The sequence below is a fragment of the Paenarthrobacter sp. NCHU4564 genome (assembly GCF_052156435.1).
Classification (GTDB): domain Bacteria; phylum Actinomycetota; class Actinomycetes; order Actinomycetales; family Micrococcaceae; genus Arthrobacter.
The window spans coordinates 1-56,454 of sequence record NZ_JBQLIS010000008.1; the positions used below are offsets into that span (position 1 = coordinate 1).

The 56,454-nt window shown below is 64.6% G+C and carries 54 protein-coding genes (1 of these 54 only partly in view); 31 read left to right on the forward strand and 23 right to left on the reverse strand.

Features of this window, described 5'->3' with window-relative positions; translation table 11 throughout:
- A partial coding sequence (locus tag ACSVIE_RS10140; protein WP_442423717.1) for a hypothetical protein occupies positions 1-192 on the forward strand: 192 nt, incomplete at its 5' end.
- 73 nt (positions 193-265) lie between these two features.
- On the opposite strand, the gene ACSVIE_RS10145 is transcribed toward ACSVIE_RS10140, so the two are convergent.
- Entirely contained in the window at positions 266-457 is a 192-nt protein-coding gene (locus tag ACSVIE_RS10145) for a YegP family protein (protein ID WP_426003999.1), read from the reverse strand.
- A gap of 184 nt (positions 458-641) precedes the next feature.
- On the opposite strand from ACSVIE_RS10145, the gene nboR reads away from it, so the two are divergent.
- A complete protein-coding gene (nboR, locus tag ACSVIE_RS10150) occupies positions 642-1,253 on the forward strand; it encodes a nicotine blue oxidoreductase (protein WP_442423718.1) in 612 nt (203 codons plus the stop codon).
- A 10-nt stretch (positions 1,254-1,263) separates the two neighbouring features.
- On the forward strand, positions 1,264-1,734 hold the full coding sequence (locus ACSVIE_RS10155; protein ID WP_442423719.1) for a GNAT family N-acetyltransferase: 471 nt from the start codon (positions 1,264-1,266) through the stop codon (positions 1,732-1,734).
- Positions 1,735-1,816: 82 nt separating this feature from the next.
- Here ACSVIE_RS10155 and ACSVIE_RS10160 read toward each other — a convergent pair whose 3' ends face one another.
- The 5 genes from ACSVIE_RS10160 to ACSVIE_RS10180 form a co-directional block, all read right to left on the reverse strand.
- Positions 1,817-4,672 carry a molybdopterin-dependent oxidoreductase gene (locus ACSVIE_RS10160; protein WP_442423720.1) on the reverse strand — a complete coding sequence of 952 codons (2,856 nt, stop codon included), beginning with the start codon at positions 4,670-4,672 and terminating at the stop codon, positions 1,817-1,819.
- Positions 4,662-5,603, reverse strand: coding sequence for an FAD binding domain-containing protein (locus tag ACSVIE_RS10165; protein WP_426004004.1), 942 nt, complete (start codon positions 5,601-5,603; stop codon positions 4,662-4,664). Before ACSVIE_RS10165 ends, ACSVIE_RS10160 begins: the two co-directional genes overlap by 11 nt.
- The gene (locus tag ACSVIE_RS10170; protein WP_426004005.1) at positions 5,594-6,850 is read right to left on the reverse strand and encodes an XdhC family protein; all 1,257 of its coding nucleotides are present in this window, start codon (positions 6,848-6,850) and stop codon (positions 5,594-5,596) included. The genes ACSVIE_RS10165 and ACSVIE_RS10170 overlap by 10 nt, the downstream gene beginning before the upstream one ends.
- Positions 6,851-7,183: 333 nt before the next feature.
- Positions 7,184-8,755, reverse strand: coding sequence for an NCS2 family permease (locus tag ACSVIE_RS10175; RefSeq protein WP_442423721.1), 1,572 nt, complete (start codon positions 8,753-8,755; stop codon positions 7,184-7,186).
- A 6-nt stretch (positions 8,756-8,761) separates the two neighbouring features.
- Positions 8,762-9,256, reverse strand: coding sequence for a nucleoside deaminase (locus ACSVIE_RS10180; protein WP_442423722.1), 495 nt, complete (start codon positions 9,254-9,256; stop codon positions 8,762-8,764).
- 423 nt (positions 9,257-9,679) lie between these two features.
- On the opposite strand from ACSVIE_RS10180, the gene ACSVIE_RS10185 reads away from it, so the two are divergent.
- Positions 9,680-11,020, forward strand: a complete 1,341-nt coding sequence (locus ACSVIE_RS10185; protein WP_442423723.1) for an 8-oxoguanine deaminase — start codon at positions 9,680-9,682, stop codon at positions 11,018-11,020.
- A gap of 126 nt (positions 11,021-11,146) precedes the next feature.
- On the opposite strand, the gene ACSVIE_RS10190 is transcribed toward ACSVIE_RS10185, so the two are convergent.
- The 3 genes from ACSVIE_RS10190 to ACSVIE_RS10200 form a co-directional block, all read right to left on the reverse strand.
- Positions 11,147-12,190 carry a hypothetical protein gene (locus tag ACSVIE_RS10190; protein WP_442423724.1) on the reverse strand — a complete coding sequence of 348 codons (1,044 nt, stop codon included), beginning with the start codon at positions 12,188-12,190 and terminating at the stop codon, positions 11,147-11,149.
- A 103-nt stretch (positions 12,191-12,293) separates the two neighbouring features.
- Positions 12,294-12,875, reverse strand: coding sequence for a hypothetical protein (locus ACSVIE_RS10195; protein ID WP_442423725.1), 582 nt, complete (start codon positions 12,873-12,875; stop codon positions 12,294-12,296).
- Positions 12,876-13,198: 323 nt separating this feature from the next.
- Positions 13,199-13,375 carry a hypothetical protein gene (locus ACSVIE_RS10200; RefSeq protein ID WP_400268482.1) on the reverse strand — a complete coding sequence of 59 codons (177 nt, stop codon included), beginning with the start codon at positions 13,373-13,375 and terminating at the stop codon, positions 13,199-13,201.
- Positions 13,376-13,758: 383 nt separating this feature from the next.
- Here ACSVIE_RS10200 and pucL point away from each other — a divergent pair, with 383 nt between their 5' ends.
- Together pucL and ACSVIE_RS10210 are read left to right on the forward strand one after the other, a co-directional pair.
- Positions 13,759-14,673 (forward strand): factor-independent urate hydroxylase, encoded by a 915-nt coding sequence (gene pucL, locus ACSVIE_RS10205; protein WP_442423726.1) that lies wholly within the window; start codon positions 13,759-13,761, stop codon positions 14,671-14,673.
- Between the two features lie 201 nt (positions 14,674-14,874).
- Positions 14,875-16,374, forward strand: coding sequence for a nucleobase:cation symporter-2 family protein (locus ACSVIE_RS10210; RefSeq protein WP_426004013.1), 1,500 nt, complete (start codon positions 14,875-14,877; stop codon positions 16,372-16,374).
- 179 nt (positions 16,375-16,553) lie between these two features.
- Here the strand turns inward: ACSVIE_RS10210 and ACSVIE_RS10215 are convergent, their stop codons facing one another.
- Positions 16,554-17,309, reverse strand: a complete 756-nt coding sequence (locus ACSVIE_RS10215; RefSeq protein ID WP_442423727.1) for an IclR family transcriptional regulator — start codon at positions 17,307-17,309, stop codon at positions 16,554-16,556.
- Between the two features lie 220 nt (positions 17,310-17,529).
- Here ACSVIE_RS10215 and ACSVIE_RS10220 point away from each other — a divergent pair, with 220 nt between their 5' ends.
- Genes ACSVIE_RS10220 through ACSVIE_RS10235 form a run of 4 tightly spaced genes read left to right on the forward strand, consistent with a single transcriptional unit; the run spans position 17,530 to position 22,648 of the window.
- Complete coding sequence (locus ACSVIE_RS10220; protein WP_442423728.1) at positions 17,530-18,924, forward strand: NAD-dependent malic enzyme; 1,395 nt, start codon at positions 17,530-17,532, stop codon at positions 18,922-18,924.
- A gap of 34 nt (positions 18,925-18,958) precedes the next feature.
- Entirely contained in the window at positions 18,959-20,557 is a 1,599-nt protein-coding gene (aceB, locus tag ACSVIE_RS10225) for a malate synthase A (protein WP_442423729.1), read from the forward strand.
- A gap of 1 nt (position 20,558) precedes the next feature.
- Positions 20,559-21,821, forward strand: coding sequence for a DUF6986 family protein (locus tag ACSVIE_RS10230; protein ID WP_442423730.1), 1,263 nt, complete (start codon positions 20,559-20,561; stop codon positions 21,819-21,821).
- 14 nt (positions 21,822-21,835) lie between these two features.
- Entirely contained in the window at positions 21,836-22,648 is an 813-nt protein-coding gene (locus tag ACSVIE_RS10235; protein ID WP_426004019.1) for a bifunctional allantoicase/(S)-ureidoglycine aminohydrolase, read from the forward strand.
- Between the two features lie 95 nt (positions 22,649-22,743).
- Here the strand turns inward: ACSVIE_RS10235 and ACSVIE_RS10240 are convergent, their stop codons facing one another.
- Together ACSVIE_RS10240 and ACSVIE_RS10245 are read right to left on the reverse strand one after the other, a co-directional pair.
- Positions 22,744-23,040 carry a hypothetical protein gene (locus tag ACSVIE_RS10240; RefSeq protein WP_442423731.1) on the reverse strand — a complete coding sequence of 99 codons (297 nt, stop codon included), beginning with the start codon at positions 23,038-23,040 and terminating at the stop codon, positions 22,744-22,746.
- 109 nt (positions 23,041-23,149) lie between these two features.
- On the reverse strand, positions 23,150-23,455 hold the full coding sequence (locus tag ACSVIE_RS10245) for an MmcQ/YjbR family DNA-binding protein (protein ID WP_442423732.1): 306 nt from the start codon (positions 23,453-23,455) through the stop codon (positions 23,150-23,152).
- 52 nt (positions 23,456-23,507) lie between these two features.
- On the opposite strand from ACSVIE_RS10245, the gene ACSVIE_RS10250 reads away from it, so the two are divergent.
- From ACSVIE_RS10250 to ACSVIE_RS10305, 12 genes are all read left to right on the forward strand, one after another.
- Positions 23,508-23,867, forward strand: a complete 360-nt coding sequence (locus ACSVIE_RS10250) for a VOC family protein (protein WP_426004023.1) — start codon at positions 23,508-23,510, stop codon at positions 23,865-23,867.
- Between the two features lie 105 nt (positions 23,868-23,972).
- Positions 23,973-24,560, forward strand: coding sequence for a DinB family protein (locus tag ACSVIE_RS10255; RefSeq protein WP_442423733.1), 588 nt, complete (start codon positions 23,973-23,975; stop codon positions 24,558-24,560).
- Positions 24,561-24,625: 65 nt separating this feature from the next.
- Positions 24,626-25,588 carry a phosphodiester glycosidase family protein gene (locus tag ACSVIE_RS10260; protein ID WP_442423734.1) on the forward strand — a complete coding sequence of 321 codons (963 nt, stop codon included), beginning with the start codon at positions 24,626-24,628 and terminating at the stop codon, positions 25,586-25,588.
- 2 nt (positions 25,589-25,590) lie between these two features.
- Positions 25,591-26,757, forward strand: coding sequence for a GtrA family protein (locus tag ACSVIE_RS10265; protein ID WP_442423735.1), 1,167 nt, complete (start codon positions 25,591-25,593; stop codon positions 26,755-26,757).
- A complete protein-coding gene (locus ACSVIE_RS10270; protein ID WP_442423736.1) occupies positions 26,754-27,416 on the forward strand; it encodes a DUF4956 domain-containing protein in 663 nt (220 codons plus the stop codon). Before ACSVIE_RS10265 ends, ACSVIE_RS10270 begins: the two co-directional genes overlap by 4 nt.
- A complete protein-coding gene (locus ACSVIE_RS10275) occupies positions 27,413-28,201 on the forward strand; it encodes a polyphosphate polymerase domain-containing protein (RefSeq protein ID WP_442423737.1) in 789 nt (262 codons plus the stop codon). The genes ACSVIE_RS10270 and ACSVIE_RS10275 overlap by 4 nt, the downstream gene beginning before the upstream one ends.
- A 26-nt stretch (positions 28,202-28,227) precedes the next feature.
- Positions 28,228-29,811, forward strand: coding sequence for a carbohydrate-binding domain-containing protein (locus ACSVIE_RS10280; RefSeq protein WP_442423738.1), 1,584 nt, complete (start codon positions 28,228-28,230; stop codon positions 29,809-29,811).
- Positions 29,812-30,011: 200 nt separating this feature from the next.
- Entirely contained in the window at positions 30,012-31,451 is a 1,440-nt protein-coding gene (locus ACSVIE_RS10285; RefSeq protein ID WP_442423739.1) for an MFS transporter, read from the forward strand.
- Positions 31,441-32,139, forward strand: a complete 699-nt coding sequence (locus ACSVIE_RS10290; RefSeq protein ID WP_442423740.1) for an aspartate/glutamate racemase family protein — start codon at positions 31,441-31,443, stop codon at positions 32,137-32,139. The genes ACSVIE_RS10285 and ACSVIE_RS10290 overlap by 11 nt, the downstream gene beginning before the upstream one ends.
- Positions 32,140-32,340: 201 nt before the next feature.
- Positions 32,341-32,814: a sensor histidine kinase gene (locus ACSVIE_RS10295; protein ID WP_426004032.1), complete on the forward strand. Its 474-nt coding sequence runs from the start codon at positions 32,341-32,343 to the stop codon at positions 32,812-32,814.
- Between the two features lie 108 nt (positions 32,815-32,922).
- On the forward strand, positions 32,923-35,118 hold the full coding sequence (locus tag ACSVIE_RS10300; RefSeq protein WP_442423741.1) for a transglycosylase domain-containing protein: 2,196 nt from the start codon (positions 32,923-32,925) through the stop codon (positions 35,116-35,118).
- A gap of 146 nt (positions 35,119-35,264) precedes the next feature.
- Positions 35,265-36,149, forward strand: a complete 885-nt coding sequence (locus tag ACSVIE_RS10305; RefSeq protein WP_426004034.1) for a helix-turn-helix transcriptional regulator — start codon at positions 35,265-35,267, stop codon at positions 36,147-36,149.
- A 24-nt stretch (positions 36,150-36,173) separates the two neighbouring features.
- On the opposite strand, the gene ACSVIE_RS10310 is transcribed toward ACSVIE_RS10305, so the two are convergent.
- Complete coding sequence (locus ACSVIE_RS10310; protein WP_442423742.1) at positions 36,174-36,908, reverse strand: glutamine amidotransferase; 735 nt, start codon at positions 36,906-36,908, stop codon at positions 36,174-36,176.
- A 154-nt stretch (positions 36,909-37,062) separates the two neighbouring features.
- Here ACSVIE_RS10310 and ACSVIE_RS10315 point away from each other — a divergent pair, with 154 nt between their 5' ends.
- Positions 37,063-38,301, forward strand: coding sequence for an MFS transporter (locus ACSVIE_RS10315; RefSeq protein WP_442423743.1), 1,239 nt, complete (start codon positions 37,063-37,065; stop codon positions 38,299-38,301).
- A gap of 171 nt (positions 38,302-38,472) precedes the next feature.
- Positions 38,473-39,753 carry an ammonium transporter gene (locus ACSVIE_RS10320; protein WP_442423744.1) on the forward strand — a complete coding sequence of 427 codons (1,281 nt, stop codon included), beginning with the start codon at positions 38,473-38,475 and terminating at the stop codon, positions 39,751-39,753.
- A 64-nt stretch (positions 39,754-39,817) separates the two neighbouring features.
- Here ACSVIE_RS10320 and ACSVIE_RS10325 read toward each other — a convergent pair whose 3' ends face one another.
- Both ACSVIE_RS10325 and ACSVIE_RS10330 read right to left on the reverse strand, forming a co-directional pair.
- Positions 39,818-40,420 carry a DUF1992 domain-containing protein gene (locus tag ACSVIE_RS10325; protein ID WP_426004038.1) on the reverse strand — a complete coding sequence of 201 codons (603 nt, stop codon included), beginning with the start codon at positions 40,418-40,420 and terminating at the stop codon, positions 39,818-39,820.
- Between the two features lie 209 nt (positions 40,421-40,629).
- On the reverse strand, positions 40,630-42,903 hold the full coding sequence (locus ACSVIE_RS10330) for a SulP family inorganic anion transporter (RefSeq protein WP_426004039.1): 2,274 nt from the start codon (positions 42,901-42,903) through the stop codon (positions 40,630-40,632).
- Between the two features lie 302 nt (positions 42,904-43,205).
- On the opposite strand from ACSVIE_RS10330, the gene ACSVIE_RS10335 reads away from it, so the two are divergent.
- Genes ACSVIE_RS10335 through ACSVIE_RS10345 form a run of 3 tightly spaced genes read left to right on the forward strand, consistent with a single transcriptional unit; the run spans position 43,206 to position 46,365 of the window.
- Entirely contained in the window at positions 43,206-44,273 is a 1,068-nt protein-coding gene (locus ACSVIE_RS10335) for an acyl-CoA dehydrogenase family protein (RefSeq protein ID WP_442423745.1), read from the forward strand.
- The gene (locus tag ACSVIE_RS10340; protein ID WP_442423746.1) at positions 44,267-45,631 is read left to right on the forward strand and encodes a PIG-L family deacetylase; all 1,365 of its coding nucleotides are present in this window, start codon (positions 44,267-44,269) and stop codon (positions 45,629-45,631) included. Before ACSVIE_RS10335 ends, ACSVIE_RS10340 begins: the two co-directional genes overlap by 7 nt.
- Entirely contained in the window at positions 45,628-46,365 is a 738-nt protein-coding gene (locus ACSVIE_RS10345; protein ID WP_442423747.1) for a glycosyltransferase, read from the forward strand. The genes ACSVIE_RS10340 and ACSVIE_RS10345 overlap by 4 nt, the downstream gene beginning before the upstream one ends.
- 3 nt (positions 46,366-46,368) lie before the next feature.
- Here ACSVIE_RS10345 and merB read toward each other — a convergent pair whose 3' ends face one another.
- The 4 genes from merB to ACSVIE_RS10365 all read right to left on the reverse strand — a co-directional run bounded on the left by merB (position 46,369) and on the right by ACSVIE_RS10365 (position 48,694).
- Positions 46,369-47,049, reverse strand: coding sequence for an organomercurial lyase (gene merB / locus ACSVIE_RS10350; protein ID WP_442423748.1), 681 nt, complete (start codon positions 47,047-47,049; stop codon positions 46,369-46,371).
- Between the two features lie 84 nt (positions 47,050-47,133).
- Positions 47,134-47,727 (reverse strand): adenylate kinase, encoded by a 594-nt coding sequence (locus tag ACSVIE_RS10355; protein ID WP_442423749.1) that lies wholly within the window; start codon positions 47,725-47,727, stop codon positions 47,134-47,136.
- A 119-nt stretch (positions 47,728-47,846) separates the two neighbouring features.
- A complete protein-coding gene (locus ACSVIE_RS10360; protein ID WP_426004045.1) occupies positions 47,847-48,344 on the reverse strand; it encodes an SRPBCC family protein in 498 nt (165 codons plus the stop codon).
- The gene (locus ACSVIE_RS10365; RefSeq protein WP_442423750.1) at positions 48,341-48,694 is read right to left on the reverse strand and encodes an ArsR/SmtB family transcription factor; all 354 of its coding nucleotides are present in this window, start codon (positions 48,692-48,694) and stop codon (positions 48,341-48,343) included. The genes ACSVIE_RS10360 and ACSVIE_RS10365 overlap by 4 nt, the downstream gene beginning before the upstream one ends.
- A gap of 175 nt (positions 48,695-48,869) precedes the next feature.
- Here ACSVIE_RS10365 and ACSVIE_RS10370 point away from each other — a divergent pair, with 175 nt between their 5' ends.
- From ACSVIE_RS10370 to ACSVIE_RS10380, 3 genes are all read left to right on the forward strand, one after another.
- Positions 48,870-49,601, forward strand: coding sequence for an SRPBCC family protein (locus tag ACSVIE_RS10370; protein WP_442423839.1), 732 nt, complete (start codon positions 48,870-48,872; stop codon positions 49,599-49,601).
- A 125-nt stretch (positions 49,602-49,726) separates the two neighbouring features.
- Complete coding sequence (locus ACSVIE_RS10375; RefSeq protein WP_442423751.1) at positions 49,727-50,869, forward strand: LLM class flavin-dependent oxidoreductase; 1,143 nt, start codon at positions 49,727-49,729, stop codon at positions 50,867-50,869.
- Positions 50,870-50,897: 28 nt separating this feature from the next.
- Positions 50,898-51,293 carry a rhodanese-like domain-containing protein gene (locus ACSVIE_RS10380; RefSeq protein ID WP_426004048.1) on the forward strand — a complete coding sequence of 132 codons (396 nt, stop codon included), beginning with the start codon at positions 50,898-50,900 and terminating at the stop codon, positions 51,291-51,293.
- Here ACSVIE_RS10380 and ACSVIE_RS10385 read toward each other — a convergent pair.
- The 4 genes from ACSVIE_RS10385 to ACSVIE_RS10400 all read right to left on the reverse strand — a co-directional run bounded on the left by ACSVIE_RS10385 (position 51,290) and on the right by ACSVIE_RS10400 (position 56,059).
- On the reverse strand, positions 51,290-52,831 hold the full coding sequence (locus ACSVIE_RS10385; protein ID WP_442423752.1) for an MFS transporter: 1,542 nt from the start codon (positions 52,829-52,831) through the stop codon (positions 51,290-51,292). The genes ACSVIE_RS10380 and ACSVIE_RS10385 overlap by 4 nt on opposite strands.
- A 257-nt stretch (positions 52,832-53,088) precedes the next feature.
- On the reverse strand, positions 53,089-54,264 hold the full coding sequence (locus ACSVIE_RS10390; protein ID WP_442423753.1) for an LLM class flavin-dependent oxidoreductase: 1,176 nt from the start codon (positions 54,262-54,264) through the stop codon (positions 53,089-53,091).
- Between the two features lie 20 nt (positions 54,265-54,284).
- A complete protein-coding gene (locus tag ACSVIE_RS10395; RefSeq protein WP_387820297.1) occupies positions 54,285-54,947 on the reverse strand; it encodes a methionine ABC transporter permease in 663 nt (220 codons plus the stop codon).
- Entirely contained in the window at positions 54,944-56,059 is a 1,116-nt protein-coding gene (locus ACSVIE_RS10400) for a methionine ABC transporter ATP-binding protein (RefSeq protein ID WP_442423754.1), read from the reverse strand. Before ACSVIE_RS10400 ends, ACSVIE_RS10395 begins: the two co-directional genes overlap by 4 nt.
- A gap of 231 nt (positions 56,060-56,290) precedes the next feature.
- On the opposite strand from ACSVIE_RS10400, the gene ACSVIE_RS10405 reads away from it, so the two are divergent.
- Positions 56,291-56,454: the start of a MetQ/NlpA family ABC transporter substrate-binding protein gene (locus tag ACSVIE_RS10405; protein ID WP_442423755.1), read on the forward strand. 721 nt of this gene lie beyond the right edge of the window; only the first 164 of its 885 coding nucleotides appear in the window; it begins with the start codon at positions 56,291-56,293; its stop codon lies off the right edge, out of view.

The following is a 56,454-nucleotide window of genomic DNA, read 5'->3' on the forward strand; positions in this document are numbered from 1 at the left end:
GGCTTCTCCGACACCCGCGCCGCCGCCCGCCGCTACTTCAAAAACGACACCCACTCCATCGTCACCAAAACCCTGCAGATGCTGGCGGCGAGGGGCGAGATCGAGGAGGGCGCGCCGTCGTACGCGATTGACCGGTACAAGCTGCTGGACGTCAACGCAGGCACCACAGGTGGCGCCGGCGGCGAAGCCTAGGAAACTGCACTAAAAAGGTGGCGGCGGTGTTCATGAACACCGCCGCCCCCCATGCGTTAAGAGTGCAATGAATCTACGTCCCCAGGTTCCTCCGGTCCACCACGAACCCTGTGGCTGCGTTTTCCCGGACCGCGTTGATGCCGGCCACCACTGCCTTCAGGCTGGGAAACTGCGGTGATACGGCCACCACTGTTCCGTCATCGGCTGTCAGCCGGAACCGGAAAGTGTTGCTTCCCGCCCTGAGAATTTCGAAACTGCCCGCCATCTTCCCCTACCTCCACGCGTCATTGCATCAGAGCTGATTTGAACAATTCCCTACCGACAATAATCGGCGTCGGTGGCCACCAACAGCCCTACCGAGGAGTAGTTTGAAACCGATATTGGTAGATGTCATGGAAAGCAACGCAGGAGCTACAGACCGGAAAGGGCCCCGCGCGTATGGTGAGGATATGACTGCATCCGGCACGGCGCCCACCACGGGCGTCCTGCTTGCCGCCGGCGCCGGGACACGATTGGGCCGCGGCCCCAAAGCCCTGCTCCCCTACCGGGGCCGGACCCTGGTGGAAGTCCTGGCCGACACCTTGTTCGACGGCGGCTGCCGCGAGGTGGTGGTGGTCCTCGGAGCCGAGGCTGACCGGGTGCGCAGTTCCACGGAACTCTCGCGGTACAGGGTGGTTGCGAACGATCACTGGGCCAAGGGGATGTCGGGTTCCTTCCGTCTGGGCATCGGAGCGGCGGAGCCGGGGAACAGCATCATGGTGGCGCTGGTGGACCAGCCCGGATTAACCCCGACGGCGGTCAGCAGGTTGCTGGGCAGCCACCGTCCCGGCCGGGTCACTGCAGCCGCCTATCCTGACGGGTTCGGCCACCTGAAGCGTCGGCACCCGGTGATTTTCGACGTCGGGCTCCGCGACCAGGCGGCGGAAGCAGCGCACGGTGACACGGGCGCGCGCTCGTTCCTCAAAGCCCACCCGGGTTTGGTCGACCTGGTGGATTGCAGTGATCTCTGCTCCGGTGAAGACCTGGATACCAAGGACCAGCTGCATCTGCTGGACGGGTAGATTTGACCGCATGATCCGTATCGACATTGACGATCCCGCGCGCCCTGATGTCCACGCACTCCTGAGCGAGCACCTGGCCGACATGTTCGCCACGTCCCCTGCGGAAAGCGTGCATGCCCTGGATCATTCCGCGTTGTCCCACGAATCGATCACGTTCTGGACCGCCCGCGAGGATGGAGTGCTCCTGGGCTGCGGAGCGCTGAAGGTGCTGGGCGTGCCCGGACAGGCGGAACTCAAGTCCATGCGGACTGCCGGGGAGGCACGCGGCCGGGGCGTGGCGACGCTGCTGTTGAAGCACATTCTGGCCGAGGCACGGAACCGGGGTTACCACCGGGTGGCCTTGGAAACGGGGACCGAGGAGTACTTCGCTCCGGCCCGCAGTCTGTATGCCAAGCACGGCTTCACCGAATGCGCTCCCTTCGCCGATTACACGCTGGATCCGAACAGCGTCTTCATGGAACTCCCTCTGGAACCCAACTAGGTCGCATTTGTGCGCGTTTTGCCGGGTCAAAACGCGCACAACTGCGACCTAGTTGGGTGAGGGGGTGGGGAACAAGGTGCGGCTAGTTCGGGATCAGGGTGCGGTCCCTTAACGCCAGGTAGATCTTGTCCCGCGCGATGGGGAGCTCGCCGAAGCGGACCCCCGTTGCGTTCCGGATCGCGTTGGCCAGGGCAGGTGCCACGGGGTTGAACGGACTCTCGCTCATGGACTTGGCTCCCAACGGGCCGGTGGAATCGTTGGTCGTAGCGAAGTAGACCTCGCTCCGGGGCACATCCGCGAAGGAAGGGATGTGGTACTGCCGCAGGATATCCGTGGTGACCCGGCCTTCCCCGTCCACCTTCACTTCCTCATACAACGTGGCACCCAGCGCCTGCGCAATGCCGCCCTCGATCTGGCCACGGCATTGCCGGGGGTTGACCACAACACCTGCATCGGCAGCCTGCACGCTCTGCAGGATCCGCAACTCCCCCGTTCCGGTGTTCACGGCAACGCGGAACCCATGGACGTTGAACGCCACCGAGCGCGGCGTACCACCCCAGTTCCCGTCAGTGGCGAGACGGACGCCCTGCAGCGTACCGGCGTCGTAGATGTCCTTCAACGGCACCGTCCGGTCGCCGCACTCCACCGCTCCGTCCACCAGACGGCAATCCGCCAAGGGGACACCGGTCAGCGAAGCAGCGACCGTCTGGATGCGGGTAGCCAACTCCAGCGCAGCAGCGAGCGTCGCCTTGCCCGCCACCACTGTTCCGGCTGAGCCGAACGCGCCGGTATCGTGCTCCACGAGGTCCGTGTCGGACTGCCGCACCTGGATGTTGTAGGCGGTAGTGCTGAGAGCCGTGGCAGCCAGCTGCGCATGGACGGTGGTGGTGCCGTTCCCGAATTCCGCAGTTCCGACATCGACGGCGTACCGGCCGTCCGCTTCCAGGCTCACCCGGGTGTGGGCGAAGTGGCCACGCGGCGGGACGGTGTCGATCATGGACAGTGCCGCGCCTTCGCCGGTGACCCACTCCGGTCCGAGGTCATCCAGGCCCGCGGCACGGTACCGTTCCTTGCCCCGGTCCAAGGCGTCGCGAACCAAGGCCACGCACTGATCCAGGCCGTAGCTGCCGTAGTGGACGTCTTCCTCGGGTTCGGGCGTAGTGGAAAGCATGTGGTCACCGGGCCGGACCATGTTCTTGAGCCGGAACTCCAGCGGGTCCATGCCGATCCCGACAGCCAGCTCATCAATGGCCGATTCGATCGCAAAGATCATCTGGCTCAGGCCGTAGCCGCGGAAGGCGCCGGCAGGAACCGTGTTGGTATACACGGCGTGGGCATCCACCTTCTTGTTGGCGCATTTGTACACCGCCAGGGATTCGCCGCAGCCGTGGAACATCACACCTGGCGCGTGGTTGCCGTAAGCGCCGGTATTGGTGAGGACATCCAGTTGCAGGGCGGTCAGGTAGCCGTCGCGGTTGGCCCCTGCCTTGAGCTTGATCGTGAACGGGTGCCTGGTGGTGGTTGACGTGAACTGCTCCGTCCGGGTGAACTCCACTTGCACGGGCCGCTTCAACGCAAGGGCTGCCAACGCCACCAGGTCCTCGGTGAGCACTTCCTGCTTGCCACCGAAGCCACCACCGACCCGTCCGGCAACCACCCGGACGGACTCCTGCGGCAGGTCGAACAGGCGGACCAGGGTCCGCTTGACCAAGAAGGGAACCTGGCTGGAGGAACGGACCATCAGCCGTCCTTCCTCGTCCACCCACGCAATGGACGAGTGGGTTTCCATGGCAACGTGCTGCACGCGCTGGGTCTGGTAGGTGTGTTCGTGGACAAAATCGGCGGCGGCGAACCCGTCGGCAACACTACCCAGTTCCGCGTGCACTTCGGCCACCACATTGTCCATGGGCCGCGCAATCCGGGTGGAGACGGCGTCCTTTTCGCCGTGAATGGCCGGGGCGCCGGGGAGGATGGCGTCCTGCGGAGTGAAGACAGCTTCCAGGAGCTCATACTCCACCTCCAAGGCCCGCGCGCCGGCCTCCGCTGCGCCAACGGATTCGGCCACGACGGCGGCAACCCGCTGCCCGATGAACCTCACCACGTTGTCCAGCACCCTGGTGTCATCGGGATCGTCGGTGTATTGCTCGTGCTGGGCGGTGGAGAAGAGCTGCTGTGGGGCGTCCTCATGGGTGAACACCGCCACCACACCCGGAACTGCCAGCGCTGCTGCCTTGTCGATGGACACGATCCGCGCGTGGGCGTGCGGGGAACGGAGGAGCTTCAGGTGCAGCAAGCCGGGAAGCTGTTCGGCCGGGACATCCAGGGTGTACCGGGCGGTGCCCGTGACCACAGCCTGGCCGGCGGGCGCGGGGACGTTGTCACCGAGCTGGCCGCTCTTGGCTTCAACGGCGGCCGGTGCCTGCGCCCCGGAAACGTCCGTTCCGGCGTCGTGCGTTCCGGAAACGCCCGCCCCGGAAACGCCCGCCCCGGCGTCGGGCCCGTGCGCGTGGCCGGAGTCCCCGCAGACCGCGTCCGCAATGGACCGGTAGCCGGTGCAGCGGCACAGGTTGCCTTTGAGGTTCCGCGGCAGGTTGGCGCGTTGTTCGTCGTCGAACGTGGCCGCGGTCATCATCATGCCGGCGGTGCAGAAGCCGCATTGGAAGCCCTGGGCTTCGAGGAACTGTTCCTGCACAGGGTGGAGGCCCTCGGCAGTGGCGAGGCCTTCGATGGTGGTGACTGCTTTGCCCTCGGCACGGACCGCCGGATAGATGCAGCTGTGGACCGGCGTGCCGTCGACGTGGACGGTGCAGGCTCCGCAGTCGCCGCCGTCGCAGCCCTTCTTGACGCCGAAGTTGCCCTGTTCCCGCAGGAAAGTGCGAAGGCACTGGCCAGGACGGGGTGCGGCCTGCGAAGCAGCGCCGTTGATCTCAATTGCCATGGGTGGCCTCCTTCTGGGGGTCGCCGGGGGTGCTGGAGGGTTGCGTGGACGGCTGGGGCGAGGTGTCGTGCGGCGGCCAGAAATCACCAGAGACCCGCATCCCCTCATCCAGCAGCTCTGCCCGGATTTCCTCCGCGAGCCGGAGGGTCATGTCCCGGCGCCACGCCCGAAGTCCGTGGATGTCATCGTGGTAGAGCGTCCAGGGAATGGAATCGTCGACGGCGGCAGCCAGTCCGGCGGCGTCAGGAACCTGATCGGCGGCGAACCTGAGTTGAACCGGTCGCTTGGTGGAGGCGGTCACCGTGATGACCAGGCCGAAGACGGGGTCCAGCCTGCCAATCAGCAGCACACCGGAGCGGCCGAGATTGCTCAAGGACAAGCGGCGGAAGGCCACGCGGGCTGAAAGGGCTTCGGCGGGAAGGTGGATGCTCCGCAGCAGTTCGCCGGGTGAGAGCACGTTGTCCATGTCGCCGGTGACAAAGTCGGCAACCGGCACCTCGCGGCTGCTGCCATCCGGACTGAGGATCGTGGCAATTCCGTCCAACCCCGCGCACAGCGAGATCATGGGTCCTGCCGGCAACGACGTGCAGATGTTGCCGCCCACGGTGGACATGTTCCAGATCTTGAAGGACGCCACAAAGGAATCGCAGCTGGGACGCACCAACGCCAGGGCAGGCCATTCCCGGTGCGCCGCTTCTGCAGAATCGGGGAGGTCGTAGAGCTCCGCCACAGTGCACGTGGCGGCGAGGTCGATCCCGCGGTCGGAGGCCGTGATGGCAGGCCACCCCGCGGCGCCCAGGTCAAGAAGGCGCTTCAGCACGGTGCTGCCGTAGGAGAACAGGACGGTCCCACCTGCCAGCCACGCATCCCCTTCGCGCCATTGCGACGGGTCGGTGGTAGGAACCACCGCCTCGATGGTGTTCATGTCCATGGGTCCTCCTGGAGGGAATGGGGTGCCGGACCGGCCGGCACAGCTTCTGCGGGCGATGCGTGGATCGGCCCGGACGTGTCTTTGAGTGAAGGAAATCCTGTACTGCCTGCGGTCCGGGTGCCCCGGCCTGCCACGATCTCCGCCGTGATGGATACCGCAACTTCCGCAGGGGTCACCGCTCCCAGATCAAGGCCGATCGGCGAGTGCAGTTGCTCCAGCATCCCCACCGGCATGCCCGTATCCAGCAGAGCCGTGATCCGTTGGCGATGGCTTCGGCGCGAGCCCATGGCACCGACGTAGGCCAGTTTGAGCCGGAGAGCCGTTTCCAGCAGCGGAATATCGAACTTAGGGTCGTGGGTCAGTACGCACACCACGGTGCGGGGGTCGATCCGTCCTGCGGCGGCTTCGGCTTCCAGGTACTGGTGCGGCCATTGCGTGACCACTTGGTCCGCCCCGGCGAAGCGCCCTTGTTGGGCAAAGGCGGGCCTGGCGTCGCAGAGCGTGACATCGTAGCCCAGGAGCTGCCCGGCAGGGAGCAGCGCGGCACCAAAATCATTGGCACCGAAAATGAGCATGCGCGCGGCCGGCAAACGGCTCTCGACGAACAGGGTGATGGGCTGCGGTTCAGGTTCCTCACGAGGATTTTCCCACCGGTCCAAGGTGACCCAACCATCGATGCAACCTTCCGGCGGCGCGAGCCTCACCAGTCCGGTGCGGCCACCCTGCAGCAGGGGCTCCACTTGGGCAGCTGCCGCGAAGAGCGTCGCGGGGTGGTCCCCCACCAGCTCGGCCAGTTCCTGCGACTCCATGGCACGGAACCGCACAGGATCATGGACGACGACGGCACCTCCTCCCGCGTCCAGCCGTCGGATCAGTGCCAAGGCAGTGGCGCCCTCCGGCTGGCTGGCCAGGAGCCCAAGTTCAGCCGGCCCGCCGAGCGGCTGGATGTGCACTTCGAGTTCCCCGCCACAGGTGAGCCCGGCCGCGAAAGCGTCCTCGGCACTGAAGCCGAACGACTCAAGGCGGGGGCCGCCGTCGCGCATTGCTTCCAGGGCCGCTTCAACCACGGCGCCTTCCACGCAGCCGCCTGAAAGGCTGCCCAGGATTTCGCCGGTTTCGGAGACCATCATGGAGGTCCCTGTGGGCCGCGGCACCGAACCGCCGGTCCCCACAATCGTGGCCACAGCGCATCGTTGGCCTGAGACCGCAGGCCGCCAGCTCCCCAGCGAAGGCAACAGATCCAGCATGGCAACACGTCCTTTTTCCAGGTGTCCCGGCCGGGGGCCCGGCCGGTGCAGCGCGCTGTCTTGCCTCATATTCTCATTCCGTGAAGCTGTTGAGGGGTAGTGCGCGCTGCGTAAGTTCGAGGGTTTATGAGGAGCAGGGCAGGGCTTCATCTCCCTGCCCTGCTCCCTGGAGCGTCCGCTCCAAGCGGAACCTTTGGGCTCCCCGCCGCCGCCCGCCGTCGTCCCCTCTGTCAGGGGACCACGACGGCGGACGCCTATTCGTGCGGTGGGGTCCCGTCAGGACCGCCGATCGGAGTGCCGGAGAACCCGCCGGCCCGGGTTGTGCGGCTCCGGCTAGATACCCATCAGGGCGTTGATCGGACCGCGGGCGAAGTAGATGATGAACCCCGCCGTGACCGCCCACATGAGCGGGTGGACCTTTTTGGCCTTGCCAGACGCCGCGTTGACCACGGCGAAGGAGATGAACCCGACGCCGATCCCGTTGGCGATGGAGTACGTCAGCGGCATGGTCACGATGGTCAGGAAGGCCGGGAGGGCGATCGCGAACTTGGTGAACTTGATCTCGCGGATCTGGGCCATCATCATCGCGCCGACCACGACCAAAGCCGCAGCTGCGACCTCGAGCGGGACCACGGAGGTCAGCGGGGTGAAGAACATCGATCCGAGGAACAGGGCACCGGTGACCACGGAGGCCAGGCCGGTGCGGGCGCCTTCGCCGATGCCTGCGGCCGAGTCGATATAAACAGTGTTGGACGAACCCGAGGTTGCGCCACCCACCACTGCGCCCATGCCTTCAACAATGAAAGCCGACTTGAGCTTGGGGAACGTACCGTCCTTGTGGGCCACGCCTGCACTCTTGGCCAGGCCGGTCATGGTGCCCATGGCGTCGAAGAAGTTGGTGAACACCAGGGTAAAGACCAGCATGGTGGCAGCGAGCCCGCCGATCCTGGCGAACGAACCGAAGAGATCGAACTGGCCCACCAGGCTCAGGTCCGGGACGGAAACCAGCTGGCCGGAAAGCACCGGGGTGTTGAGGTGCCAGCCACCGGGGTTGTCTGCGGAGCCGGGACCGATCCGGAACACGGCCTCGGCAACAGCGGCGAGGACGGTCGTAGCGACGATGCCGATGAGCAGGCCGCCCTGGATCCTGCGTGCCACGAGGATACCCATGACCAGCAATCCGACAATGAAAACGAGGGTGGGGATGGAGGTGATGGATCCACCATTGCCGAGCTGGACCGGAGGACCACCCGTGGTGGGGCGGACGAATCCGGAGTCGACGAAGCCAATAAAAGCGATGAACAGGCCGATGCCAACGGTAATGGCAGCCTTGAGTTCCTTGGGTACCGCCTTAAAGATCGCGGTCCGGGCACCCGTGGCGCCGAAGATGACGATCAGGATGCCGTTGATGACCACCAGGCCCATGGCCTCAGGCCAGGTGACTTCCTGGATCACGGCGACTGCCAGGAAGGAATTGATGCCCAGGCCAGCCGCGAGCCCGAAGGGAAGGTTGGCGACCAAACCGAAGACGATGGTCATGACGCCAGCGGTCAGGCCGGTGACGGCACCAACCTGTGCTGCGGAGAGCCATCCGCCGGCAACGTCCGTGGGGGCGTTGTCGGCCGAGAAGCCTCCGAGGATGAGCGGGTTGAGGATGACGATGTACGCCATGGTGAAGAACGTCACCAGGCCGCCGCGGAATTCGCGGGCCAAGGTGGAGCCGCGCTGGGTGATCTGGAAGAACTTGTCCAGGAAGCTCGGAGGCTTCTTGCCGTTGCCGGCCGCTCCTGCAGCGCGTTTCACGTTTGCAGCTGTGGGCTCTGCGCCTCCGTTGGGGAAGAGCGCAGCCTGCTTCTCAGCTGCTTTTTGCATTTCTGCGGTATCCAGGATTTCCATGTCAGCCACCGGGCCCTAGTAATCAATCCTGGAATCAAGCGTGTTCCACGTGGTGAACGGCTGGATGACCGGCGGGGCCTGGGGGTCGCCCAGTTCCAGCTTGGCTACCGGCATCAGGTCGTCCCGGTTGTCGTTCTCGAAGTACTCGTAGAAGACAGCATCGTCGAAGCCCACCGAGGCGGCGTCGTGGCGGTCCGCGGCGAAGAACACGCGGTCGATGCGGGCCCAGAGTGCGGACGCCAGGCACATGGGGCATGGTTCGCAACTGGTGTAGAGGGTGGCACCGCTCAAATCGAAGGTTCCCAGTTCGCGGCAGGCGCTGCGGATGGCCGTGACTTCTGCGTGGGCGGTGGGATCGTTCGAGGCGGTAACGCGGTTGACGCCTTGGAAGGCTTGTCCGTCCGCGGTAACAACGACGGCGCCGAACGGCCCTCCGCTGTTGAGGACATTGGCCGTTGCCAGCTCAATGGAGGTGGCCAGGAATTGCTCGGCCGTGACGGTTGTACTCATGTTGCGACTTCCTTTAGTGCTTGGAAGCCGGGTGACCTGTTGGGGGGCGCCGCAAAGAGGAGCTCCAGTTGCTTGGTTACCAGGCTTCAGCATGTGCGATGAAGGTTAAGTTGCGCCTGGTAGATAGCTTCCCGAGGTCCGGGTGCCCGCCTTTGGCAGTAAGAGCGTAGCACCACGTTTGTGAGCCGCGCCATAGTTTTTTGAAAACTTAATTTCGTCATGCGAAATTACAAACCAAGCGTGCCTTGCCGCCGCTTGGTGCGCCAATGTGACCGGCGACCCTTACTGCGGGCGTTGACTGCCGCCGTCGGGCCTTCTACGCTTTTCTGGACCGGCCCCTCTCTGGGCGGCCGGTTCCTGGATCAGCAGACAGGGCCGAACTGAGCTGGAACGCATACATGCCGACCAGACAAGGAACCCTCCATGCTTTGGATCAAAAACCCCCTGGGTATCTTCACCGCAAACGAACTCGACGCCGCCAACGGACTGGTAATTTCCGACGACGGCACGATCGTTGAACTCGTGCCTTCCGGCGGACGACCTTCCATGCCCTGCATCGAGTTCGACGCTTCCTCCCACGTGGTTCTGCCCGGTCTCATCAACACCCATCACCACTTCTACCAAACGCTCACCCGCGCCTGGGGACCAGTGGCGAATGTGCCCCTCTTCCCCTGGCTGCAGAACCTTTACCCCGTGTGGGCGCGGCTCACCCCACGAAGCCTGGAACTCGCCGTACAGGTTGCCTTGACCGAGCTGCTTTTGTCCGGGTGCACTACGGCCGCCGACCACCACTACCTGTTCCCCGACGGCATGGAAGAGGCGATCGACATTGAAGTCGCCGCCGTCCGCGCCATGGGCATGCGGGCAACCCTGACGCGCGGCTCGATGACACTCGGAGAGGACGACGGCGGGCTGCCGCCCCGGACCACGGTCCAGTCACCCGAGGCGATCCTTGCGGACAGCGAACGGCTGATTCGCCAGCATCACGAGACAGGTCCCGGGGCTGTTGTGCAGATCGCGCTTGCTCCTTGCTCCCCCTTCTCGGTGACCAAGGAAATCATGGCCGAATCAGCGGTCATGGCCGAGCGATACGACGTCCGCCTGCATACGCACCTTGCCGAAACCATCGACGAGGAAGACTTCTGCCGCTCCATGTTCGGTCTTCGGACCGTGGACTACCTGGAATCCGTTGGCTGGCTCGGATCCCGGACCTGGTTGGGACACGGTATCCACTTCAACGACGAGGAGATCGCCAGGCTGGGAGCCGCGCGCACCGCCGTCGCGCATTGCCCGACATCGAACATGAGGTTGGCCTCCGGTACCGCACGCGTGCTGGAACTTGAGGATGCCGGCGTTCCTGTGGGCCTCGGCGTTGATGGCTCCGCGTCCAACGATGCGTCCAACATGATCCTCGAAGCACGCCAGGCCCTGTACCTGCAGCGGCTGCGTTACGGCGCCTCGGTTCCCGTACCCCGCGCACTGGGCTGGGCAACACGTGGGTCCGCTGCGGTTCTTGGGCGTTCCGACATTGGGCAGTTGGCTCCGGGCTTGCAGGCCGACCTGGCACTGTTCAAGCTCGATTCCCTGCGCTTCTCGGGAAGCCACGATCCCGTTGCTGCTTTGTTGCTGTGCGGCGCAGACCGGGCAGACCGGGTGATGGTTGGCGGTTCGTGGCGTGTTGTGGACGGGGCGATTCCTGATCTGGACGTGGCTCAGTTGATCGCCGAGCACTCTGCGGCGGCACGGAAGCTCGTGGCGGGGTAGGGTCCGGCACGCACGAAATCGCCGGAACGCGTCCCTTTCGTGGGGAACGTTCCGGCGATTTCGCATGCTTCCGGCGGTCTCGCTGCTTGCACTGTCGCGTCAATCTCCAGCGTCGACGCGGCTCTGCTAGATCGTGACCTTGTAGATGTGGTGCGTGTACTCGTTTGCGAAAGAGTCCGTGAACTTGCCGTTTTGGATGGGGATGGTGCGGTTCTCTCCCACCACCTCCACCTGGGTTCCCGTAATTCCAGCGGGGAGGGTAAACGTCTTGGAACCGGTGTTGCCATTGAGGCCGATGCCGGCAAACAGGTAGGCGCTGCCATCCTTGGCCTTCAACATGGTGTCGGTACCCGTGGCGCCGGCATTCCAGCCATAACTCTGCGTGTTCAACACCGGAGCCAGCGATTGGATTTTGGCCAGTGCGGCCTTGATACTGGCCTTCCGGTCAGCAGGGATGTCAACCAGGCTGTAATTCCCGAACTGGGGATCGTTGTTGTGTTGAAAAATGGAAATTCCCCGTGCCTCGTGAATGATACCGGACCACATGGCGCCTTCCATCTGCTCGGGAGTGATGGTCCTGGCGTTGGACTCCGACAGATAAGGCCTGGCGGACTCAACGAAGATCCAGTTGGGGTGGACCCCTGGCGTTGCCTGGTAGGACCGGGCGCGGTCGATCTGCCAGCCATATGCTGCAGCCGTCATTGGATTGGCGCCTGCCGGCCAATGCGGCGACTGCCTGATGGCGTCACCAACAGGCGGGGATGTGTAGGCGTAGTTGTCAACGCTCGCGGCGTCCACAACGGCCAGGAAGTCGTCCATGGTCCCGGAGGCCCACCACGTACCAAGAATGCCTTTTGAGTAATTCGCGAACGTGAACCGTCCGTCATTGTAGCTCCGGATCCTGTCCACCAGAGCCTGCATGCGTGCCAGGTTCTCTTCGGTATTGGCACCGCCGCAACCGAGTCCCATGTCGCACTCGTCGTACGTGGTCCAGCCGACCACGTTGGGGTCGTTTCCTACCTCCGCCCGCGTCCATTCCTGCCCGGCCATGACAAGCATGCCCGTGCTGGTGATGGTTGATATCGGCGATCCGTCATGTTCGGCATCCTGGAACACGTTGACGCCAATGTCCTTCAACGCTGCGGCGTGTCCGGGCTTACCGAAGAACACGGCAACGGGGAACAGATTCGGATCATTGAGCTGCGCCGCGCCGGGAAACTTGGCCCAATAGGCGGGTCCGCCGTCCCACGGAATCCGGGCCAGGTTGGCGAGGCTACCCGGGCCCGGAGGCGTGGTGGGCGTTGGTGTCGGCGTCGTGGTTGGTGACGCTGTCGGCGTCGGCGTCGTGGTTGGTGACGCTGTCGGCGTCGGCGTTGTGGTTGGTGACGCTGTCGGCGTCGGCGTCGTGGTTGGTGACGCTGTCGGCGTCGGCGTCGTGGTTGGTGACGCTGTCGGCGTCGGCTCCTCGCTGGCCGTCGGACTGGGGCTGGCGGTCGACGTAGCTGTCGGTTCGGGTGTGCCGGTTGGAGATACCGTCGAATCCGTGGGGGTCGACGTCGGTTCCGCCGTCGACGTTGCACTCGGGCTCTCTGTAGGCGGCGGCGTACCGGGATCCGTGCAACCCGAAAGGGCCACAACGATCACCGCCCCCAGCGTGACGAAGGTGCGTTTCATGACTTTGTATTCCTTTGGGGAAGCAGCCTGAATGATGCTGCTGCGGCGCCAGACCCCCAGCTCCGGCTCTTTCTGTCACCTGCCAGGCAGGGATTATCAGCCGGGCATCAGTGTCCCGGCACAGCTCGATGACGAGCACCAGCCATTGCTCGACCTGCTGCAGTGCGACGCGTACGGACATTTGTCCGCATGCCATCGAGCCAGCAAGTGCGGCCCAAACAAGGGGGCCACGACGACCTTCAAGACCCATCGGGTGGCCGTTTGCCCAGCTTACGTGATCCGCGCCACACCCCGCGCGAATGTGACGCGACGCAAATCCGGCCTGCTCGCCGCCCTGCACTCGCGCGAAAACGCTGGAAGATGCCCATTTCGCGCGGAAGGTTACGGCGTCTTGGCAGCCTTCCCGCGACTTCGAGCGCCGGGCACAGCAAAGCGGGCGGCACCTCCCCAGGTGCCGCCCGCCTCGTTGGCTCTGTTGCGCAGAGTCCGCGCCCCTGTTGCAGGTCAGGGGCGCTGCCGGCCGAAGACAGGGAGTGCGCGCAGCCAGCGGGAGAACCCGGTGGCCTTGCGGTCGCAGTCGGCCGGAATGTAAAAGTCGGGATCTGTCGCACCAAAGGGCAGGTACAGCTCCTGGCCCGGTGCCGGGAATTCCACGACGTTGTTCGTATCCTTCGAGTCCATCTGTTCCTCCTCTTTCATGCGCTCGTTTGCCAATTCAAGAGTTCCGTAATTCGGAAACTTTTTATTGATATGTGGAAAGTCTAGGAGAACGGGAAAGCGGGCGTCAAGACCCCCTTCGAGGGTGACTGAGTTGCCCCGGTCACATTTGGATAGTTCATAACGATCACCCCGAACCCGTATACACATGCCGAATTCGTAAGCTACTCTCGAATGAGTTCGTGGCGTAGGTCACGTAACCTGAGAGCAGCAGGCAGGGTCGTAATGAGCTGGCATCCATGGATGCCGGCTCTTTTTTGTTGGGGTCGGCTCCACCGGAAACGCAGTGGAAACACTCGCTTAATTTCATTGATGGAACGTAGGTTCCACCTCACAGAAGTTGGGATATGACCATGAGCAACAACATCGTCCTCGGCGAAAACCAGTACGGCAAAGCAGAAGTCCGCGTCGTCAAGGTCACCCGGGATACCGACCGCCACCAGATCGAAGACCTGAACGTCACCTCGCAGCTCCGGGGCGATTTCGAGGCAGCCCACCTCCAGGGCGACAACGGCCACGTGGTAGCCACCGACACCCAGAAGAACACCGTCTACGCGTTCGCCCGTGAAGGCGTCGGCTCGCCTGAGGCCTTCCTGCTGCGCCTCGCGGACCACTTCACCGGGGAGTTCTCCTGGGTTACCGGTGGCCGCTGGGAAGCTGAGTCCTACGCCTGGGAGCGCATCCAGGCACACGGCCAGGGACACGACCACAGCTTCGTCCGCAACGGACAAGAGGTGCGTACCGCCGTCGTCGTCCGCGATGGCGCAACCACCCACATCGTCTCCGGCCTCAAGGACCTGACCGTCCTGAAGACCACGCAGTCCGGCTTCGTCGGCTACCCGCGCGACAAGTACACCACCCTGCCGGAAACCACGGACCGCATCCTGGCTACGGATGTCTCCGCCCGCTGGCGCTACAACACCAACCTGGACGCAGCAGCCACGGACTTCAACAAGAGCTACGAGGACATCAAGGCCCTCCTCCTCGAGGGCTTCACGGAGAACTACTCGCACGCACTGCAGCAGACCCTCTTCGACATGGGCAAGAAGGTCCTTGAGGCACACAGCGAAGTCACCGAGATCAAGTTCTCCATGCCCAACAAGCACCACTTCTTGGTTGACCTGAGCCCGTTCGGTCAGGACAACCCCAACGAGGTCTTCTTCGCCGCTGACCGCCCGTACGGCCTCATCGAAGCAACCGTCCAGCGCGACAACACCACCGCCGCACCGCTTGCCTGGATGGGCATCGCCGGCTTCTGCTAAGCACCACCGGGCTTAAGCCGCGCTACTAAAGCCGCGCGCCAAGCCACCGGGTTTGTGTGCAGGTTCCGCCCAAGGACACCCCAGGGCCGCCCCGCAACAGCGGGACCTGCACACAATCCCGACCCCAAAAACTACACACTTTTGTTAGCCAGACACAGTTAGCCAGACGAAGACGTCTGCCATGAACCCAGAAAGTCTGCCATGAACACCAAGAAGAAGTCCCGCCCCGCCAATCAGGGCGTGCAGAAACCACAGCGCCCCGAGGACCAACGGCTCTCGATCGGAAGCACGTTCGCCTACGGCTTCCAGCACGTTCTCACCATGTACGGCGGCATCATCGCTCCGCCCCTGATCATCGGCGCAGCCGCGGGCATGTCGTCCCAGGACATCGGGCTCCTGATCGCCGCTTGCCTTTTCGTCGGCGGCCTCGCCACCATCCTGCAGACCGTGGGCATCCGGTTCTTCGGTTCGCAGCTTCCCCTGGTCCAGGGCGTGTCCTTCGCCGGCGTGTCCACCATGGTGGCGATCGTGCAGGGCGGAGGCGGAATCCAGGCGGTGTTCGGCTCAGTGATCGTGGCCTCGCTGATCGGCCTGGCCATCACTCCCCTGTTCTCCAAGATCATCAAATTCTTCCCGCCGGTGGTGACGGGCACTGTCATCACCACCATTGGCCTGACGTTGATGCCCGTGGCCGCCAACTGGGCCATGGGTGGCAACGCCAAGGCTGAGAACTACGGCAGCATGGCCAACATCGGACTCGCAGCCGCAACCATGGGTGTCGTGCTGCTCCTGAGCAAGGTGGGCAACGCAGCCATCTCCCGGCTGTCCATCCTGCTGGCCATGGTGATCGGTACCATCATCGCTTTCGTCGCGGGCATGACGGACTTCTCCAAGGTTGGCCAGGGCGACATCGTTGCTTTCCCCACCCCGTTCGCTTTCGGTGCACCGACGTTTGAAATCGCCGCCATCATCTCCATGCTGATCGTCATCCTGGTGACACTGACAGAAACCTCCGCGGACATCATCGCTGTGGGCGAGATCGTGGACACCAAGGTGGACTCCCGCCGCATCGGTGACGGCCTCCGCGCAGACATGCTTTCCAGCGCCATCTCCCCGCTGTTCAACTCCTTCACGCAGAGCGCCTTTGCGCAGAACGTTGGACTCGTGGCCATCACCGGCATCAAGAGCCGCTTCGTAGTCAGCGCCGGCGGCGTGATCCTGGTGGTCCTGGGCCTCCTGCCGATCCTCGGCCGCGTGGTCGCAGCGGTTCCGACGCCCGTCCTGGGTGGTGCCGGCGTCGTACTTTTCGGCACGGTTGCCGCCAGCGGCATCCGCACCCTCGCCAAGGTCGAATACAAGAACAACATGAACCTGATCATCGTGGCTGCCTCGATCGGCTTCGGCATGATCCCGATCGCGGCACCCAAGTTCTACGACCAGTTCCCCTCCTGGTTCTCCACGATCTTCCACTCGGGCATCAGCTCGGCGGCGGTCATGGCGATCATCCTGAACATCATCTTCAACCACTTCAAGGCCGGGAATTCGGACAACCAGTCGGTGTTTGTCGCCGGCACGGAGCGTGTGGTCACGTCCGAGGACATCAAGTGCCTGGAGCACGGTGACCGCTTTGAGAACGGCAAGTTGATCGACGCCGACGGTAACGAGGTCCCGCTCAAGAGCACCTCGGCGTCCGAGCACTGACTCACGGCGACCAAGCAAGACGGCAGTGTTTCCTTGGGGGCACTGCCGTCTTTCGCCGGCTTAAGGGACCGGTCAGCATGCGCCAAAAAGCCCCGTCGAGTTGGCACTTAATGACAATGTTTGCGGTAAACACTGTCATTAAGTGCCAACTCGGCGGGGCTGGAGGTGGAGGGCGGGGATCAGTTCTGGTTGAGCTCCGCGGAGATCGCCAGGGCGGCCTCCCGCAGCATGGGTACTGCACGGTCGGCGAAGGTCTGGTCCACACGCGTGATAGGGCCGGACACGGAAATGGCCGTAGGTGTGGGTGCGTTTGGCACGGCCATGGCGAAGCAGCGTACGCCGAGCTCCTGCTCTTCCTCGTCGATGGAGTAACCGCGTTCGCGGATGAGCTTCAGGTCTGCAAGCAGGGAATCGATGTCGCCGATGCTCTTGGCCGTGGGCGTTGGCATGCCAGTGCGGGACACGATGCCTCGGACTTGCTCGTCGTCGAGCTGGGCGAGGATTGCCTTGCCGACGCCGGTGTCGTGAGTGTGTGCACGGCGGCCAACCTCGGTGAACATGCGCATGGAGTGCATGGACGGGACCTGGGCCACGTAGATGACCATGTCGGAGTCGAGCACGGCCATGTTGGACGTTTCGCCGAGCCGTTCCACGAGGGTCTTCAGCTGCGGGCGCGCCACGGCACCGAGTTGCTTGCTGGCGCCTTCCCCGAGCCGGATGAGCCGGGGGCCCAAGGCGTAGCGGCGGTTGGGCAACTGGCGGATGTAGCCGAGCGCCACGAGGGTCCGCAGCAGACGGTGGATGGTGGGCAGGGGCAGGTCCGTAGAGGATGACAGTTCACTCAGCGTGACGTCTCCGCCTGCTTCCGTGATCAGTTCCAACAGCTCAAAGACGCGCTCAACGGACTGCACGCCTCCGGAGGCTTTTTCAGCCATGTCCTTGTCTCCAATGACTCAGATTCCGACAACTCTTATCCGCATCGTGAAAAGAATTGCTTAGAACACCCAAGATACAGCACGCACGGCCTGCCCGCGACGACACCGAACATGACCGGCCGAGGGGTTGTGTTTCCACTTTGTAGATAATAATATCCATAATACGAAAACATTCGGTTGTAACGGCGGCCCGGGAACGGGCCTAACAGGAGGAATTTCAATGGCGAATCCGAGCCCCGGTAACTCGATCACCCTGCGCGTCTCCGCGCCGTCGAGCTTCACTGCCACCAGCGAACTGGCAGCTGCCGTTGGCGCGGCGGGTGCCGCAATCACCGCCCTGGACGTCACGGAATCCCACCACGAGACCATCGTCGTGGACGTCACCTGCAACACCACCGACGACGCCCATGCCGGCCGCGTCAAGGACGCCCTGAACGCCCTCGACGGCGTGACGGTCCAGCACGTCTCCGACCGCACCTTCCTGATGCACCTCGGTGGCAAGCTTGAGGTCGTCCCCAAAGTAGCCCTGCGCAACCGCGACGATCTTTCGCGCGCCTACACTCCCGGCGTCGCACGCGTCTGCCTGGCCATCGCAGAAGACCCCGCCGCTGCCCGCAACCTGACGGTCAAGCGCAACACGATCGCCGTCCTCACCGACGGTTCCGCCGTCCTGGGCCTGGGCAACATCGGCCCCGCCGCAGCGCTCCCGGTCATGGAGGGCAAGGCCGCGCTGTTCAAGCAGTTCGCCAACGTGGACGCCTGGCCGGTCTGCCTGGACACCCAGGACACCGAAGAAATCATCAAGATTGCCAAGGCCATGGCGCCTGTCTACGGCGGCATCAACCTCGAGGACATCGCCGCGCCGCGCTGCTTCGAGATCGAGAACCGCCTCCGCGAAGAACTGGACATCCCTGTCTTCCACGACGACCAGCACGGCACCGCGATCGTTACCCTCGCAGCCTTGGTCAACGCGCTCCGCGTCGTGGACAAGAAGCTGTCCGAAGTCAAGATCGTGGTCTCCGGCGTCGGTGCTGCCGGTTCCGCCATCATCCAGCTCCTCAAGGCCCAGGGCGCACAGCACATCGTCGCCGCCGGCCGCTCGGGCGCCATCCACTCGGGCGAGAAGTACGACGACGAACACCGCACCTGGATTGCCGCGAACACCAACGAGGAAGGCTTCTCCGGCAGCCTCCACGACGCCCTCAAGGGAGCGGACGTATTCATCGGTGTCAGCGCCCCGCACGTGATCGGCGAAGAGCAGGTTGCCTCCATGGCCGAGAACGCCATTGTGTTCGCCATGGCCAACCCAACGCCGGAAATCGACCCGACCATCGCGTCCAAGCACGCAGCCGTGGTGGCAACGGGACGCAGCGACTTCCCGAACCAGATCAACAACGTGCTGGCCTTCCCGGGCTTCTTCCGTGGCCTGCTGGACGCCGGAGCATCGGACATCACGCCGAACATGCTGGTCGCAGCTGCCGAAGCAATCGCCAACCGCGTGGCTGACGACGAGCTCAACGCGAGCTACATTATCCCCAGCGTCTTCGATCCCCATGTTGCCGCCGAGGTAGCTGCCGCCGTCGCTGCAGCCGCCCACGCAAACGCAGCCCGCTAGCACCAGCGCACTATAGACAAAGGAATCCGCTCCCATGGCTATTACAGTCACAGATCCCCGGCCGATCGAACGCGCCGAGGAAATCCTCACCCCCAAAGCCCTGGCCTTTATCGAGGAACTGCATAAGCGCTTCGCCGGCACCCGCAACGAATTGCTCCAAGCCCGCAAGGCCAAGCGCCAGAAGGTTGCCGAGACCAGCCGCCTGGACTTCCTCCCGGAAACCCAGGAGATCCGCGACGGCGACTGGAAGGTTGCCGAGGCACCGGCAGCTTTGCAGGACCGCCGCGTGGAAATGACCGGCCCGGCCACCCCTGCCAAGATGGCCATCAACGCCCTGAACTCCGGCGCCAAAGTCTGGCTCGCCGACCTTGAAGACGCCTCCACCCCCACATGGCCCAACGTCATCGACGCCATCCTCAACCTCCGCGACGCAGCCCAGGGAACCCTGAGCTACACCTCCCCCGAGGGCAAGGAATACCGCCTCCGCACGGATGCTCCCCTGGCCGTTGTTGTGGCCCGCCCGCGTGGCTGGCACATGGAGGAGAGCCACCTGCTGATCGACGGCGAACCCACCGTCGGCGGCCTGGTGGACTTCGGCCTGCACTTCTTCCACATCGCCAAGCAGCTCCTGCTCAACGGCCACGGTCCGTACTACTACTTGCCGAAGATGGAGAGCCACCTCGAGGCCCGGCTCTGGAACGACGTCTTCGTGTTCGCGCAGGACTACCTCGGCATCCCGCAGGGCAGCATCCGCGCCACGGTCCTCATCGAGACCATCCCCGCCGCTTTCGAGATGGACGAGATCCTCTACGAACTGCGCGACCACGCCTCGGGCCTCAACGCAGGCCGTTGGGACTACCTGTTCAGCATCATCAAGTACTTCCGTGATGCGGGCGAAGAGTTCGTCCTCCCGGACCGCGCCACCGTTGCCATGACGGCACCGTTCATGCGCGCCTACACTGAGCTCCTGGTCAAGACCTGCCACAAGCGCGGCGCTTTCGCCATGGGTGGCATGGCCGCAGTGATCCCCAACCGCAAGCAGCCGGACGTCACCGCCGCAGCTTTCGACAAGGTCCGCGCCGACAAGACCCGCGAAGCAAACGACGGCTTCGACGGTTCCTGGGTTGCCCACCCGGACCTGGTTTCCACCTGTCGCGAAGTGTTCGACTCCGTGCTCGGCGACCGCCCGAACCAGATCGACAAGCAGCGTCCCGAGGTGAACGTCACCGCCGAGCAGTTGATCGACGTCGCCTCCGCCGGCGGTACCGTCACTGAGGCCGGGCTTCGCCTGAACCTCTACGTCGCCGTCGCCTACACCGGCGTCTGGATCTCAGGCAGCGGCGCCGTGGCCATCCACAACCTCATGGAGGACGCTGCGACGGCGGAAATCTCCCGCTCGCAGGTGTGGCAGCAGCTGCGCAACAAGTCCATCCTGGCGGACACGGGCAACACCGTGACCCGCGAACTCGTGACCCGGATCCTCGGCGAAGAGACCGAGCGCCTGCGCATCGAATTCGGTGACGAGAACTTCACCAAGTACTACGAGCCGGCTTCCAAGCTGATCGAGGAAATCTGCCTCTCCGACGAGTACACGGACTTCCTCACCACGCCCGCGTATGAGCTGGTGGGCTGAGATGAGTTCCTTCTCCCCTTTCGATCTGGCCCACATCGAGAAACAGCTCGCCGCCACGGACCAGCTGCTTGACCGCAACTACCCCGGCGACGACGGCTCACGCCAGCCAATCCACACCGTCTACGTGCCGGCCGACCGCTTTACGCCCACCTTTGTGGCTGATTGGGGCGCCCAGGCACTCGCGACGGCGGAGGCTCACGGTGGCCTGGAAAAGCTGGGACAGCTGCTGGGCCAGGAGCCCGACCTCGCAGCCGCTGTCGCGGCCCGGGTTGCTGCCAAGCTCGCTTCCGAGCCCATCGAGGACCTGCGTTTGGACTTCGAGGACGGTTACGGCGACCGGGGCGACGAGGCAGAAGATGCCGACGTCGTTGCTGCCGCCAAGGCCGTTGCCGCTGCAGTTGCGGCCGGAACGGCTCCGCCCTTCATCGGCATCCGATTCAAGTGCTTCGAGGCCCCCACCCGGGCCCGTGGCCTGAAGACCCTGGACCTGTTCGTGTCCACACTGGCTGAGGCCGGGGAGCTTCCCGCCGGACTGATCCTTACCCTGCCCAAGGTCACCACGGTGGCCCAGGTCCAGGCCATGGATTACGCAGTGTCCCGCCTTGAGGAAGTCCTCGGACTCCCGGCCGGCCGGCTCCGCTTCGAGGTGCAGGTGGAAACCCCGCAGCTCATCCTCGGTGCGGACGGAACCTCTCCCGTGGCACAGCTCCCGCACGTGGTGCCCGGCCGTATCAGCGCACTGCACTACGGTACCTACGACTACAGCGCCTCCCTCGGCATCTCCGCGGAATACCAGTCCATGGAACACCCGGTGGCCGACTTCGCCAAGGAAGTCATGCAGCTCGCCGTCGCCGGCACGGGCATCCGCCTCTCCGACGGCTCCACCAACATCATCCCCGTGGGTGACGCCGTGGAAGACGCCTGGAAGCTGCACGGCCGTTTGGTCCGCCGCTCCCTGGAGAACGGCTACTACCAGGGCTGGGATCTCCACGCCGCCCAGCTCCCCAGCCGTTTCTCGGCGTCGTACGCTTTCTACCGCGAAGGCCTGCCGGCCGCGGCGCTGCGCCTGCGCAACTACGTCGAGCGAACCGAAGGCGGCGTCATGGACGAACCCGCCACAGCCCGTGCGCTTGCCGGCTTCGTCCTGCGCGGCGTCCAGTGCGGCGCAGTGGGGACCGACGAGGTCAAGGCGCTTGCCGGCGTCGAACTTCCACAGCTGACCGCACTGGCGCATCCCCGGCTCGCACAACCAACTTCGCACTGATAAGGAGCACCTTGATGGGCAACTACTACTACCCGACCGGTGGCTTGCCGCCGCAGACCCACCTGACCACGGAACGGGCCATCGTTACCGAGGCCTACACCGTGATCCCCAAGGGCGTCCTCACGGACATCGTGACCAGCAACCTGCCGGGCTTCACCAACACCCGTTCCTGGATCATCGCGCGGCCGATCTCCGGCTTCGCAACGACGTTCTCGCAGCTGATCGTCGAGATCGCTCCGGGCGGCGGCGCTCCCAAGGCGGAGTTCGAGCCGGGCGTCGAAGGCGTCGTGTTCGTGACCAAGGGCCAGCTCAACCTGACCCTCGACGGCGAACTTCACCACCTCGAAGAGGGCGGCTACGCCTACCTCGCGGCCGGTGCCGAGTGGGGCGTGGAGAACGTCTCCAACGACATCGTCTCCTACCACTGGATCCGCAAAGCCTACGAACGGCTTGAGGGCTACGAGGCAAAGTCCTTCGTGACAAACGAAAAGGACATCGAGCCTACGTCCATGCCGGACACCAACGACGTCTGGAAGACCACGCGGTTCACGGACTCCAGCGACCTCGCCCACGACATGCAGGTCAACATCGTCACCTTCCAGCCCGGCGGCGTGATCCCCTTCCCGGAGACCCACGTCATGGAGCACGGCCTGTACGTCCTTGAGGGCAAGGCCATGTACCTGCTCAACAACGACTGGGTTGAGGTAGAGGCCGGCGACTTCATGTGGCTGCGTGCTTTCTGCCCGCAGGCTTGCTACGCGGGTGGGCCGGGCGAGTTCCGCTACCTGTTGTACAAGGACATGAACCGCCAGGTGAAGCTCACCTGATTTTCGCTCGAGATCGCCGGAACGCTGCCCCTTCGTGGGGAACGTTCCGGCGATTTCGTCGTTTTCCGGCGAAGTCGGCGGTTTGGCGGAGGCGGTTACCGGCGACGGCCCACGGCGAGCCCGGCCCAAAACGCGAGGACGATCAGGCCAACTACTGATATGGCCACGCCCAGTTGTGTTTCCTTGCTCAGGAATGACCCGTTATTCCCCACGAACACCTCATTGCTGAGGGGCGCGTAGGCGAACCACCCCACCTCCGCGTTCAGGCTGGTCCACGCCACCACCACCCCCACCAGCACAGCGACCAGCCCCAATAAAGGCACGACGACGGCGGTCAGTTTCCGTGCAGGCTGCGGTGTGTTGTGTTCCCCAAGTGTGTTGTTGTCCCCCATGCGGCTGAGTCTAGCCCGAGCACCCAACTGGGTCGCATTTGTGCGCGTTTTGAGGGCTCAAAACGCGCTCTGCTGCTACTTAGTTGGATCGGGTACGCGGGCCGTACGCCTACTTGAGAGCTCCGGCGATCCGGTACGACTCCTGGAGCAGTTCGTCGAGTTCTCCCACTTCGATCCTGTCCAGGCGGATGAGGACCAGGTTCGGGGAGCGATCGTGGTGCGGGGTCCAGAAGTACGTGTCCGGTTCAGTACCCGCGAGCGCCTCGCGTTCATAGGTCTTGACCGTGACAACCCCGTCTTCCCACATTCGGGCCATGAGGGTCTTGGCGAACCAGGCCGGTTGCTCCCAGCTCAGGCGTTCGGTCACGCCGGGCAGGCCCAGACAGATCCTTCGAACGTCATCTTCGGTGGCCATGGTCCACTGTTGCACCCGGTCCGCTGCCGCAACAAGGGACTACGCTGGGCACATGTTGAGCATCGGCAGCATTGTCCTGGGCGTGAACGACCTCGCTCGCGCTACGGAATTCTGGCAGTCCGCCTTGGGCTATGTGCCCCGTGAACCCGGTGATGACACGTGGGTGATTCTTGTTCCGGCCTCCGGTCCGGGGGCCCAGCTCGCTTTGTCGTTCAGCGAAACCCCGGTCCAGGAACACCCCCGGATCCACCTGGACCTCTACGCGGACAACCAGGCTGCCGAGATCGAGCGGCTCATCGGCCTCGGCGCAGCGCATGTGGATTGGGACCTGTACCCGGAAAAACCGGACTTCGTGGTTCTGGAAGACCCGGACGGCAACCGCTTCTGCGTCATCGACAAAAGCCCGCGGTAGCACCGCCGTCGTGCCCCAACTACGTAGCATTTGTGCGCGTTTTGAGCGTTCATAACGCGCACAAATGCGACCCAGTTGGGAGGCGGGGATCGGTAGAGTGCTCCCATGGATGCCAAAGCGACGTTGCTCACCTATCTCCGGACGCGCCGGGCGGACCTGCTCGGGAAAGTAGAGGGCCTCAGCGAATACGATGCCCGCCGGCCCATGACACCCACGGGAACCAACCTGCTGGGGCTGGTGAAACACGTTGCCAGTGTGGAGTTGGGCTATTTCGGGGAGACCTTCGGGCGGCCGAGCGATCGCGCTTTGCCCTGGTATGAACTTACAGCGGAGCCGGATGCGGACATGTGGGTTCCGGCCACCGAGAGCCGCGAGGAAATTATTGAACTGCATCACTTCTCCGCGAAGCACAGCGACGAAACCATCGAGGCACTCCCGCTGGACGCACCCGGTGTGGTGCCGTGGTGGTCCGAGGAAAAGAAGCACGTGACCCTGCACCAAATCCTGGTTCACATGTGCGTCGAAACAGCCCGGCACGCAGGCCACGCGGACATCATCCGGGAGCTCATCGACGGCCAAGCGGGGCAGCGGCCCAACGATCCCAACATCCCCGTACGGAACTCCGAGGAGTTGGCTGCCCACCGCTACCGCTTGGAGCAGGCGGCCCGGGAAGCCGAACGCCTGCGCCCATAAACCTTCACAGCCCACGCATAAGTCCAGCAAACCTCCGGCGTAGCCTGCCTCCGTACAAATGAGGCATGACTCCCCCAACAACAGACCACTGTAAGGGCAGCCGGACCCGGCGCGCCGTCGTCTCCGCCGTCCTGGCGGTCAGCCTCTCTGCGGGAGGTGCCGCAGCATGGGCTTTGGACCGCTTCGTCATCCCGCATGCCCAGATCACCAATGTCACTGAATATGAGGCAAACCAGGCCGGAACCACCACGACGGCGGACACTCCGGCGAGCGCCACCGTCACGGACACCAGCTACACCCAGGGCGACACCGGCGTCACCATTTCCACGGTGACCACAGGCAGCGGTGACAGCACCGTCACCTACTACGTCGCCGACGTCGTCCTCAGTGACGCCACCACGCTGAAATCCGCCTTTGCCGAAGACACTTACGGCGAGAACATCACGGAAACAACCTCCGCGATTGCCGAAGACCACAACGCGATCTTCGCGATCAACGGCGACTACTACGGCTTCCGGGACACGGGCATCGTGATCCGCAACGGAGTGGTGTACCGCGATGAGGGCGCGCGCCAGGGCATCGCCTTCTACAAAGACGGCACGGTCAAGGTCTATGACGAGACCACCACGACGGCCGACCAACTCATCGCCGACGGAGTCTGGAACACGCTCTCCTTCGGACCGTCCCTGCTGGAGAACGGTTGGATCGCCTCGGGCATCGAAGACGTGGAAGTGGACACGAACTTCGGCAACCACTCCATCCAGGGTGAGCAGCCGCGCACGGCAGTCGGGGTGATCGACCAAAACCACTTGGTGTTCGTGGTGGTGGATGGCCGGAGCCCCGGCTACTCCGCAGGCGTCACCATGACGGAGCTGGCGGAAATCATGCAAGGCCTCGGCGCTACCACCGCGTACAACATCGACGGCGGCGGCTCGTCCACCATGTACTTCAACGGATCACTGGTGAACAACCCGCTCGGCGGGAACAAGGAGCGCGGTACTTCGGACATCCTCTACATCGCCCAGTAGCCATGATCATCCTGATACCGGCATACGAGCCGGACCAAGAGCTCATTTCCCTTGTCAGCAACCTCCGGGACGCCGATCCGTGGATCACCATCATTGTGGTCGACGACGGTTCCGGCCCCGCCTTCCAGGACGTGTTCGACGGCGTCACCCGGCTCGGGTGCCATGTGCTCAGTTACGCCGTGAACAGTGGAAAGGGCCACGCCCTCAAGAGCGGACTTTCCTTCATCCTTGAGCGGTTCCCCGGCCATGACGTGGTGTGCGCCGACAGCGACGGCCAGCACGCCGTTGCCGACATCCTTGCCGTTGGAAGCCGGCTCCGCGGAGTCGCCGCGTCCATGGTCCTGGGTTGCCGGACGTTCACGGGTGCTGTCCCTGCGAGGAGCAGGTTCGGCAACACTGTGACGCGTTGGCTGTTCAGGCTCGCAACGGGACAGGGACTCCCGGACACGCAGACCGGCCTTCGTGGCTACCGCGCGGACATGATTCCGTGGCTGCTGACCGTCCCCGGCCAACGCTACGAGTACGAGCTCAACCTGCTGCTCGAAGCCAAACATGCGGGTTACGGCATAGACACTGTAGAGATCGCAACCGTGTACCTGGACCACAACTCGGGATCACATTTCCGGCCCGTGGCCGACTCGATCAGGATCTACGCGCCCTTGCTGAAGTTCCTGGGATCATCGCTCTCAGCGTTCCTGGTGGACACCGTGGCGTTCCTGGTGCTGACATCGCTCACGGATTCCCTGCTGCTGGCGGTGGTTGGTGCCAGAGCCATCAGCGCGGCCGTGAATTTCATGGTGAACCGGAACCTGGTGTTCGGGCATGGCAAGGAAAAGTCACTTCGCTCGGCTGCCAGCGGCTACGTGGCGCTGGTGCTGGTCCTTCTGACTGCCAATTACGCCAGCATGTGGTCCCTGACCTCCTTGGCCGTTCCGGACCTGCCGGCCAAGCTCGTCACCGAGTTGGCCCTCCTCGGCGTGAGCTACGCCGTCCAGCAGCGGTTCCTTTTTGCGGGCAGGTCCCGCGCGGCGGAGGCCGCCGCAAAGGACGTTACTGAACCGGCCGCCGTCGAAAGTCATATCCCAGCCTTGGCCCCGGCACAGTTTCAGCACAGCCGGGCCGGGAATCGTGGAAACCAGCCGACCAACAGATTCCGGAGATTCCGATGAACACCATCATTCTTATTGCAGCCGACCTGGCCGCCATCACCGTCCTGACCCTCGCCCTTTACCTCCGCAGGCACCGCCGCCGCGACCTGGTGGTGTCCTACCTCGGCATGAACGCAGGAGTCCTCGCAGTTGCCACCGCACTGTCCGGATCCGCTGCCGGTCTGGGACTCGGCCTGGGGCTGTTCGGGGTCTTGTCGATCATTCGCCTCCGGTCCACGGAACTGGCCCAGCACGAGGTGGCGTACTACTTCTCCGCCCTGGCCCTGGGTCTGATCGCCGGCATTGGCGTGGAACCCCTGTGGCTGACGTTGTCGCTCATGGCCCTCGTACTGCTGGTGATGTTCGTGGGAGACAACCCCAAGGTCCTTCCCGCCTACCGCCACCAGACCGTAGTCCTGGACCGGGCCATCAGCGACGAACAGGAACTCACCGCCCGCCTTGAAGAAGTCCTCAACGGAACCGTCCATGCAGCAACCGTTCAGGAACTTGACCTCGTCAACGACAAAACGATCGTGGATGTCCGGTACGCAGTGCGCAGGATTCCGGAGCTCCCCCGGACAGCCCTCGGTTTCGACCAACCGGCCGGCGCGCTCGCCCCGGCACCTCAGGAACTGCCCGGTGCCCGGCACTCCTCCACCACCACAGCTGGTGCCGCATGAGCCGCCCCGGGCAGAGCCCGATCATTCCGAACCTTGACCAACTGCCCGCCGTCGGGCTTGACGAGCTCACCACCGAAGCCGCGCTGCTGACACGCGTGGACCGCAAGTACCTGGTGCCCTCTGCCACGGCTCGGCGGCTCCTGGGCACTTTCCACGCAGAAGCGAGGGTGCTGGACATGGACGGGACACGGATGTTCAACTACGACTCCGTCTACTTCGACACCCCCGCACTGGACAGCTACATGCTGGCAGCCCATGGCAGGCGCAGGCGGTTCAAAATCCGGACCCGCACCTACGTGGACAGCAATGTGAGCTTCCTTGAAGTCAAGACCGAGGGGGCACGGGAAGCCACCGTCAAGGAACGCATTCCCTACGAGCCGGGCGACCGCGACAGGCTGACCGACGAAGGACTCGCCTACGTCAACGAGACCCTCGCGGCAGCGATCGGCGACGCAGAATACGGTCCACTGGAACCCGTACTGTCCACCCGCTACAACCGCACCACGCTGTACCTTCCCCGGTCAGGCAGCCGGGCGACCATCGATACCGATGTCACCTGGCAACGTCCCGGCGGCCGGCCCTGGCTGCTGGATGAAGCGGTGGTGCTGGAAACCAAATCCGGTTCCGCGCCCGGACCGCTGGACAGGCATCTCTGGGCCAACGGTGTCCGTCCCTGCCGTATCTCCAAGTTCGCCACGGGCATGGCCGCCCTCCACCCCGGACTTCCCGCCAACCGATGGAACCAAACCCTGCGGCGCCGGATGCCCCTGCGCCCTGCCTGCTAACCCCCACACCGAAGGAACTAAACACCATGCCGTCTTACCGCACTTCCCTTTCACTGGCCGCTGCTGCCTTGGCCCTCTCCCTCGCAGGATGCTCGGCTTCGCCCACCGGGTCCGCATCCGTCACCTCCACCGGGTCCGCATCCGTCTCCTCCACGCAGCAGGTGGTCACCGCAGCGACCATCGAAGAAGACACCCACTACGACAGTGACGACCTCACATGGGACAGCGCGTCCGAAGTGGCAATCAGCCTGTCCGACGGCGGCAGCCAGGTCACGTCGTCGTCCTCTGCGGGTGTCACACTGGACGGCAGCACGGTGACCATCACCGCCGCCGGAACGTACCGGTTGACGGGGTCGCTGGGTGACGGCCGGCTTGTTGTTGCCGCCGGAGAGTCGGACACAGTGCGGATCATTCTGGACGGCGTGGAGTTGGGTAACTCAACCGGTTCTCCTGTGGTGGTGCAAAGCGCCGACGAGGCCATCATCTACCTGGAAGAGGGCAGCACCAACAGCCTCACCGACGCAACCACCTACGCGGATCAAGGCGAGGACGCGCCCAACGCAGCCCTGTATTCGATGGCCGACCTGACGATTGCCGGGCCCGGGAGCCTGGCGGTCAACGGCAGGTTCAACGATGGCATCGTTTCCAAGGACGGTCTGGTGCTGGCGTCCGGCAGCGTCACGGTGGAAGCCAAGGACGATGGAATCCGCGGCAAGGACTACACCGTGCTCCTGGACGGCGCCTACCAGGTGGCAGCGGGCGGGGACGGTGTGAAGGCGGACAACGACACGGACGAAGGCCGCGGCTGGCTCCTGGTCAGCGGAGGCACCCTCACGGTCAACGCCGGCGACGACGGCGTGAAGGCTTACAACACGCTGTCCGTCTCGGGCGGAAACATCACAGTGGAACAGTCCGAGGAGGGGTTGGAGGCGCAGCACATCTCGGTTTCCGGCGGTGATGTCACCGTAACGTCCAACGACGACGGCGTGAACGCCTCGGGCGGGTCGTCCTCCACTTCCGGTGATACCGGCATGGGCGGTCCGGGTGGGGGCATGGGTGGCGGAATGGGTGGCGGTGAAATGGCGGCCGGTGACTACAGCGTGGATGTGTCCGGTGGAACCCTGACCATCAACGCCGGGGGTGATGGGCTGGACTCCAACGGAAGCGCCACCATCTCCGGCGGCACCGTGATGGTGAACGGGCCTACCAGTAACGGGAACGGTGCCCTGGATGTGAACGGTGAACTGGCTGTCACGGGCGGAACCGTTGCAGCAGCCGGCAGCGCCGGAATGGTGGTCACGCCGGGCACCTCCTCTACGCAGTCAGGGCTCCAAGTGTCATTCAACTCGGCGGTTGCGGCAGGCACACCGATTCACATCGTTGACGCTTCCGGCGCCGTGGCGGCTACGTTCGTCACGACCAAGTCCAGCGCCTCGCTGGTCTTCTCATCCGCCGCAATCACCGAAGACGGGACGTACACCGTCTATACGGGCGGCAGCGCCGATGCCGCGGCCGGGATCACCACGGGATCAATCGACGGCGCAGACCAGGTGGGAACCGTCACGGCCGGGGAGTACACCCAGGCGCAGGGCCCGGGCGGCCGACGGTAGCGGCCCGGGCCACCGCCCTTTTCCGCGTTGCTGGTATCCCAAAGCAGGGTCACAATCCGTCAGATAACCAATCTATGGCTATCTGGTATTCCAAAGTGTAATCTTGATCACATTCCTTCCTGTGGAATCGCCTTTCCACACAACGGAAAACCATTCAGGTGGCAATGAATGAACCTTCAGAGCTCGGATAGGAGCGCACTGTGGATAAAGATCTTGCCCGGGAGGCCGCAACGACGCGGACCGGATCCCTGGCCCAACAAATCGAAGGCGCATACCAACAAATCGGGGTGACCGGCGCACACCGCCAGATCGTCTTCATGATCCTGTTGGGTGTCTTCTTCGACGCCCTCGAACAAAACGCCGTCGGCATCACCGGCCCGGTCCTGCGTGAAGCCTGGGGGCTGGGCGGCACCGAAATCGGCCTGCTCAACACCATGACGTTCACGGCAACAGCGCTCGGCCGACTTGCTACAGGCCTGATCGTTGACAAATACGGCCGGCGCCACATGCTGGTCATCAACCTCATCATCTTCGCCGGTGGTTCCCTGCTCTGTGCAGTGGCCCCGAACTACCCCATCCTGGCGGCCGGACGATTCATTGTGGGCTTCGGCCTGGGCGGCGAAATTGCCGTAGCCGTGATCATGATGGCCGAATTCTTCGCAGCCAAACACCGCGGCACGGCCGTCGGCCTCATCAACGTCACTGCGGCGGGACTCGGCAACATGCTGGCCCCCGCCTTCGGCATCCTGGTTTTCACACTCTTTGACGGCCCGGACAAATGGCGCTGGGTTTTTGGCCTGCTGTTCATCCCCGCCATCCTGGTGATGTTCTTCCGGCGGTTCGTACCGGAAACTCCGCGCTTCCTGGCTTCGCAGGGCAAGATCGACCAGGCCAACCTGGTGATCACCCGCCTGGCGCGCAACAAGTTGTCAGGACCGGTCACCGATCCGGAAACCTACATCACGGCCGTTCCGGACCAGGGCCCGGCACAATCCACGGGCCACTGGAAGGATGCCCTTCGCGGCAAACTCCTCAAGCGGACGGTCCTGCTGTGCATTGCGGTCTGCATGTCCTACGCCGCCCAAATTTCCATGCTGACCCTGATGCCCACCATTCTGGTCTCGCGCGGCTACGCGGTGAATACCAGCCTGTGGTTCACCCTCATCATGCAATCGGGTTCCCTGCTGGGTGCAGCTACGGCGGCGTACCTCGCCAGCCGTTTGCCCCGCAAGAAGGTCCTGACCGCAGCAGCAGTCCTGGGCTGCCTGTCCGGACTGTCCATGGCCTTCCTCGCCAACGACATCGTCTTCATCGTGATCTTCGGCGTCCTGTTCAACTTCTCCGTCATCATCCTGAACACCACCATCTGGCTGTTCGCGCCGGAGCTCTACCCCACAAGGACACGTGGCTTTGGAACGTCCATCATCCTGGCTGCGGGTTCGCTCTCCGGCGGACTCTTCCCGTTGATCTCCGGCGCAGTGTTCGATGCCGCCGGGCTGCCGGGCATGTTCACCACCCTGGCGGTGCTGTTCTGCATTCTCGCCATCGCAGTCCAGTTCCCGCCGGAAACGTTCGGCAAGCCGCTGGAGGAAGACGGGGAGGCCGGAGACGACCAGGAGGCTGCGATCCATGGCCACTAACGCCCGCACGATCCTGCTGGTAAATCCCAACACCAACCACAACACCACCGTCATGATGGTGGAACTCGCCCAGGAAGCCCTGGATCCTGCCGGACTCCACGTCGTGGGGATTACGGCACCTGCCGGACCGCCGATGATCATCGATCCGGACGCCCTGGCAACGTCGGCGGTACACGTCAGGGAGGCGGTTCACCGCTTCCTTGCAGGTCCCGACGGCGGCACGGTTGCGGGCGTGATGGTGGCCGCGATTGGTGATCCCGGGCGCAGGCAGTTGGCCGACGAGCTGGACATTCCGGTGGTGGGCATCGGCCAGGGGTCCATCTACGCCGCGGCCTACGCTTCGGACGGCAGCCCCAGGAGGTTCGCCATGGCCACCAGCACCCCGCTCCTGGTGGACGCCCTCGCCGGACTGGTGGCCGCCCACGGGTTCTTGGACCAATTCACCGGAGTCCGGCTCACCCGGTCCGGGCCCCTGGACCTGGCAGCGGATCCTGAACGCCAATTCCTTGAGTTGGCCGACGCCGTCCGGGCAGCCACCGGAACGGACGGTGCCCAGGCTGTCATCATCGCCGGTGGACCGCTCAGCGCCACCGCCCGACGACTGGCCGAGGCGACCGCCGTCGACATCATCCAGCCCATTCCCAGCGCCTGCCGCCTGCTGCTTGCACGGCTGCCGCAACCGGCTTGACCCTACGCTGACAGGGCCCGACGGCGGTTCCCCACCTGCCGCCGTCGGGCCCTGTCTGCATGCCCCCAAACTTGAGCCGAAATTGATGCAAACGAACAGGATCCTTGATTTTGCGGGGCCACGCTGGAACCAGGCGAAGCACCAATACACAGGGGTTGCGGCGTCGAATATCCAGCAAGCACAACGATGTGGGGATCAGAAATGGATCAGGCACCAGCAGCAACCGAGGTGATCGCCGTCAAGGGCATCATCCAGGACCAACTCCCTGTGGATTTTTATGCTTTGGGGGTGGCCGGATGCATCGACAGGCTTTCGGCGCCGCTTCGCCGGTCCGGCGTGACCGTCCAATGGCACACGCCGCATCACGGCATCGAGATACCCTCCAAGTCTGCGGGCCTGCTGTACCACGTGGCGCAGGAGACGTTCAGCAACACCCTGAACTACGCCGAAGCCAGTCAGCTCACGGTCCGGTTGAACGCCGTCTACCACGGCATCCAATTGACCATCAGCGATGACGGCAACGGATTCGAGATCCACGCCGCTCCCAGTGGCCGCCGGCACGGCTTCGGGCTGCTGCTGATGTCCATCGCAGTACACGACGCCGGCGGGACAGTTGAGATTGAGTCGGAGCCCGGACAGGGAACGACCGTGAGGGTCACGCTGCCGCTGGATTGAGTCCGATTTGGAACCTTTTTCGGCCACCCAACCCATGGATCAAGGGTCATCGCGGACGTATTCTGTAGCTACTTTTCAGCCGGCATCCCCGAATGAATGGCACGAAAAATGGCGCGGAGCAGTGGTCCACGGTTGGGTTTGGGCAAGGTCCTGCTGAGGATCTTCGGGTTCTTCGTGGTGAGCACACTGTGCGGTGTGTTGATCTGCGGGTTCCTGGCACCTGTGATCGCCTTCACCAACACCACAGTGAAGGGCTCGGTCGGTTTTTACCAGAGCCTGCCCAGCCAGCTGAATGTGGACTCCCCTTCCCTCAGCAGCACGGTGGTCAGCGCCGACGGAGCGCACATTGCCACGTTCTATGCCGAAAACCGGGTGAAGGTTCCGTTGGACCAGATGTCGCCCTTTATCCGGCAGGCCATTGTGGCCATCGAAGACAGCCGTTTCCGTGATCACCCAGGCGTGGATGCCCAAGGCATCATGCGCGCCCTGACGTCCAACCTGACCAAGGGAACCCGTCAAGGCGCGTCGACGCTGACGCAGCAATACGTCACCAACGTCCTCAATGAGTCCCGGCTGTCCGAGGGCAAGCCCGAGGAGGTGGTCCTCAGCGGCCAGAAGACCATGGGCGACAAACTCCGCGAAATCAAACTGGCCCTGGAACTGGAGAAGCGCTTTACCAAGGACCAGATCCTTGAGGGCTACCTGAACATTGTGTTCTTCAACCGCAATGCCTACGGCATTGAAGCGGCCTCCCGCTACTTCTTCAGCACCACGGCCAGGGACCTGTCCCTGCCGCAGGCGGCGTTGCTGGCGGGCCTGGTGAACGGTCCCAGCATCTACGACCCCACCGCCGACCCCAACGCTGCGTTCAACCGCCGCAACCTGGTGCTGGACAGGATGCTGGAGCAGGGCTACATCACGCAGGTGGACCACGACGCGGCCGTGGCCTCGCCCGTTGAACTGAAGATCACTCCCTCCATGCAGGGCTGTGCCGGGGCCGCGATCGCCACGTACTTCTGCGATTACGTTTCCCACCTGATCCTTAACAATGAGGCCTACGGAGCCACCCTCAACGACCGCGAGCGCCTCCTGTACCGGGGTGGCCTCACCATCACCACCACCCTGGACAGCCGTCTTCAGGCCGTGGCGCAGGCGCAGGTGGACGCATCGGCGGGTGAGAATCCGGACAAATGGGGTGCCGCCCTGACCACGGTCCAGCCCGGCACCGGCAAGATCCTGGCCATGGCCCAGAACACGGTGTTCGTCCCGACCCCTGGGAAATTCGATACCCAGCTGAATTTCAACGTGGACGCGAAGGATGAGAACGGCTACGACCTGAATGGGGCCGGTGGCTTCCAGCCGGGGTCCACCATGAAACCGTTCATCTTTGCCGAGTGGCTCAACCAGGGCAAATCCCCCACGGCTGTGGTTGACGCCTCACGGAGGGTCTATCCGGTGGGCTTCGCGTGGCGTTCAAGCTGCGGGAAGGTTCTTGGCGGATACAGCTCCGCCCAAAAAGCCCAGAACCTGGGCGCGGACGATGACCTCCAGAACAACGACGAGGGCTACTACCGGCCGATGCCCATCAACTATGGGCTCTATAACTCGATCAACACCGCCACGTTCGCCACGGCGGCCCAATTGGACTTCTGCGGCATCCAGAAAATGGTGGATGCCGTGGGCCTGCACAGCGGACTGGATAACGCGCCCGTGAACATGCACCAGATCGGCAACCTCCTGGGTTCCATCGGCGTTGCCCCCGTTGTGCTGGCGAGCGCTTACGCCACGTTCGCCAATGACGGCACCTACTGCAAACCGATCGCGATCACGGACATCAGCGATTCCCAGGGCCGGAAGTACGATGCCCAGACTCCCGAGTGCCGGGCCGCGGTCAAGCCCGAGGTAGCCCGTGGAGTCAACGCTGTCCTGCAGGACGTCCTCAAGGTGGGTTCCGGTGTGTACATCGAGCCCAAAGTCCAGAGCCGGGTACCGGTGGCGGCCAAGACAGGCACGTCCAACAACAACGGTGCCACCTGGATTGCCGGGTACACCACCACGTTGGCTACGGCGTCGTTCTTCGGGGACACTACCGCGGGCCAGCAGCGGGCCGGGCAGAACGTGACCATCAACGGCAAGTTCTATAAGTCGTTGGATGGCTACATGATCGCCGGCCCCCAGTGGGCCAACTTCATGATGGAGGCCACGGCCCTCTACCCCAGCGGCGCCTTCACTCCCCCGCCGGCCCCGCCCGCCCCGGCTCCGGCACCGTCCCCGTCCGGGTCGCAGCGGCTCACTTTCCGGTAGCCCCGCCTTAGGTGACATGACGTACGACGGCGACTGCCGCCGTCGTACGTCAACGTAGCGGATCGCTTCTGCCCCCATCGTGACGATGCAACGGTGGCCCTGACAGACCCTCTCACCGTGGCCCTGTTCCCACGTACGGTACTGGTATGGATAACAGAACCGAGGTACGGGAGTTCCTCTCATCACGCCGGGGACGCATCACCCCCGAACAGGCGGGCCTTGACACCTATGGGGGCCGCCGCCGCGTCACCGGGCTGCGCCGCGAGGAAGTGGCACGCCTGGCCGGGGTGAGCGTGGACTACTACACCCGGTTGGAACGCGGGAACCTGAACGGCGTCTCGGACTCTGTCCTGGACGCGATTGCCGGTGCCCTTAACCTTGACCGGGCCGAGCACGACCACCTGTACGACCTCGCCCGGGCGGCAAACAAGTCCGGACGCAAGCGGGCCACCGGATCGGCTGCGACCGCCCGTCCCGTACTGCAGCACCTGCTCGACGCCATCACGGGGGCACCGGCATTCATCGGCAACAACCGGATGGACATCGTGGCGGCAAACACGCTGGGATATGCCCTGTACTCCGACATGTACCGGGGCACCACGGCGCGGCCGGCCAACCATTCCCGGTTCATCTTCCTGGATCCGCGGTCCCACGACTTCTATACGGATTGGGAACGGGCGGCCAGCAGCAACGTCGCCATTCTTCGGCGGGACGCCGGCCGTGCCCCACACGACAAGGGGATTGCCGGGCTGGTGGGTGAACTGTCCATGCGCAGTGAGGAGTTCCGCATCCGCTGGGCTGCCCACAATGTCCGGCGGCACTACACGGGGGCCAAGACTTTCAGGCACCCGGTGGTGGGGCTGCTGGAGCTCAACTACCAGGTGCTGGACCTGGAAGAAGATCCCGGCTACACCCTGACCGTCTACCCCGCAGTTCCCGGCAGCCCCACCGAGGACGCCTTGAAACTCCTGGCCTCCTGGGCCGCGACGGAGAACATCGTGGAGAGCGCACAGACCGGGAGCGCCCAGTGACTACGGCTTGCGGTGGGCGGTCCGCTACCGGCGCGCGTACCTTTGCGCGAAGTTCCTGAGCACCCGCATGGGCTCCGTCACCGAAGACCGGCGGGCCGTCCCGATCAGTTCGTCTGCCGCGTGCGGCGGGAAGTAGCCGGCGTCCTTGTAGATGCCGATCCGGGTGACCAGGCCGTCCACGTCCAGCTCCGGATGGAACTGTGTGGCGTAGAGGTTGTTCTTGATCCTGAACATGTGCACCGGGCAGGCTGCCGAGCTGGCCAGCAGTACGGCGTGGCCGGGCAGCTTGCTGCATGCTTCCTTGTGACCCACGAAAGCCTCGAACCTGGAGGGCACCCCTTTCAGCAGAGGGTCCTGTTCGCCGTCGGGTGTCAGCCTGATTTCCGTAGGGCCCACGGGTTCGCCGAACCTGCGGTCGATCACGGCGCCTTGGTGCACACCCAGTGTTCCCACGCCGTAACAGGCGCCAAGGAACGGGAAGTCCTCTTCGACAATCCTGTCCAGGAGCACTGACAGCTCAGCTTCCACGCGGCGCTGCGCCTGGCTCTTCTCTTCCATGGGATCGCTTGAGGTGAAGGGACTTCCACCCACGATCACCCCCGAGTAGTCGTCCAAGGTGATTGCCGGCATGGGGCCGGCTTCCAGCCTGACCCGCACCAGTTCCTCCGGTCGCAGCCCGCAGTAGCGCAAGTAGGCCTGGTATTCGTCATCGGCTGCGGCGTCCTCGGCGCGGGTGGCCAGCAACAGGAAGGGTTTCACAGGCCCAGTGTGCGTGAGGAAGCGCAACGTGTCCACGTTTGTTGCCTGGGGTGGGGGTGTCTGACAGACACTCCCACCACAGGGCACTTATTGCGTAGCGTAGGAATTGTTCACGCTAACGTCCCAGTGTGGCAAAACCCCCAAAGGAGCTCTTTTGAAGCAGGACCCTGCCGTGGTCGAAACTTCCGTGACCCAGCACTCCGGCGCAACCCGCCACCCCGCCAAGATCCCGTGGCCGGGCCTCCTGGTCCTGGCTGCCGCCGGTTTCACCGCTGTGACCACGGAACTCCTCCCCTCAGGCCTGCTCCCCCAGATCAGCCGCGACCTTGGTGTGCAGGAGTCGGCGGTGGGTTCGCTGACCGCAGCCTACGCAGCCGTCATCGTCTTCACGGCCTTGCCGCTCTCGCGCTTCCTGGCGGGCCGGTTCACACGCAAGACCCTGCTCGTGGCCACCGTGCTCAGCTTCGCCCTCAGCAACGTTCTGCTGGCACTGAGCCCCACCCTTGAAATTGCCGTGGCAGCCCGGCTCCTGGGCGGCATTGCCCACGGCATGCTGTGGTCCAGCATGGCACCCTATGTAGCGCGCATCGTTCCAGCCCATTCGGTGGGCAAGTCCATGGCCGTGGTTTTCAGCGGCAACAGCATTGCCTTGGCAGTCGGGGCGCCGATCGGCACGCTCATGGGCACCTTCATGACCTGGCGGGCTTCCTTTGTGATCCTTGCCGGCGTCAGCGCACTCCTTGCCCTGCTGGCTTTCTGGCTGCTGCCTCCGGCCACCGATGGCACCAGCAGCAAAGCATCATCACTGCGGGCGGCACTCAAGCTACCGGGCGTCATTGCCGTGGCCACTGCCTGGCCGCTGCTGTTGCTGGCTCACTTCACACTGTTTACCTACATTGCGCCGTTCCTCCTGGCGTCCGGGCTGCCCGAAGCGGCAACAGGTTTGTCCCTCTCGGTGGTTGGTGTGTCCAGCCTCGTGGGCATCTGGATCGCGGGTCTGACGGCAGACTCCCGGCCGAGGCTTTCGGTGATTGCCGCCGTCGGGCTCCTCCTGCTCGCTTTCGCCCTCCTGCCGCTGCTGGGCGGCACCTGGGTGGGCGCGTTCGCGCTGATGACAGTGTGGGGCATCGCCTTCGGGGCGATCGGTATCTACAACCAGGCCGCGATCCTCCAGGCAGGGGGCGAGCACAAGGACGCCGCCAACGGACTCACCGTGGTGACCATCCAGCTGGGCATCGCGGTGGGCGCTGGATATGGCGCCCTGGCCCTCACCACGGCCGGTGCCCAACTGGTGCCGCTGGCGGCAGCCTTGCCCACCGCGGTAGCCCTGGCGATCATCGTTGCTGCCCGGCGCGGAGGCTATCCCGCAGGACCGCGGGAGAAGCGCCGGTAACATCCCCGAAACATCACAGTCACGTGATCTTCACGTCAGCGCGTTTTCTGTAACTTCTCCGCAACTTGGCTCTTCTGAGTCTGAAACATAGCTCACCGACTATTGATCGGGGGTTAGTGAGGGCCGGACTACCACGGCCCGTTTCGGACAGGTTTTCAGAAGGGAACGCAGATGGAGATCTCTGCGCAACACGTCTGGCTGATGTTGTCATCGGCGATGGTGCTATTCATGACTCCGGGCCTCGGCCTGTTCTATGGCGGCATGACCCGCGCCAAGGCAGCCCTGAACATGATCATGATGAGCTTCATCTCCGCAGGGATCGTCGGCGTCGTGTGGGTCCTGTGGGGCTACTCCATGACCACCGGTGACGGCTTCCTGGGCCTGTTCGGCAACCCTTTCGCTCACTTCGGCCTGCAGGACCTCATGGGATCGGCGGACCTGATCAAGGTGGGCTTCGCCGCGACCTTCGCGATCATCACGGTTGCACTCATCAGCGGCGCCATCGCCGACCGCGCCAAGTTCGGAGCCTGGGCGGTCTTCGTGCCCATCTGGGTGACCGTGGTGTACTGCCCCCTGGCCTACATGATCTGGGGCGGCGGCCTGATGAGCGCGGGCGGCGCCCTGACCAACATCTTCGGGCAGGTGATCGACTTCGCCGGGGGTGCCGTGGTGGAGGTCAGCTCGGGAACCGCAGCTTTCGTCCTCGCACTGATCGTGGGAAAGCGTCACGGCTTCGCCAAGGATCCCAACCCCCGCCCGCACAACGTTCCGTTCATCATGATCGGTGCCGCCATCCTGTGGTTCGGCTGGTTCGGGTTCAACGGCGGCGCGGCAACCACTGCCGAGCAGGCCGGCCTCATCTGGATCAACACCTTGGTAACTCCCGCTGCTGCCATGCTCAGCTGGCTGGTGACCGAGAAGATCCGCCACGGCCACCCCACCTCGCTGGGTGCGGCATCCGGTGTCGTCGCCGGCTTGGTGGCCATCACGCCGTCGTGCGCAAACATCAGCCCGCTCGCCGCCGTCGGCCTGGGCCTGGTCGCTGGTGCCGCGTGTGCGGTCTTCGTTGACCTCAAGTACAAGTTCGGCTTCGACGACTCCCTGGACGTAGTGGGTGTGCACTTCGGTGCCGGCGTGATCGGCACCATGTCCTTGGGCTTCATTGCCTTGCCCGTGGACGGCGTCGGCGGTGGCCTCCTCTACGGCGGCGGCCCGCAGCAGCTCATTGCCCAAACCGTCGCAGTCCTGGTCACGATCCTGGTCTCCGGCCTGGGCACCCTGGTGATTGGCCGGGCCATCCACAAGACCATCGGCTTCCGCGTGGCCCACGAGCACGAGGTAACAGGTGTGGACCTGACCCAGCACGCCGAGTCCGCCTACCAGTTCGGCCTGGTGTCCAACGGCCACGTCCGCCAGCAGCAGGAACACCTCGCCTCGCTCATCAAGCAATAGCCCGGCTCATACCCAACTGGGTCGCAGCAGATGCCGTTTTGGACGCTCAAAACGGCATCTGCTGCTACTTAGTTGGGTCCGGGCCGTTCCAGAGGCGGTGCCACCACGTGCGTTTCGACGGCGGTCCGGGTTCCGGTTCCGGTGGGGCCGCTGCAGCCCGGCGTTCCTTCCACCGGGCAACCTCTTGGTCCACGTCACGCAGCTTGGTGATGACCGGAGGACCACCCTGCAGCTGGCGTCGGGCCTCGATCACGCGCTTGTTGAAATCCTCCACGGTTTCCCGGACCTGCGTCTCCATGAGGAATGTATCGAGCTTGGCGTCCAGCTCTGCATCCTCAGTGCGAAGAAGGATGGCGGGTGGTCCGAGGCCGCTGATCTGTTCGCGCTGGATGAGGCCCTTGACCCACCAGTCGGGATCGTAGCCCTTGCCGAGGCCGGGGATGGGCTTGCCCGCGTACTTGAGATTGTCGAATTTTCCCTGGGACATGGCTTCGCGCACGAGGTAGTCGGCGCGGGCGGCTTCATTGACCTTCCGGCGCTTCTCACGCAGGGCGTCATCGGCATCGAGTTCGGCTCGCTCCCGGGCATCCTGGCCACCCGCAGTGCGGCCGGCCCTGAGCTCCGCAGCCCGTTCCAACCGACGTCTGGCATTGCCCTCATTGACCACGGTCCGCACCGCCTTTCCCGGGATTTGGGGAATCGTGGGTCTCTTTCCAGTATTCCCCAAAGCCGGGAGGCCCAAACAGGCGTGCCGCCACCACCCACTTTGAATGGACAAGGGCCCCGGCACGCCGTGTGGGCCGGCGTGTCGGGGCGCTCCTGTGGTGAAAGTAGGTGGTGGCGGCACGCCCTCAAAGTGGGTGGTGGCGGTCCGGGCTATCGAACAGCCATGCTCGGATCCAGCTGTTCGATCCCCTCCGGTGTCACCAGGACCACCCGCGCGGTGCAGATGTCGTAGAACAAACCCGTCGCCTGCACGCGCCCGGAAGAAAGTGCCGGCCCGGTAACGGGGTGTTCGGCCAGCTTCTGCAGCTGCACGGCCACATTGACCATGCTCAACTGGTCCAGCCTGCTGTATCCCTCGGCAGCAGCGGCCTGCGCTACCGGATGGCCTTCCACCAGGGACCGGTAGCTCGGCCGGGCATGGTCCAGCCAGGCATCAAACCCGGATCCCAACGCTGGTGCTGCGCCTTCGGCATCGGCCATCACGGCCTTCATCGCTCCGCAGTTGGAGTGCCCGCAGACCACGATCGACTCCACGGACAACGCCTTCACCGCAAACGTCAGGGCGGAGTCGATGGACGCATCATGGTCATCACTGCAGACCACGTTGCCGATGTTGCGCAGGGTCAGCAGGTCTCCGGGGCCGCTGCTGGTGATGAGGTTCGGGTTCACCCGCGAATCGACGCAGGCCACGAACAGTGTGTCCGGGTTCTGTCCGTCCGTGAGGTCCTGGACCAGGGGCCGGACCTTGTCTGCGTGGCGCCGATGGTATTTGTCGATGCCCAGGAGGATTGACCGCAGCGGTGGTTGCCCGCCGTCGTCGTCCTCTGCCTGGCCGGCTGGCTCCGCAGGCTGCCAGGACGTCCTCGGCGGCAGCGGGAATTCCCGCGGGTCCTGCCGTTGCGGTGTGTTGTCTGCGGCGTCGCGGAAGACCGTGGTTCCGTGTTCCTCGATGGTGGCCGTGCCACCGGTGTTGTGGTGCTGCGTTTGCCACGCGACCAGCGCTTCGCGGAAGGCGTGGTCCAGGTAGTCCGCGTTGAGTTCCACCACGGCGTCGCTGCCTTCGGGAACTGTATGGAGCACCCGGTTCAGGCGCGGGAGGGCGAAGAAGCTGCAGGAACCCTCGATGGTCACGCGCCACGGCTGCCCGTCACCCACCGGGGCGTGCGCGTTGATGCGGGCGCGGAGGACACGCCACAGCACGCACAGGGCCGCGAGCGCCAGCCCGATGATGACGCCTTCGAGCAGGTTGAGGAACACGACGCACAGCAGCGTGACGGCGTAGACCAGGAGGTCGCCGGTACGGAGGCTTGTCTTGATGTCGGCAACCTTGATGAGCTTGGCGCCGATTACCAGCAGCAGGCCTGCGAGCACGGACATAGGAATCAGCTGGATCAGGCCGGCAAACAGGGCGGAGAAGACCAGCACCCATACGCCGTGCAGGATGGCGGAGGTGCGGCTTTTGGCCCCGGCTTCGACGTTGGTGGCGCTGCGGACAATCACACCGGTCACAGGCAGGCCGCCGATCATGCCGGAGACCATGTTGGCGGAGCCTTGCCCCACGAGTTCACGGTTGAGGTTGGTCCTGGAGCCGCCGTGCATCTTGTCCACGGCAACGGCGGAGAGCAGCGATTCGATGCTCGCGATCAAGGCCACGGTGATGACGGCCATGGCGGCGGCACGCCAGTTGCCCTCCGGCAGGCTGGGCAGGGCAACAGCGTCGAAGATCGACCCGGTGAAGCTGATGCGTTCCACTCCGGGTGCGACCGCGACGGCCAGAGCGGTTACGGCAACCACGGCGGCCAGCGGGCCGGGAATTTTCCGGACAGCGGCCGGCAGGTATTTCCAACCCAGCAGAATGGCGACCACGGCCAGGCCCAACAGCGCGGAGTGCAGCTCTACGTTGGTGATGGCCGCCGGCAGCGCGGTCAGGTTCTCGACGGCGGAACCTGCCGCCTGCCCGCCCAGCAGTACGTGGAGCTGCTGCAGGATGATGGTGATGCCGATCCCAGCGAGCATGGCTTTGACCACTACGGGCGACACTGCGAGGGCAGCCCGCCCCGCGCGGCCCAGGCCAAGGAGTACTTGTACGACGCCGGCCGCTGCCGTGATGGCGCATGTCACCTGCCAGCCGAACTCGGCTACCAAACCGGCGACGACGACGGTCAGTCCGGCGGCGGGGCCGCTCACCTGGAGCGCGGAACCGCCCAGAGCTCCGGCAACGATCCCGCCCACGGCGGCGGCAATGAGCCCGGCCATGACGGGGGCACCCGATGCTGCGGCGATGCCGAGGGAGAGGGGCAGGGCCACGAGGAAGACGACCAAAGAGGCCGGAAGGTCGGCACCGAGGTTGCCCAGGAAGCTGGGTCTCTTGGTTTTTTCGGTGCGGGGCGGGCTGTGGGCGTCGGTCTTGGATGGTTGCGGCATGGAGTTTCCTTGGCTCGGGAAGGTGGACACCCCCAAGCCTAGAAAACTTGTCATACGTGGTGACAAGAGGATGTGACGCGCTTGACAAAGGTTGTGAAGAGCCGGCTTCACAGAACGACAAGTGGGAACTTTCGCGAGGGTGCGGAGCGTTGTGGGCCCACATCCATGAGTGGCAGCCCCCCAACAGAAACCGAACGACGGCGGGCGGCCACCCGCCGTCGTTCGCTTGCCTCAGGCAACCCGACGATAAGGTTCCTTAGGGTAGGTTGGTGCCAAACCGATCCACAGTTTGGAGGCAGTACATGGGCAAACCCGTCGCCGAGGTCCATGCAGTACGCATCAGTTCCGAACCCGCCCAACTGCAGGCCCTCCATCCCCTGCTGCAGAGAGTGCAGGATGCGGTAGGCGACGTCCCGGCTTTGCTGGCCATCGCCGGGGACGTTGGATCCACGGCACCCCACCCGGGGCAAGGCAACACTGCCCAACTGTGGGAAGTCCTGGCATCCGTGGCAGCGGTTGATGTGGCGGCGGCGCGGATCCTTGAGCCGCACCTGGATGCCCTGCACATCCATGGGCAGGCGGGCCTCCCGGCACCCACGGGGACCTGGGGCGTTTTCGCCGCTGAAGGACCCGGAATGCAGTTGGCCGCCGAGGCCGGCCACGGCGTTGTCCTGGACGGCTCCAAGCCATGGTGTTCACTTGCGGCGGTGTTGGACGGCGCCGTGGTGACGGCCCACCTCCCCGACGGCCAGGGAAGGGCTGCTTTCGCCGTCGACCTCAAACACCCGGGCGTTTCCTGCGAAGACCCGGACTGGACCAGCCGGGGCCTCAAGGAAATCCCCAGCGGAACGGTCCACTTCCACCAGGTTCCAGCAACGCCATTACAAAGCGCCGGCTGGTACCACCAACGACCCGGTTTTGCGTGGGGTGGCATGGGAGTTGCTGCCTGCTGGTTTGGCGGAGCGGTGGCGTTGGCCCGCGATTTCGCGGATTCACTGACAACCGCTGCGGAGAGGGGCCGTGAGCCTGACCAGCTTGCCTTGGCCCACCTGGGCGAAGTGGACCGGCTCATCGGCGCCGTGGCCTCCACCCTCGCCCGCGCCGCCGAGCGGATCGACGCCTGGGATTCCGACGAGCCGGCAGGTTCCAGCCATTGGAGCGAAGCCCTGCGCGTCCGCGGAACTGTGGCCGCCGCCGTCGAGCGCATCCAAACCGTGGTGACCCAAAACCTCGGCCCGGGCCCGCTGGCGTTCAACGATACCTACGGCAAGCGCATGGCGGACCTGTCCCTGTACATCCGCCAGCACCATGCCATGCGCGACGACTCCCAGCTGGGCGCCCTGACGTTCAAAGGGGACAGGGAGTGGTGACGTTTTCGCACACGGACACCGGCACACCGGAGTCGGCGTGGGCTGCCTCCGGCGTGCCGTCCCTTCCCGAACTGCCCCTCGATGCCAACGAACTCGCCTCGATGACGTTCGTGGTGCTGGCCGCGCACCCGGACGACGAATCGCTGGGCGCCGGCGGCTTGGTGGCCAAGGTCCAGTCAGCCGGGGCGACCGTCCACTTCCTGCTGTGCACGGCCGGCGAAGCATCGCACCCTGAGTCAAGAACCACGACGCCGGAACGGCTTGCCGCTGTCCGGCTCAGTGAGTTCCACACGGCTGTGTCCGGGTTGGCACCCGGCGCGGCGTGGCGGTTCCTTGAACTGCCCGACGGGCGGCTGGCTGCGTCCCGTGAACGGATCGCCAAGGCTTTGCAGGAGACCATCACCGAATCCGGAGCCCCTGCAGGGAATGTGGTGATCGTGGCGCCGTACCGTTCCGACGGGCACACGGACCATGACGCGCTCGGATCCATAGCCGCACAGGTTGCCGCTGCGGGAGGGCACGGGCTGCTCGAATACCCCGTCTGGTACTGGCTGTGGGCACCGCCGGAAGACAGTACCTGGTGCTCCTGGGTGCGCGTTCCCTTGACGGAAGACGAGCAAGCCGCCAAGGCCAAGGCCATGCGCGCCCACGTGTCACAAACACACCCCCTGTCACCCGAACCCGGTGACGGGACCTTGCTGTCCGCAACCTTCCTGGAGCACTTTTCCCGGCCGTGGGAGACCTTCGCCTGGCGCCCGCCGGTTACCGGTACCAATGCCGCAGCAGACGCCGAGCGGATTTTCGACGAAGTCCATGCCCGGGCGGACGATCCATGGAACTACACCACTTCCTGGTACGAGCGGCGCAAACGCACCCTGACGCTCGCCGCGCTTCCCCGTGAGGAGTACGTGCGCGGGCTCGAGGTCGGCTGCTCCATTGGGACGCTCAGCGTCGAACTCACCGGCCGCTGCCGGGAACTGACTGCCGTGGATGCGAGCAGCACCGCCGCAACCCGGGCAAGGAATCGGCTTGCTGCTGTGGACGGAGCCGAAGCCAGGCAGATGACCGTCCCCGCAGAGTGGCCGGAAGGAGCATTCGACCTTGTGGTGGTATCCGAGGTCGGCTATTACCTGGCACCCGATGAACTGGGCAGGCTGTTCCACAGGATCAGCGAATCCCTTGATCCGGGCGGCACCTTGCTGCTTTGCCATTGGCGGCACCCTATTGTCGGATGGCAGTTGGACGGGGAAGCGGTCCACACCATGGCGCGCGGCCACCTTGGTTGGCCAGTACATGGCACCTATCACGAGAAGGACTTCATCCTGGAAGTGTTCACGGCCCCCGGCGGTCCGGCATGACCGGGCGTGCGATCGAGCATGCGGCCGTGGTGCTGCCGGCACACAATGAGGAACAACACCTCGGTCCGGCACTCACCGCCCTGCAACGGGCAGCAGATGCGCTGCCTCACCACTGCCCGGACGTTACCGTCTCCATCACCGTCGTCCTGGACAGTTGCACTGACGGCTCGGCGGCCATAGCAGCCGCATTCGCCGCGGCAGACCCACGGCTTGGGATGGTTGCCGTCGATGTCCGCAGCACCGGGGAAAGCCGCGCGGCAGGCATAGGGGCAGCTTTGGAAACGCTGCGGCATGAAAGGGCTGCCGTGTGGCTGGCCAACACCGATGCGGACTCGATCGTTCCGGAAGACTGGCTGGTGGGGCACGTCAGGATGGCAGATTCCGGGGTGGATGCCATTCTGGGCTCCGTGGAACCAAACGCGCAGGACCTGGAGCCTGCCCTCCTGCACCGTTGGCTGGAACTGCACCCCTTCCACGAGGACCATCCCCACATTCACGGAGCCAACTTTGGCGTCAGGGCGTCCTCGTACCTGGCGGTGGGAGGATTCCCCCGTCTCCGCGCCCACGAGGACCGGGTCCTGGCGGAGCTGCTCCTAAGGGAAGGCCACCGGGTCAGGGCCACTGACACCCTGCGGATCATCACCTCGGGACGCACGCATGCACGGGCACCCCAAGGGTTCGCTGCATATCTGCATGCCCTAAGCCAGGAGCTGCCTGCGGCGTCCGCTTTGTAGGGATCAGGGCAATCGCCAGAAATCCCCGGTCAGGCCGCACTCTTCCAGGAGTTGCTGGTTGTACTCCCGGGAATGGGGCTGGAAGTCCGGCGCCAGTCGATCTCCATACCAGGGTGCCGCCAGCTCCCAGACCGTGGATGCGGCCGTGATGTAGCCCGAACCCGGCGCGTTCTCCTCCGTCCACTGTTCTGCGTGCCCTGGGTCGCAGAACATCCGGATGTTGGTGCAGGTTTTAACGACGTCGTCCCACCACTCCCTTGCGGGCCGCTGGAACCTGACTGCCAGCCCGGAAGGCGGCGGTGAGGCCGGCCCGCATTCGAAGCTCACGTGGGCCCCGCATTCGGGACAGCCGGTATCCACCCGGACGTCCAAGTGCAGGGCAGCACTGATGCCAAAGGAATCCCATGCGCAGCCGCCCCACCACCGCCGGTCATCCCGGCCGTCCTGCGGCGTCACCACGAAAGCCATGGGCGCGGCCGAGAACGGATGTGCCATGCGCACAGCGTCGCCATCGTGGGTAAGGACCAGTGCGTGCTGGTCTGCCAAAAAGTGCAGGTCGCGCTGAACTTCATCCACCGGGCGGCCCGTCTGTCGGGCCAGCTCACGGACTGATGGAGCCCTCCCTTCCGCGGCCAGCGTTTGGTAGACAAGGTCCCGAAGCCGGCGGGACTCAGGAGTGTTCATGGCCCTGTTCCTTCTACTGCCCCTCACAACCTATTGTCGGCGTGGAGGCTGCGGCGGGCAATGGATCGTTGGGGCCGCAGCCTGTCAGCCACCGCGGGCCAGCCGGTCCAAGGCCTCCTCCACGACCGTGATCGCAGTAGCAGTAATGGCATCCTTATCGCCCGAACCATCGATCCGCAGGAGAATCCCGCGCTGCGTGTAGGCCGCAATCACCGGCTGTGTCTGCTCCCGGTACAACTCGAGGCGGCGCTGGATGACAGGTGCGGTGTCGTCACTGCGCCCCTGCTCACGGGCCCGCTGCAGCATGCGTTCCAACAGTTCGTCGTCGGACACCGCAAGCGCCAGGACCACCTCCACTGCCTGGTTCCGTGAACCCAGGACGTCATCCAGGGCCTGGATCTGCGCGACGGTACGCGGGTAGCCATCCAACAGGAAGCCCGCTCCGGCATCGTCGGCTTCCAAGCGTTCGCGCAGCATGGCGGTGGTGACGTGGTCCGGGACGAACTCGCCGTGGTCCATGTACCTGCCGGCCTCGGTTCCCAAAGCGGTTCCGTCCCTCACGTGGGCCCGGAAAAGGTCACCCGTGGAGATCGCCGGGACCGCGAAATGCCGCGCCAGGAACTCAGCCTGGGTTCCTTTGCCGGAGCCTGGCGGCCCCATGATGATCAGTCGCGCCATGGCTCACGTCCGTTTCAAAAGGCGGCCGGGACTTAAACCATACGCCGACGACGGCGGGACGTCCCGCCGTCGTCGGCTGATTCCTGGGTGCCCGGCACCTAAAGCCGGAACATGCGCTGCTAGGCGTTGGCTGGTTCCGCCAAGAGCTGGTCGATCTGGCCAATGGCCTCCTGGAGGCCTTCCTCCATGCCCATCTCCACCATCTGCTGAAGCTGCTCCGCGGATTCGAAGCTGGAGACGATGGTCATTCTGGTGCGGTCGCCCACTGGCTCCAGGCGAACGGTGGCGTGCGTGACGCCGTACTCGTCGGCGGGGTCGCCGTTTTCATCGGCGAAGCCGTCGTCGAACTCCAGGTGGTCCGGGGCGTTGACTTCCGTGAACTTCCACCAGCCGCGGGCTTTGGTGCCGTCCGGGCCGGTCATGTAGTAGGCAGCCTTGCCACCTGGCGTGAAATCGTGGGCTTCGAAGGTGGCCGGCCAGGTAGGCGGCCCCCACCAGCGCTCGAGCTGCCGCGGGTCCTCCCAGATTCTCCAGACGCGCTTGACGTCGGCATCAAACTCGGCGACAACAGTGAGGCTCAGGGCCTCAACATCCTTGTCCACACTGACTACAGTCATGGCAGATCCCTTTCATCATCTTCAGCGAGCAGGTCCGCGATCCGGTCGGCGCGTTGCCGCCAGATCATTTCGAATTGATCCAACAGATGCCGGGCTTTTTGCAGTCCATCATGGTTTCCCCGCACGATCTGCTCCCTCCCACGCTTCTCCTTGGTCACCAGGGAGGCACGTTCCAGGACCGCAACATGTTTCTGTACGGCCGCGAAACTCATGGCGTAGAGGGCAGCCAAGCCGGACACCGAGTACTCCCCGGCCGTCACCCGCGCCACGATGTCCCTCCTGGTGGCATCGGCCAACGCCTGGAACAAGCGGTCCAATTCGGCGTCTTTACTGAGCTGATCTACAACCATTTGGTTGTACGATACTCCCGGCCTGCCGGAGCGTCAAGACCTCTCAACGGCGAGCGAGGCGCCTTCCGACACCTGGACCTCTGGCTCCGCCACGGAAAGATCGATACTGTAAGTATGCTGACAATTCCGTAGCGAGTCAGAGGAGGACATGGTGACCACCAAGGTAAACTAGACAATCCTGGTCAACGTTCCGGTGAGCACGGCCTATAGGCACTGGACGCAGTTCGAGGACTTCCCACAGTTCATGGGCGGCGTGGAACGCGTCACGCGGCTCGGCAGCGACCGCCTCGAGTGGGTGGCGGAAATCGCCGGCGTCCACCGCCGCTGGGAAGCCAAAATCGTGCAGCAGGATCTGGACCGGGCCGTGGCATGGGCTGCCGTGGAAGGCGCCAAGAACGCCGGCTGGGTGGACTTCAAGGAAGCCGGACCCGGACAGACATCCCTGCACCTGACCCTGGAATACGAACCCCATGGGGTTCTGGAATTCCTGGGCGACAAACTGCATGTAGTTGAAAGGCAGGCGGAGTCGGACTTGAAGAAGTTTAAGGAATACGTGGAAAAGCACGGCACAGCCACCCCGGCGGACGGCACGACGGCGGCACGCATCACGGACGCCGACGGCACCGTCGCGGGTACTGCGGCAGGTGGAATGGCGGGAGCGGCGGCATCCGGAACCGGCGCGACCGGAGGCAGCGGGACCGGGGGCGGAGGAGCCGCCAGCGAGGACACCCTGGATCCGGTCACCCACCCGTTCGACCAGACCAACGGGCTGGTGGATGTGGAGGGCGACTCGGACGAAACCGCAGCCAGTGACTCCCACAGCGCGGCTGAAAGAACCGAAGAAGAAGAAAAGGGCCGCCCCGGATACATCCCGCCCATGAGCGGAGGCCTGCCCGGCCAGGCCTAGACGCGCATAAGGGAACGCCGCGACCGTGTGACGATCCGTTGCGCCGGGTTGAGCCGCGTTGAGTCCAGTTGAGCCGGGTGACAAACCGGCTTTGGCCCCGCCGTGCCGCTCCGTAGTGTCATGGCATGCCGAAGCCTCCCGTGATCCCCTTGTCAGTCCTCGACCTCAGCCCGGTCTCCGCCAACCAGAGCTCCGGCGATGCCCTGCGCAGCACTCTCGCCTTGGCTGTCGCCTCCGAGGCAGCGGGCTATTCGCGGTACTGGCTCGCCGAACACCACCTCAACGACGGTGTTGCAGGATCGGCGCCGCATGTGCTGGCAGGACTCGTGGCATCGGCAACGAAGACCATCCGGGTTGGCACGGCAGCCACACTCCTGGGCAACTACCGGCCACTGCAGATCGCGGAGAGCATCGGCACCCTGGCAGCGGTGTTCCCTGACCGCCTGGATCTTGGCTTTGGCCGTTCCGGGCCGCCCAAATCCCCGGGCGAACCGGCCCCGGGCCAACCCTCACCTTCTGTAGACCAGGAGCCGGAGGAACGCGTCGTGGAGGGGCTGGTGGTCCCCGCTCCCCGCCCGATCTTTGGCGCCGTCCTTCCCCGGAAGTTCCGGCTGCAAAGTGAACTCCTGGGCCGGTTCCCCGGAGACACGGACAATTTCGAGAACGACGTCCAGGACATCATCGGCTTCTTCACGGGCGACTATCGGACCAGGCACGGCGAGGAAGTCACCGCCACCCCCGCTTTGGGCCAGTCCCCGCAGTTTTGGGTCCACGGCTCCACGGCAGGTCCCAGCGCGAGGCTCGCAGGGAAGTTGGGCCTGCCGTTCGGCGCCAACTACCACGTGGCTCCCGCGACGGTGCTGGACTCCATCGCCGAGTACCGTGCCCACTTCAAGCCCTCGGAATCGCTGCAGGAACCGCACGTGATTGTCTCCGCCGATGTCCTGGTTGCGCCCGACGAATACAGTGCCCGCCGCATTGGCCGCGGGTATGCCCAATGGGTCCACGGCATCCGCAGCGGACAGGGCGCCATCCCCTACCCCGCACCGGAGGACGCCGCTGACTTCGCACTGGACCCGGAAGCAGCCGACTTGGTCAAGGACCGCCTGGACACCCGGTTCGTGGGCGACCCGCATCAGGTCAGCGACGGATTACGCACCCTCCAGCGCGCCACCGGGGCCCAGGAACTGCTCATCACCACCATTGCCCACGACCCTGCCGACCGCGAGAACTCCTACCAGCTGCTCGCCGAGGCCTGGGGCCTCTGAACCTGTCAATCACCAAACAAGGAGCACCATGACTGTACAAAGCACGGAAACCCAGGAAGACGCCCAGCTCATCACCGCAGAGGAAGCCGCTGCGCTGATCGAGGACGGCGTCCTGTTGATCGACGTCCGCAGCGAAGGCGGCCGTGCCAGCACAGGCGCAGTCCCCGGCGCCGTAGTAGTAAACCGCGAGCATGTGGAAGAGGACTTCGCGCCGCACTCGCCGCACCGCCTTGCACAGGTCACCGGCACCGATCAGAAGATCGTGGTCTTCTGCGGTTCCGTGAACGGATCCCGGCCTGTCGCGGAGAAGCTCAAGGCGCTGGGCTACGGCAACGCCGTGCATGTCGACGGCGGCTTCCCGGCCCTCCGCGACGCAGGCGTCCCCACCACCGGACCCACCGCGCCTCCGGCTGAATCTGCCTAGGCGTCCGCGGGTTCGGTGACGTCCGAGCGGCGGGTTCCTCCCGCCGTCGGGCCCTCTGCCACCGGTTCCACCGCAGCAGGTGCCAGTGCCGCCGTCGTGACTTCCGTTATGGAAACCACGACGGCGGCACTTGCGTTGCCGGGGCTGCGCGCCTCGCGGAGCCAGTCGAGTCCGCCGGCCACCAGCGCGGCGCCCAACAGGATGCAGCACAGGACAATGCCCTGATGGAAGGCTTCCTTGGCTGCTTGGCCGGTGACGGCTCCGTGGGCCTGAAGGAACATGCCTGCAGCCGCAGCTGAACAGAGCGCGGCAGCAAAACGCTGGCTGAGCTGGTAGAAACCGGCGGCCACGCCGGCAGCTCCGGCGGGAGCGTGACCCAGAGTCAGCGTCTGGTTGGGAGCCACCACCAGACCTGTCGCAATCCCCTGGAGGAGCCCGACGGCGGCGACCGCCAGTGCCGCGGTGGCGGCGTCGAAGTGTTGGACGAACAGGTCCTTGGCTGCCAGGGTGGCCAGGCTCGCAAGAAGGGCGACGACGATCCCGGCTCGTTTGTAGCGGGCAAGGTACCGCCAGCTGAAGGTGGATGCCAGGAGCATGCCGGCAGCCTGCGGGGCGAGGATCGCTGCCGCCGCGAGGGGTGCCATTCCCGTGCCGGAAAGGAAATGGAAGGAGGTCACGGCCGCCATGCCCGCGCCGACGCCGAACTGGCATAGGGCAACCACGGTTCCGAGTGCGTATCCTTTGGACGTAGCAAGGGCGGAGCTGAGCAAGGGTGTTTTGCCGCGGCGATGGTAGAGCACCTCCCAACCCGCGAACGCCAGGAGGGCGGCTGCGCCGACGGCCAGCGAAGTCACCGCCACTATTCCTGCTCCATAGATCGTAGGGATGAGGGACGCCACCACCACACTGCCCAGGAGCAGTGCGCCGAGGATGTCTACGGACGTTTTCCCGGGTTCCCGGCGGGCGGTGGGGCGCGGCAGCAGCGCGAAGGCAAGCGGCACCAGGACCAGGACCAGCGGGACGTTGGCCAGGAACAGGATGCGCCACGCGATGGACGGATCCCCCAGCGAAAGAACCAGTCCGCCGATGAGCGGGCCGCAAACCGCCGCCGAACCACCTGCGGCAGCATAGGCACCGAGCGCCTTGGCGCGCTCGTGCCCGGAGTACACGTCCTGCAGCAACCCGAGGACCTGGGGGTTCAGCGTTCCGGCTCCCAGTCCTTGGAGCAGCCGGGCCACGATGACCCAGGATGGTTCCGTGGCAAGCCCGCCGAGCAGGCTCGATGCTCCGAACACGGAAATTCCGGCAATGAAGAGGGTGCGGCGGCCGACGATATCCCCGAGCCTGCCCGCCGGGACCAACGCCACTCCGAAGGCCAGCGAGTAGGCGGCGAGGATCCATTGGACCGATCCCGAATCGGCATTGAGTGAGCTGGACATGGCCGGGACTGCGAGGACAAACACCGATTGATCCAACAGTGTGATGAATCCGGCGCCCAGGCAAAGCCACAGTGCGGACCGTTTGGCGTTTGTACCCATGCTGGTGACTCTAGGCTCAGGTGGTGGGCGGCCGGACATCATGGGTCACCCGGTTAAGGGGCGTGAATCAGGGTTACTTTCGTTGACCTGCTGTGACTCCCGGCCGCATCCTCTCTCACAAAACCACCCCTCCCGCCGCATCCTCTCTTAGTGAAGCATTGGCGGGAGCTGGACATGACGGCCTGGAGGTTCGCCTCCTGTCGAAGGAACCGATAGGAACGGTAGATCGGTGAGAGAGGAACCGGCAAAAACGGTCATTAGGTGAGAGAGGATCCGGAGGGGGCGGGGGCCAGGCGGGTGCGGGCGGCGGCCTGCGCGGCGCGGAGGGCTGCGGGAGCCACACCGCGCTCCCTGTGCGCCACCTCCTGCTTCAGCTGCGGGATCACGTGCCGGCCGAACTCGATGGCATCCGGGACGAAGTCGTAGCCACGCAGGCCGAAGATCTCAAAGCCGAGGTCGTGGTAGTCGAGGATCGCCTGGGTGACGGTGTCGTAGCTGCCGACCAACGCCGTCGCGCTTCCTCCTCCGCCACCAGCCGCTTTGGCGAGTGCCGTCCACAAGGCGCGGTCGTGAAGATCCCCGCGTTCGGCGGCTGCCAAAAGCCGCTGGGTTCCCGCAGCCTCCGGCTTCACGGCGTAGTGCCGGACAGGATCGATGACTTCGCCGGCGGACCGGCGCGATTCAAACGTAACAAGAATGGACCGCGCCTTCTCCCACGCCAACTCATCCGTCGCGGCAACGATGGGCCGGAACGCTATTTGCCACCGAAGCGGCGACGTACGGCCCAAAGCTGCGGCCCGCGCAACGATCTGCTGCTGCTGCGAGGCCGCATCTGCCAACGGTTCTCCGAACAGGGCATAGATGTCGGCCTCCGCGGCGCCCACCGACCACGCGGCCTCGGATGACCCGCCAAAGGAAATACCAGGACGCTTCCCGGCAAATGGGCCCAGCCCGGAGGCAAACCCTTCGAACCGGTAATGCGGTCCGTCCCAGCTGAAGGTATCGCCCGACCAGGCCCGTCGGACAATCTGCAGGTACTCCTGCGTCCGGCCATAGCGGGCATCCTTCGCCAGGAAATCACCTTCCCGTGCCTGGTCCGTCTGGCTTCCGCCCGTGATGAAGTGCACGGTCAGCCGACCCTTCGCAATGTGGTCGAGGGTCAGGAAGGACCGGGCCGCGAAGGTGGGATGCGAAACGTTGGGCCGGTGTGCCAACCGCAGCTGAATCCGTTCGGTGTTGGCCGCAACCCACGTGGCGTGGACGGCTGGGTCCTGGGTTGCCGAGTTGTAGGCAAACAGCACATGGTCCCAGTTGTTGTCCTCGTGGATCCGCGCAATCTTCACAGCATAGGAAGGGTCGAAGAAGGGCGTGGTGGCCGGCGAGGTCTCCGTGGAATCGTTGCCGGCGCCCATGCCGAGGAATTCGATAGGCATAAGAAAATCTCCAGAAGACGTTAGCGGCGGAGGATGCGCTGGGCCAGGAAGTTGCCGAGCAACTGCGCGGCCTGGACCATCACGATGATGATGAGCACTGTGACCAGCGTGACCTCCCAGTTGAACTGCTGGTAGCCGTACATGATGGCGAAGTTACCCAAGCCACCGCCGCCGATGTACCCGGCCATCGCGGACATGTCCACGATCGCGATGATCATGAACGTATAGCCCAGGATGAGCGGGGCCAGGGACTCGGGAATCACCACGGCCCACAGGATGTGCAGGCGGCTGTCGCCCATGGCCCGGGCAGCTTCCACCACGCCCGGGTCGGACGCCACCAGGTTCTGCTCCACCACCCGCCCGATCACGACGCCGGCCATCAGCGCCATGGGCAGGATCGCCGCAGTGGTGCCGATGGTTGTGCCCATGATGATCAGCGTCAAAGGCGCAATCGCCGTGATGAAGATGATGAACGGAATGGGCCTGATGATGTTCACCAGGAAATTGAGCACGGAAAACACGGCCTTGTTGGCAAACAGGTTCCCGGGCCGCGTGGCGTAAAGGGTAACCCCGAGAGCGAGCCCGGCCAGCCCGCTGAGCAGCACGGTGATGACCACCATGTAGATGGTCTGCTGGAAGGATTCGCCCAGGACGGGCAGGAGGGTGGTCCAGTCGGTGGTCATGCTTTCTCTCCAACAGTGGCCAGGTTCGGTACGGCAGTTTCGGCGGGCACGGCCTGTTGCTCCACGGCAGCCAGTTGACGTTCGACGGCGGTGACGTCACCCAGTTCGGCGAGCGCCGCGTCAATCGATGCGTCGCTCCCAGTCAGTTCATAGGTGAGCGTGCCCAGGATGCGGTTCTGGATTTCGGTGACGCCGCCGAAGACCACGCTGGAGCCGACGCCGTGGCGCTCAAATGTGGCAGCGACCAAGGGAGTGGGCGCGGCTTCGGAGATCCCCACGGACACCAACAACCCCGGGTGCGCCGCGGAGAGCCGGCTGACGGTATCCGGCTCGGGAGTGCCGTGGACCGCGGTGGACACAAATCGCTGGGTGGAGCCGGTCCGGGGATCGGCGAAGACCGAATACGTGGGGCCGGTTTCCACCACACGCCCGGATTCCATCATCACCACGGTGTCGCAGATTTCGCGGACCACGTTCATCTCGTGGGTAATGACCACCACGGTGGTGCCGAGTTCCTTGTTGATGCGGCGCAGCAGGCGCAGGACGTCGCGCGTGGTTTCAGGGTCCAGGGCGCTCGTGGCTTCGTCCGCCAGGAGGATGTCCGGGGCGTTGGCCAACGCGCGGGCGATACCCACCCGTTGCTGCTGCCCGCCTGAAAGGCGCCGCGGATAGGTGCCTGCCTTGTCGGCGATGCCCACGAATTCCAGGAGTTCCTCCACGCGGGGGCGGATCTTCTCCTTGGGCCAGCCGGCAACTTTCAAGGGGTAGGCCACGTTGCCGAACACGGTGCGGGACTTGAGCAGGTTGAACTGCTGGAAGATCATTCCGATCCCGGACCGGACCGTCCGCAACTGGCTCTCCGGCAAAGACGAGATGTCCTGCCCTTTGACGATGACTTGCCCCTCGGTGGGACGTTCCAGTCCGTTGAGCAGCCGCACCAGCGTCGACTTCCCGGCGCCGGAGTAACCAACGATCCCGACGACCGTTCCTTCTTCAATGTCCAGGGTGACGGAGTCGACGGCGCGCACCGGAGCGGCGCCCTTGTTCACGGTCCGGCCTGCGGGGACCGGGAATTGTTTACTGACTCCGCGCAGGGAGACGATGGCGCTCACCGGAGCCTCCTTCGGGTGGTGTTGATGCTTTGCGGAAGGCCCATTCCAACAGCGACTCCACTCCCGGATCGAACCCCGTGACCCCCTGTGACCTGCGGTTTCTTTCCTTGACGGCGGGTTTCGCACTGTTGCGAACGCGTTCGTCCCCCACCGCGGAACTTCCCTAGCGTGAGGCGTGGGGGATACCCCGTACCTGTCATTCGCATCAACACCTTTGTACGGAGAAGCATCATGAAGAACCGCCTGTTAGTCGCCGCCGTCGGCCTCGTCGCCGCCTTGTCGTTGTCCGCATGCGGGGGTGCTGCCGGAGGGGCTTCCAACGCCGGGAACACCAAGGTGGTCATCGGCGTGGACGACGGTGCGGAGGAGCACTGGACCATCCTGAAGAACAAGCT

What these genes read in the sequence shown, in the direction of transcription:
- ACSVIE_RS10215 (WP_442423727.1), bottom strand. Translation starts at nt 17,309, where the DNA reads ATGGCTGAAAAAGCCTCCGGAGGCGTGCAGTCCGTTGAGCGCGTCTTT.
- ACSVIE_RS10270 (WP_442423736.1), top strand. Translation starts at nt 26,754, where the DNA reads ATGAACACCATCATTCTTATTGCAGCCGACCTGGCCGCCATCACCGTC.
- ACSVIE_RS10305 (WP_426004034.1), top strand. Translation starts at nt 35,265, where the DNA reads ATGGATAACAGAACCGAGGTACGGGAGTTCCTCTCATCACGCCGGGGA.
- ACSVIE_RS10360 (WP_426004045.1), bottom strand. Translation starts at nt 48,344, where the DNA reads ATGACTGTAGTCAGTGTGGACAAGGATGTTGAGGCCCTGAGCCTCACT.
- ACSVIE_RS10380 (WP_426004048.1), top strand. Translation starts at nt 50,898, where the DNA reads ATGACTGTACAAAGCACGGAAACCCAGGAAGACGCCCAGCTCATCACC.
- ACSVIE_RS10320 (WP_442423744.1), top strand. Translation starts at nt 38,473, where the DNA reads ATGGAGATCTCTGCGCAACACGTCTGGCTGATGTTGTCATCGGCGATG.
- ACSVIE_RS10160 (WP_442423720.1), bottom strand. Translation starts at nt 4,672, where the DNA reads ATGGCAATTGAGATCAACGGCGCTGCTTCGCAGGCCGCACCCCGTCCT.
- ACSVIE_RS10335 (WP_442423745.1), top strand. Translation starts at nt 43,206, where the DNA reads ATGGGCAAACCCGTCGCCGAGGTCCATGCAGTACGCATCAGTTCCGAA.
- merB (WP_442423748.1), bottom strand. Translation starts at nt 47,049, where the DNA reads ATGAACACTCCTGAGTCCCGCCGGCTTCGGGACCTTGTCTACCAAACG.
- ACSVIE_RS10170 (WP_426004005.1), bottom strand. Translation starts at nt 6,850, where the DNA reads ATGCTGGATCTGTTGCCTTCGCTGGGGAGCTGGCGGCCTGCGGTCTCA.
- ACSVIE_RS10365 (WP_442423750.1), bottom strand. Translation starts at nt 48,694, where the DNA reads ATGGTTGTAGATCAGCTCAGTAAAGACGCCGAATTGGACCGCTTGTTC.
- ACSVIE_RS10195 (WP_442423725.1), bottom strand. Translation starts at nt 12,875, where the DNA reads ATGTCCGTACGCGTCGCACTGCAGCAGGTCGAGCAATGGCTGGTGCTC.
- aceB (WP_442423729.1), top strand. Translation starts at nt 18,959, where the DNA reads ATGGCTATTACAGTCACAGATCCCCGGCCGATCGAACGCGCCGAGGAA.
- ACSVIE_RS10390 (WP_442423753.1), bottom strand. Translation starts at nt 54,264, where the DNA reads ATGCCTATCGAATTCCTCGGCATGGGCGCCGGCAACGATTCCACGGAG.
- ACSVIE_RS10240 (WP_442423731.1), bottom strand. Translation starts at nt 23,040, where the DNA reads ATGGGGGACAACAACACACTTGGGGAACACAACACACCGCAGCCTGCA.
- ACSVIE_RS10290 (WP_442423740.1), top strand. Translation starts at nt 31,441, where the DNA reads ATGGCCACTAACGCCCGCACGATCCTGCTGGTAAATCCCAACACCAAC.
- ACSVIE_RS10165 (WP_426004004.1), bottom strand. Translation starts at nt 5,603, where the DNA reads ATGGACATGAACACCATCGAGGCGGTGGTTCCTACCACCGACCCGTCG.
- ACSVIE_RS10155 (WP_442423719.1), top strand. Translation starts at nt 1,264, where the DNA reads ATGATCCGTATCGACATTGACGATCCCGCGCGCCCTGATGTCCACGCA.
- ACSVIE_RS10185 (WP_442423723.1), top strand. Translation starts at nt 9,680, where the DNA reads ATGCTTTGGATCAAAAACCCCCTGGGTATCTTCACCGCAAACGAACTC.
- ACSVIE_RS10280 (WP_442423738.1), top strand. Translation starts at nt 28,228, where the DNA reads ATGCCGTCTTACCGCACTTCCCTTTCACTGGCCGCTGCTGCCTTGGCC.
- ACSVIE_RS10330 (WP_426004039.1), bottom strand. Translation starts at nt 42,903, where the DNA reads ATGCCGCAACCATCCAAGACCGACGCCCACAGCCCGCCCCGCACCGAA.
- ACSVIE_RS10255 (WP_442423733.1), top strand. Translation starts at nt 23,973, where the DNA reads ATGGATGCCAAAGCGACGTTGCTCACCTATCTCCGGACGCGCCGGGCG.
- ACSVIE_RS10300 (WP_442423741.1), top strand. Translation starts at nt 32,923, where the DNA reads ATGGCGCGGAGCAGTGGTCCACGGTTGGGTTTGGGCAAGGTCCTGCTG.
- ACSVIE_RS10200 (WP_400268482.1), bottom strand. Translation starts at nt 13,375, where the DNA reads ATGGACTCGAAGGATACGAACAACGTCGTGGAATTCCCGGCACCGGGC.
- ACSVIE_RS10210 (WP_426004013.1), top strand. Translation starts at nt 14,875, where the DNA reads ATGAACACCAAGAAGAAGTCCCGCCCCGCCAATCAGGGCGTGCAGAAA.
- ACSVIE_RS10220 (WP_442423728.1), top strand. Translation starts at nt 17,530, where the DNA reads ATGGCGAATCCGAGCCCCGGTAACTCGATCACCCTGCGCGTCTCCGCG.
- ACSVIE_RS10250 (WP_426004023.1), top strand. Translation starts at nt 23,508, where the DNA reads ATGTTGAGCATCGGCAGCATTGTCCTGGGCGTGAACGACCTCGCTCGC.
- ACSVIE_RS10395 (WP_387820297.1), bottom strand. Translation starts at nt 54,947, where the DNA reads ATGACCACCGACTGGACCACCCTCCTGCCCGTCCTGGGCGAATCCTTC.
- ACSVIE_RS10375 (WP_442423751.1), top strand. Translation starts at nt 49,727, where the DNA reads ATGCCGAAGCCTCCCGTGATCCCCTTGTCAGTCCTCGACCTCAGCCCG.
- ACSVIE_RS10265 (WP_442423735.1), top strand. Translation starts at nt 25,591, where the DNA reads ATGATCATCCTGATACCGGCATACGAGCCGGACCAAGAGCTCATTTCC.
- ACSVIE_RS10345 (WP_442423747.1), top strand. Translation starts at nt 45,628, where the DNA reads ATGACCGGGCGTGCGATCGAGCATGCGGCCGTGGTGCTGCCGGCACAC.
- ACSVIE_RS10230 (WP_442423730.1), top strand. Translation starts at nt 20,559, where the DNA reads ATGAGTTCCTTCTCCCCTTTCGATCTGGCCCACATCGAGAAACAGCTC.
- ACSVIE_RS10385 (WP_442423752.1), bottom strand. Translation starts at nt 52,831, where the DNA reads ATGGGTACAAACGCCAAACGGTCCGCACTGTGGCTTTGCCTGGGCGCC.
- ACSVIE_RS10260 (WP_442423734.1), top strand. Translation starts at nt 24,626, where the DNA reads ATGACTCCCCCAACAACAGACCACTGTAAGGGCAGCCGGACCCGGCGC.
- ACSVIE_RS10295 (WP_426004032.1), top strand. Translation starts at nt 32,341, where the DNA reads ATGGATCAGGCACCAGCAGCAACCGAGGTGATCGCCGTCAAGGGCATC.
- ACSVIE_RS10245 (WP_442423732.1), bottom strand. Translation starts at nt 23,455, where the DNA reads ATGGCCACCGAAGATGACGTTCGAAGGATCTGTCTGGGCCTGCCCGGC.
- ACSVIE_RS10235 (WP_426004019.1), top strand. Translation starts at nt 21,836, where the DNA reads ATGGGCAACTACTACTACCCGACCGGTGGCTTGCCGCCGCAGACCCAC.
- ACSVIE_RS10145 (WP_426003999.1), bottom strand. Translation starts at nt 457, where the DNA reads ATGGCGGGCAGTTTCGAAATTCTCAGGGCGGGAAGCAACACTTTCCGG.
- ACSVIE_RS10180 (WP_442423722.1), bottom strand. Translation starts at nt 9,256, where the DNA reads ATGAGTACAACCGTCACGGCCGAGCAATTCCTGGCCACCTCCATTGAG.
- nboR (WP_442423718.1), top strand. Translation starts at nt 642, where the DNA reads ATGACTGCATCCGGCACGGCGCCCACCACGGGCGTCCTGCTTGCCGCC.
- ACSVIE_RS10355 (WP_442423749.1), bottom strand. Translation starts at nt 47,727, where the DNA reads ATGGCGCGACTGATCATCATGGGGCCGCCAGGCTCCGGCAAAGGAACC.
- pucL (WP_442423726.1), top strand. Translation starts at nt 13,759, where the DNA reads ATGACCATGAGCAACAACATCGTCCTCGGCGAAAACCAGTACGGCAAA.
- ACSVIE_RS10275 (WP_442423737.1), top strand. Translation starts at nt 27,413, where the DNA reads ATGAGCCGCCCCGGGCAGAGCCCGATCATTCCGAACCTTGACCAACTG.